General features: G+C 69.7%; 60 protein-coding genes and 1 other RNA gene (2 of these 61 running past the window's edge). 32 read left to right on the top strand and 29 right to left on the bottom strand.

Annotated elements, in window-relative coordinates; all coding sequences use genetic code 11:
• Positions 1 to 272, bottom strand: partial view of a class I SAM-dependent methyltransferase gene (locus OXQ95_RS07120; protein WP_267380969.1) — the start only. 472 nt of this gene lie to the left of the window's left edge; the window shows 272 of its 744 coding nt (coding positions 1–272); the start codon lies at positions 270 to 272; its stop codon lies off the left edge, out of view.
• Positions 273 to 328: 56 nt separating this feature from the next.
• On the opposite strand from OXQ95_RS07120, the gene mutM reads away from it, so the two are divergent.
• The 3 genes from mutM to dnaA all read left to right on the top strand — a co-directional run bounded on the left by mutM (position 329) and on the right by dnaA (position 3,316).
• The gene (gene mutM, locus OXQ95_RS07115) at positions 329 to 1,144 is read left to right on the top strand and encodes a bifunctional DNA-formamidopyrimidine glycosylase/DNA-(apurinic or apyrimidinic site) lyase (RefSeq protein ID WP_267380968.1); all 816 of its coding nucleotides are present in this window, start codon (positions 329 to 331) and stop codon (positions 1,142 to 1,144) included.
• 94 nt (positions 1,145 to 1,238) lie between these two features.
• A complete protein-coding gene (gene rpsT, locus OXQ95_RS07110) occupies positions 1,239 to 1,502 on the top strand; it encodes a 30S ribosomal protein S20 (RefSeq protein WP_242097008.1) in 264 nt (87 codons plus the stop codon).
• 404 nt (positions 1,503 to 1,906) lie between these two features.
• Complete coding sequence (gene dnaA / locus OXQ95_RS07105; protein WP_267380967.1) at positions 1,907 to 3,316, top strand: chromosomal replication initiator protein DnaA; 1,410 nt, start codon at positions 1,907 to 1,909, stop codon at positions 3,314 to 3,316.
• 16 nt (positions 3,317 to 3,332) lie between these two features.
• Here the strand turns inward: dnaA and trpS are convergent, their stop codons facing one another.
• From trpS to secB, 3 genes are read right to left on the bottom strand one after another with little or no spacing between them, the layout of a single operon-like run.
• Positions 3,333 to 4,346: a tryptophan--tRNA ligase gene (trpS, locus tag OXQ95_RS07100; RefSeq protein WP_267380966.1), complete on the bottom strand. Its 1,014-nt coding sequence runs from the start codon at positions 4,344 to 4,346 to the stop codon at positions 3,333 to 3,335.
• A complete protein-coding gene (murJ, locus tag OXQ95_RS07095; protein ID WP_267380965.1) occupies positions 4,343 to 5,914 on the bottom strand; it encodes a murein biosynthesis integral membrane protein MurJ in 1,572 nt (523 codons plus the stop codon). The genes trpS and murJ overlap by 4 nt, the downstream gene beginning before the upstream one ends.
• A 22-nt stretch (positions 5,915 to 5,936) precedes the next feature.
• On the bottom strand, positions 5,937 to 6,443 hold the full coding sequence (gene secB, locus OXQ95_RS07090) for a protein-export chaperone SecB (protein WP_242097072.1): 507 nt from the start codon (positions 6,441 to 6,443) through the stop codon (positions 5,937 to 5,939).
• A gap of 202 nt (positions 6,444 to 6,645) precedes the next feature.
• Here secB and OXQ95_RS07085 point away from each other — a divergent pair, with 202 nt between their 5' ends.
• The 3 genes from OXQ95_RS07085 to OXQ95_RS07075 all read left to right on the top strand — a co-directional run bounded on the left by OXQ95_RS07085 (position 6,646) and on the right by OXQ95_RS07075 (position 9,149).
• A complete protein-coding gene (locus OXQ95_RS07085; RefSeq protein WP_267380964.1) occupies positions 6,646 to 7,293 on the top strand; it encodes a Tim44/TimA family putative adaptor protein in 648 nt (215 codons plus the stop codon).
• Positions 7,294 to 7,483: 190 nt separating this feature from the next.
• Positions 7,484 to 8,611, top strand: a complete 1,128-nt coding sequence (locus tag OXQ95_RS07080; RefSeq protein WP_267381112.1) for a murein transglycosylase A — start codon at positions 7,484 to 7,486, stop codon at positions 8,609 to 8,611.
• 25 nt (positions 8,612 to 8,636) lie between these two features.
• A complete protein-coding gene (locus OXQ95_RS07075) occupies positions 8,637 to 9,149 on the top strand; it encodes a Smr/MutS family protein (protein WP_267381111.1) in 513 nt (170 codons plus the stop codon).
• Here OXQ95_RS07075 and dapE read toward each other — a convergent pair.
• Positions 9,121 to 10,254: a succinyl-diaminopimelate desuccinylase gene (gene dapE / locus OXQ95_RS07070; RefSeq protein ID WP_267380963.1), complete on the bottom strand. Its 1,134-nt coding sequence runs from the start codon at positions 10,252 to 10,254 to the stop codon at positions 9,121 to 9,123. The two genes, OXQ95_RS07075 and dapE, sit on opposite strands and share 29 nt — an antisense overlap.
• Before the next feature lie 11 nt (positions 10,255 to 10,265).
• Between dapE and OXQ95_RS07065 the strand changes: the two genes are divergently transcribed.
• The gene (locus OXQ95_RS07065) at positions 10,266 to 10,727 is read left to right on the top strand and encodes a cupin domain-containing protein (protein ID WP_242097014.1); all 462 of its coding nucleotides are present in this window, start codon (positions 10,266 to 10,268) and stop codon (positions 10,725 to 10,727) included.
• Between the two features lie 6 nt (positions 10,728 to 10,733).
• Here the strand turns inward: OXQ95_RS07065 and OXQ95_RS07060 are convergent, their stop codons facing one another.
• The 5 genes from OXQ95_RS07060 to OXQ95_RS07040 all read right to left on the bottom strand — a co-directional run bounded on the left by OXQ95_RS07060 (position 10,734) and on the right by OXQ95_RS07040 (position 15,125).
• Complete coding sequence (locus OXQ95_RS07060; RefSeq protein ID WP_267380962.1) at positions 10,734 to 11,399, bottom strand: glutathione S-transferase family protein; 666 nt, start codon at positions 11,397 to 11,399, stop codon at positions 10,734 to 10,736.
• Positions 11,400 to 11,448: 49 nt separating this feature from the next.
• Positions 11,449 to 11,631 (bottom strand): SANT/Myb-like DNA-binding domain-containing protein, encoded by a 183-nt coding sequence (locus tag OXQ95_RS07055; RefSeq protein WP_242097016.1) that lies wholly within the window; start codon positions 11,629 to 11,631, stop codon positions 11,449 to 11,451.
• Between the two features lie 12 nt (positions 11,632 to 11,643).
• Positions 11,644 to 12,663, bottom strand: a complete 1,020-nt coding sequence (locus tag OXQ95_RS07050; protein WP_267380961.1) for an alpha/beta hydrolase — start codon at positions 12,661 to 12,663, stop codon at positions 11,644 to 11,646.
• Between the two features lie 70 nt (positions 12,664 to 12,733).
• Entirely contained in the window at positions 12,734 to 13,783 is a 1,050-nt protein-coding gene (locus tag OXQ95_RS07045; protein ID WP_267380960.1) for a deoxyhypusine synthase, read from the bottom strand.
• A gap of 121 nt (positions 13,784 to 13,904) precedes the next feature.
• Positions 13,905 to 15,125, bottom strand: a complete 1,221-nt coding sequence (locus OXQ95_RS07040) for a type III PLP-dependent enzyme (protein ID WP_242097019.1) — start codon at positions 15,123 to 15,125, stop codon at positions 13,905 to 13,907.
• A gap of 137 nt (positions 15,126 to 15,262) precedes the next feature.
• Between OXQ95_RS07040 and OXQ95_RS07035 the strand changes: the two genes are divergently transcribed.
• Complete coding sequence (locus OXQ95_RS07035; RefSeq protein WP_267380959.1) at positions 15,263 to 16,234, top strand: pyridoxal-phosphate dependent enzyme; 972 nt, start codon at positions 15,263 to 15,265, stop codon at positions 16,232 to 16,234.
• Here OXQ95_RS07035 and OXQ95_RS07030 read toward each other — a convergent pair.
• Both OXQ95_RS07030 and OXQ95_RS07025 read right to left on the bottom strand, forming a co-directional pair.
• Positions 16,201 to 16,614: a hypothetical protein gene (locus tag OXQ95_RS07030; protein ID WP_267380958.1), complete on the bottom strand. Its 414-nt coding sequence runs from the start codon at positions 16,612 to 16,614 to the stop codon at positions 16,201 to 16,203. The two genes, OXQ95_RS07035 and OXQ95_RS07030, sit on opposite strands and share 34 nt — an antisense overlap.
• Positions 16,615 to 16,746: 132 nt before the next feature.
• Positions 16,747 to 17,403, bottom strand: a complete 657-nt coding sequence (locus tag OXQ95_RS07025) for an alpha/beta hydrolase (protein ID WP_267380957.1) — start codon at positions 17,401 to 17,403, stop codon at positions 16,747 to 16,749.
• Between the two features lie 128 nt (positions 17,404 to 17,531).
• Between OXQ95_RS07025 and OXQ95_RS07020 the strand changes: the two genes are divergently transcribed.
• The 8 genes from OXQ95_RS07020 (at position 17,532) to OXQ95_RS06985 (ending at position 22,687) form a co-directional block, all read left to right on the top strand.
• Positions 17,532 to 18,497, top strand: a complete 966-nt coding sequence (locus OXQ95_RS07020; protein ID WP_267380956.1) for an aminotransferase class V-fold PLP-dependent enzyme — start codon at positions 17,532 to 17,534, stop codon at positions 18,495 to 18,497.
• Complete coding sequence (locus OXQ95_RS07015) at positions 18,494 to 19,558, top strand: cysteine desulfurase family protein (protein ID WP_267380955.1); 1,065 nt, start codon at positions 18,494 to 18,496, stop codon at positions 19,556 to 19,558. Before OXQ95_RS07020 ends, OXQ95_RS07015 begins: the two co-directional genes overlap by 4 nt.
• Positions 19,555 to 19,854: a 2Fe-2S iron-sulfur cluster-binding protein gene (locus OXQ95_RS07010; RefSeq protein ID WP_242097025.1), complete on the top strand. Its 300-nt coding sequence runs from the start codon at positions 19,555 to 19,557 to the stop codon at positions 19,852 to 19,854. The genes OXQ95_RS07015 and OXQ95_RS07010 overlap by 4 nt, the downstream gene beginning before the upstream one ends.
• A gap of 95 nt (positions 19,855 to 19,949) precedes the next feature.
• Complete coding sequence (locus tag OXQ95_RS07005; protein WP_267380954.1) at positions 19,950 to 20,201, top strand: hypothetical protein; 252 nt, start codon at positions 19,950 to 19,952, stop codon at positions 20,199 to 20,201.
• A gap of 39 nt (positions 20,202 to 20,240) precedes the next feature.
• Entirely contained in the window at positions 20,241 to 20,441 is a 201-nt protein-coding gene (locus OXQ95_RS07000; RefSeq protein WP_242097027.1) for a hypothetical protein, read from the top strand.
• Positions 20,442 to 20,513: 72 nt separating this feature from the next.
• Positions 20,514 to 20,611, top strand: an RNA gene (gene ffs / locus OXQ95_RS06995) — signal recognition particle sRNA small type.
• A gap of 109 nt (positions 20,612 to 20,720) precedes the next feature.
• Entirely contained in the window at positions 20,721 to 22,367 is a 1,647-nt protein-coding gene (locus OXQ95_RS06990) for a DNA polymerase III subunit gamma/tau (RefSeq protein WP_267380953.1), read from the top strand.
• Positions 22,364 to 22,687, top strand: coding sequence for a YbaB/EbfC family nucleoid-associated protein (locus OXQ95_RS06985; protein ID WP_242097029.1), 324 nt, complete (start codon positions 22,364 to 22,366; stop codon positions 22,685 to 22,687). The genes OXQ95_RS06990 and OXQ95_RS06985 overlap by 4 nt, the downstream gene beginning before the upstream one ends.
• A 38-nt stretch (positions 22,688 to 22,725) precedes the next feature.
• On the opposite strand, the gene tyrS is transcribed toward OXQ95_RS06985, so the two are convergent.
• From tyrS to serS, 4 genes are read right to left on the bottom strand one after another with little or no spacing between them, the layout of a single operon-like run.
• Positions 22,726 to 23,940 carry a tyrosine--tRNA ligase gene (gene tyrS, locus OXQ95_RS06980; protein ID WP_267380952.1) on the bottom strand — a complete coding sequence of 405 codons (1,215 nt, stop codon included), beginning with the start codon at positions 23,938 to 23,940 and terminating at the stop codon, positions 22,726 to 22,728.
• Between the two features lie 32 nt (positions 23,941 to 23,972).
• Positions 23,973 to 25,073, bottom strand: a complete 1,101-nt coding sequence (locus tag OXQ95_RS06975) for a M23 family metallopeptidase (protein ID WP_267380951.1) — start codon at positions 25,071 to 25,073, stop codon at positions 23,973 to 23,975.
• Positions 25,074 to 25,083: 10 nt separating this feature from the next.
• A complete protein-coding gene (gene surE / locus OXQ95_RS06970) occupies positions 25,084 to 25,854 on the bottom strand; it encodes a 5'/3'-nucleotidase SurE (RefSeq protein WP_242097032.1) in 771 nt (256 codons plus the stop codon).
• A complete protein-coding gene (gene serS, locus OXQ95_RS06965; protein WP_267380950.1) occupies positions 25,854 to 27,131 on the bottom strand; it encodes a serine--tRNA ligase in 1,278 nt (425 codons plus the stop codon). Before serS ends, surE begins: the two co-directional genes overlap by 1 nt.
• A gap of 96 nt (positions 27,132 to 27,227) precedes the next feature.
• On the opposite strand from serS, the gene OXQ95_RS06960 reads away from it, so the two are divergent.
• Complete coding sequence (locus OXQ95_RS06960; RefSeq protein ID WP_267380949.1) at positions 27,228 to 27,668, top strand: host attachment family protein; 441 nt, start codon at positions 27,228 to 27,230, stop codon at positions 27,666 to 27,668.
• 72 nt (positions 27,669 to 27,740) lie between these two features.
• Here the strand turns inward: OXQ95_RS06960 and OXQ95_RS06955 are convergent, their stop codons facing one another.
• A complete protein-coding gene (locus OXQ95_RS06955) occupies positions 27,741 to 28,091 on the bottom strand; it encodes a hypothetical protein (RefSeq protein WP_267380948.1) in 351 nt (116 codons plus the stop codon).
• A gap of 1 nt (position 28,092) precedes the next feature.
• On the opposite strand from OXQ95_RS06955, the gene OXQ95_RS06950 reads away from it, so the two are divergent.
• The 4 genes from OXQ95_RS06950 (at position 28,093) to OXQ95_RS06935 (ending at position 30,227) form a co-directional block, all read left to right on the top strand.
• A complete protein-coding gene (locus tag OXQ95_RS06950) occupies positions 28,093 to 28,773 on the top strand; it encodes a hypothetical protein (protein WP_267380947.1) in 681 nt (226 codons plus the stop codon).
• Between the two features lie 17 nt (positions 28,774 to 28,790).
• Complete coding sequence (locus OXQ95_RS06945; RefSeq protein WP_267380946.1) at positions 28,791 to 29,003, top strand: hypothetical protein; 213 nt, start codon at positions 28,791 to 28,793, stop codon at positions 29,001 to 29,003.
• 300 nt (positions 29,004 to 29,303) lie between these two features.
• The gene (gene dksA, locus OXQ95_RS06940) at positions 29,304 to 29,768 is read left to right on the top strand and encodes an RNA polymerase-binding protein DksA (protein ID WP_242097038.1); all 465 of its coding nucleotides are present in this window, start codon (positions 29,304 to 29,306) and stop codon (positions 29,766 to 29,768) included.
• A gap of 90 nt (positions 29,769 to 29,858) precedes the next feature.
• Positions 29,859 to 30,227, top strand: a complete 369-nt coding sequence (locus OXQ95_RS06935) for a PilZ domain-containing protein (protein ID WP_267380945.1) — start codon at positions 29,859 to 29,861, stop codon at positions 30,225 to 30,227.
• A gap of 58 nt (positions 30,228 to 30,285) precedes the next feature.
• Here OXQ95_RS06935 and OXQ95_RS06930 read toward each other — a convergent pair whose 3' ends face one another.
• On the bottom strand, positions 30,286 to 30,441 hold the full coding sequence (locus tag OXQ95_RS06930; protein WP_242097040.1) for a YdcH family protein: 156 nt from the start codon (positions 30,439 to 30,441) through the stop codon (positions 30,286 to 30,288).
• Between the two features lie 207 nt (positions 30,442 to 30,648).
• On the opposite strand from OXQ95_RS06930, the gene OXQ95_RS06925 reads away from it, so the two are divergent.
• Positions 30,649 to 30,846 (top strand): DUF465 domain-containing protein, encoded by a 198-nt coding sequence (locus OXQ95_RS06925; protein ID WP_267380944.1) that lies wholly within the window; start codon positions 30,649 to 30,651, stop codon positions 30,844 to 30,846.
• 102 nt (positions 30,847 to 30,948) lie between these two features.
• On the top strand, positions 30,949 to 31,413 hold the full coding sequence (locus tag OXQ95_RS06920; RefSeq protein WP_242097075.1) for a DUF1465 family protein: 465 nt from the start codon (positions 30,949 to 30,951) through the stop codon (positions 31,411 to 31,413).
• Positions 31,414 to 31,638: 225 nt separating this feature from the next.
• Here OXQ95_RS06920 and OXQ95_RS06915 read toward each other — a convergent pair whose 3' ends face one another.
• Positions 31,639 to 32,598 carry a nitronate monooxygenase family protein gene (locus OXQ95_RS06915; RefSeq protein ID WP_242097042.1) on the bottom strand — a complete coding sequence of 320 codons (960 nt, stop codon included), beginning with the start codon at positions 32,596 to 32,598 and terminating at the stop codon, positions 31,639 to 31,641.
• 137 nt (positions 32,599 to 32,735) lie between these two features.
• On the opposite strand from OXQ95_RS06915, the gene OXQ95_RS06910 reads away from it, so the two are divergent.
• Positions 32,736 to 35,315 carry a M1 family metallopeptidase gene (locus tag OXQ95_RS06910; RefSeq protein WP_267380943.1) on the top strand — a complete coding sequence of 860 codons (2,580 nt, stop codon included), beginning with the start codon at positions 32,736 to 32,738 and terminating at the stop codon, positions 35,313 to 35,315.
• A gap of 6 nt (positions 35,316 to 35,321) precedes the next feature.
• Here OXQ95_RS06910 and OXQ95_RS06905 read toward each other — a convergent pair whose 3' ends face one another.
• Genes OXQ95_RS06905 through OXQ95_RS06895 form a run of 3 tightly spaced genes read right to left on the bottom strand, consistent with a single transcriptional unit; the run spans position 35,322 to position 39,510 of the window.
• Complete coding sequence (locus OXQ95_RS06905) at positions 35,322 to 35,846, bottom strand: gamma carbonic anhydrase family protein (protein ID WP_267380942.1); 525 nt, start codon at positions 35,844 to 35,846, stop codon at positions 35,322 to 35,324.
• A 12-nt stretch (positions 35,847 to 35,858) separates the two neighbouring features.
• A complete protein-coding gene (locus tag OXQ95_RS06900) occupies positions 35,859 to 37,268 on the bottom strand; it encodes a hypothetical protein (RefSeq protein WP_267380941.1) in 1,410 nt (469 codons plus the stop codon).
• Positions 37,269 to 37,314: 46 nt separating this feature from the next.
• Positions 37,315 to 39,510, bottom strand: coding sequence for a FecR family protein (locus OXQ95_RS06895; RefSeq protein ID WP_267380940.1), 2,196 nt, complete (start codon positions 39,508 to 39,510; stop codon positions 37,315 to 37,317).
• 169 nt (positions 39,511 to 39,679) lie between these two features.
• Between OXQ95_RS06895 and OXQ95_RS06890 the strand changes: the two genes are divergently transcribed.
• Genes OXQ95_RS06890 through OXQ95_RS06880 form a run of 3 tightly spaced genes read left to right on the top strand, consistent with a single transcriptional unit; the run spans position 39,680 to position 44,897 of the window.
• Positions 39,680 to 41,329 carry a ShlB/FhaC/HecB family hemolysin secretion/activation protein gene (locus tag OXQ95_RS06890; protein ID WP_267380939.1) on the top strand — a complete coding sequence of 550 codons (1,650 nt, stop codon included), beginning with the start codon at positions 39,680 to 39,682 and terminating at the stop codon, positions 41,327 to 41,329.
• A gap of 5 nt (positions 41,330 to 41,334) precedes the next feature.
• On the top strand, positions 41,335 to 43,632 hold the full coding sequence (locus OXQ95_RS06885) for an EAL domain-containing protein (RefSeq protein WP_267380938.1): 2,298 nt from the start codon (positions 41,335 to 41,337) through the stop codon (positions 43,630 to 43,632).
• Between the two features lie 56 nt (positions 43,633 to 43,688).
• Complete coding sequence (locus OXQ95_RS06880; protein ID WP_267380937.1) at positions 43,689 to 44,897, top strand: hypothetical protein; 1,209 nt, start codon at positions 43,689 to 43,691, stop codon at positions 44,895 to 44,897.
• On the opposite strand, the gene OXQ95_RS06875 is transcribed toward OXQ95_RS06880, so the two are convergent.
• The 5 genes from OXQ95_RS06875 to OXQ95_RS06855 form a co-directional block, all read right to left on the bottom strand.
• Entirely contained in the window at positions 44,889 to 45,902 is a 1,014-nt protein-coding gene (locus tag OXQ95_RS06875; RefSeq protein WP_242095893.1) for a hypothetical protein, read from the bottom strand. The genes OXQ95_RS06880 and OXQ95_RS06875 overlap by 9 nt on opposite strands.
• 64 nt (positions 45,903 to 45,966) lie before the next feature.
• Positions 45,967 to 46,866: an SDR family NAD(P)-dependent oxidoreductase gene (locus OXQ95_RS06870; RefSeq protein WP_267380936.1), complete on the bottom strand. Its 900-nt coding sequence runs from the start codon at positions 46,864 to 46,866 to the stop codon at positions 45,967 to 45,969.
• A gap of 102 nt (positions 46,867 to 46,968) precedes the next feature.
• Entirely contained in the window at positions 46,969 to 47,364 is a 396-nt protein-coding gene (locus OXQ95_RS06865; RefSeq protein WP_242095891.1) for a hypothetical protein, read from the bottom strand.
• Between the two features lie 107 nt (positions 47,365 to 47,471).
• Positions 47,472 to 48,164 carry a phosphate regulon transcriptional regulator PhoB gene (gene phoB / locus OXQ95_RS06860; RefSeq protein WP_242095890.1) on the bottom strand — a complete coding sequence of 231 codons (693 nt, stop codon included), beginning with the start codon at positions 48,162 to 48,164 and terminating at the stop codon, positions 47,472 to 47,474.
• Positions 48,165 to 48,209: 45 nt separating this feature from the next.
• Positions 48,210 to 49,406 (bottom strand): ATP-binding protein, encoded by a 1,197-nt coding sequence (locus OXQ95_RS06855; protein ID WP_267380935.1) that lies wholly within the window; start codon positions 49,404 to 49,406, stop codon positions 48,210 to 48,212.
• Between the two features lie 133 nt (positions 49,407 to 49,539).
• Here OXQ95_RS06855 and OXQ95_RS06850 point away from each other — a divergent pair, with 133 nt between their 5' ends.
• The 4 genes from OXQ95_RS06850 to OXQ95_RS06835 are packed head-to-tail and all read left to right on the top strand — an operon-like array spanning position 49,540 to position 52,058.
• Positions 49,540 to 49,950, top strand: a complete 411-nt coding sequence (locus tag OXQ95_RS06850) for a hypothetical protein (protein ID WP_242095888.1) — start codon at positions 49,540 to 49,542, stop codon at positions 49,948 to 49,950.
• Between the two features lies 1 nt (position 49,951).
• The gene (locus OXQ95_RS06845) at positions 49,952 to 50,218 is read left to right on the top strand and encodes an HPr-rel-A system PqqD family peptide chaperone (protein ID WP_242095887.1); all 267 of its coding nucleotides are present in this window, start codon (positions 49,952 to 49,954) and stop codon (positions 50,216 to 50,218) included.
• Positions 50,215 to 51,075: an HprK-related kinase A gene (locus OXQ95_RS06840; RefSeq protein ID WP_267380934.1), complete on the top strand. Its 861-nt coding sequence runs from the start codon at positions 50,215 to 50,217 to the stop codon at positions 51,073 to 51,075. The genes OXQ95_RS06845 and OXQ95_RS06840 overlap by 4 nt, the downstream gene beginning before the upstream one ends.
• Positions 51,060 to 52,058 (top strand): nucleotidyltransferase family protein, encoded by a 999-nt coding sequence (locus tag OXQ95_RS06835; RefSeq protein WP_267380933.1) that lies wholly within the window; start codon positions 51,060 to 51,062, stop codon positions 52,056 to 52,058. Before OXQ95_RS06840 ends, OXQ95_RS06835 begins: the two co-directional genes overlap by 16 nt.
• Here OXQ95_RS06835 and OXQ95_RS06830 read toward each other — a convergent pair.
• The gene (locus OXQ95_RS06830) at positions 52,055 to 52,408 is read right to left on the bottom strand and encodes a hypothetical protein (protein WP_242095884.1); all 354 of its coding nucleotides are present in this window, start codon (positions 52,406 to 52,408) and stop codon (positions 52,055 to 52,057) included. The two genes, OXQ95_RS06835 and OXQ95_RS06830, sit on opposite strands and share 4 nt — an antisense overlap.
• Positions 52,405 to 53,073, bottom strand: a complete 669-nt coding sequence (locus tag OXQ95_RS06825) for an HAD-IA family hydrolase (protein ID WP_242095883.1) — start codon at positions 53,071 to 53,073, stop codon at positions 52,405 to 52,407. Before OXQ95_RS06825 ends, OXQ95_RS06830 begins: the two co-directional genes overlap by 4 nt.
• A 62-nt stretch (positions 53,074 to 53,135) precedes the next feature.
• On the opposite strand from OXQ95_RS06825, the gene glmU reads away from it, so the two are divergent.
• On the top strand, positions 53,136 to 54,386 hold the 5' portion of the coding sequence (gene glmU / locus OXQ95_RS06820) for a bifunctional UDP-N-acetylglucosamine diphosphorylase/glucosamine-1-phosphate N-acetyltransferase GlmU (RefSeq protein ID WP_267380932.1). It continues 105 nt past the right edge of the window; 1,251 of the gene's 1,356 nt are visible here — the first part of the coding sequence; its start codon is at positions 53,136 to 53,138; its stop codon lies beyond the right edge, outside the window.

Below are 54,386 nucleotides of genomic sequence, written 5' to 3'. Positions count from 1 at the left end.
GGGTTGATGTCGGCGACGGTGATCGACGCGCCCGCCTCGGCCATGCGGAAGGCGATGTCGCCGGTGCCGCCCGCCATGTCGAGCATCTGCTCGCCCGCGCGCGGCTTCACGCGGCGGACGAACCGATCCTTCCACAGCCGGTGCATGCCGCCGGACATGGCATCGTTCATCAGGTCGTAGGAGGAGGCGACGCTGGTGAAGACGCCGCCCACGCGGGCGGTCTTCTCGGTCGCGGGGATGTCTTCGTAGCCGAAGGGGACGGTGTCGGTCATGCGGTGCGCTGTAGCCGCGCCTTGTGGCGCGGGCAAACGCAACCTAGCTGGCAGGGGTGCCCGAACTTCCCGAAGTCGAAACCACCGTTCGCGGCCTCGCCCCCGTTCTCGAGGGGCAGCGGCTGGTGCGAGTCGAGCCGCGCCGCGCGGATCTGCGCAAGGCGATCCCGGTCGATCTGCGCCAGCGGCTGACCGGCGCCGGCGTCACGCGGCTCCACCGCCGTGCCAAATACGGCCTGATCGACACTGATCGCGGCGACACGATGGTCTTCCATCTGGGCATGTCGGGGCGCTGGCGAGTCGATCCCGGCGCGCTGCTGCCGCACGATCATCTGGTGATCGAAACGGGGGCGGGGCGCTCGCTCGCGCTCAACGATCCGCGGCGGTTCGGCTTCATCGATCTGGTCGAGACCGACGCGCTGGATGCCTATCCGCCGTTCGCGGCGATGGGGTCCGAGCCGCTCGGGCCCGATTTCACCGCGGACCATCTTCATGCCCGGCTGCAGGGGCGCGCCGCGTCGATCAAGGCGATGCTGCTCGACCAGCGCGTCGTGGCGGGGCTCGGCAACATCTATGTGTGCGAGGCGCTGCACCTCGCCCGGATCGCGCCGTCGCGCGCCGCAGGGCGGATCGCCCTATTCCGGCTCGAGCGGCTGGTCGAGGCGGTGCGCGCGGTGCTGACGGCGGCGATCGCGGCGGGGGGCTCCAGCTTGCGCGACTATGTCCGCCCCGACGGCGAACTCGGCTATTTCTCGAAGCAATGGCGCGTCTATGGCCGCGAGGGCGAGGCGTGCGGCTGCGGCGCCACCGTCCAGCGGCGAGTCGAGAATGGCCGCTCCACCTTCTGGTGCCCCGCCTGCCAGCGTGGTTGACCCGGCGGGGTGGAATGGCTAAGAGCCGCACCTTCGAGAGGGCGTAGGAGCGATCCGGCGCCCCTTTTCATCATTCGAACACCCAGAGGACTTCATGGCGAACACGCCGCAGGCGAAAAAGCGTATCCGTCGCAACGAGCGTCGCGCGGAAGTGAACGGCAACCGCGTCGGCCGGATCCGCACCTTCGTGAAGAAGGTCGAGGCCGCGCTTGCATCGGGCGACAAGGCCGAAGCCGCGACCGCGCTGGCCGCGGTGCAGCCCGAGCTGATGCGTGGCGTCGCCAAGGGCGTGCTCCACAAGAACACCGCGAGCCGCAAGTTCGCCCGGCTGACCAAGGCGGTCACCGCGCTCGCCTGAGCCGCGTCAAGGCTGGTGACAGGATAGCCCGTCGGACCCCGGTCCGGCGGGCTTTTCGCTGTCCGTGAAACACTCTCCCGGGACAAAACGAGAAACCGAGGTTTTCCCGCGATTCGTGATGCCCGCCGCGCGCATGCGAATGGAAAAGCGAGTGAAACCAACGGCTTGTCAGATATCCGACGCGTTTCCTCGGCTCCGGCGCGTCAAGCCGGTTTATTTCCGAAATGTGACTTGATCGAACCCCCGACCCGCTCATAACTGCTGCTCCGCCGCAGCGCGTTCGCGCCGCGTCACAAGACTTAGGGGCAAGTCCGAAACGGTTGCGATGCAGCCGGCGGGGGGCTGTGTGTGATCGAGAAACCCGGACCGCGTGGCACCCCCGCGCGGCCGATGATGAGGTGTGCGTGGCCAACTGGCAGGGATCGGCAGCGGCGTTGAGCGAGACCCAGAAGGCCTGGGCTCGTGTGCGCGCCAACCTGCGCGAATCCGCCGGGGCGCGGGTCTATGAGCAATGGCTGAAGCCGATCGAGCTGATCGATGGCGGCGAGGCCGACATGATCCGCCTGGCGCTGCCCTCGGCCTTCGTCACCAACTGGGTGCGCAACCATTATGCGGACCGGCTGCTGCTCGAATTCCGGGCGATCCTGCCACAGATCCGCAGCGTATCGATCGAGACTCGAGTCGCGGGCCCGGCGCCGATCCGTCTCGCCATCCCCGACGACCTGCCCATGGCCGCATCGGCCCCGGCGCCGATGTCGATCCCCGAAGCGGCGGCCCGGCCCGTGGCCGAGCGCCCGCCGCTCGACTCGCGCTTCACCTTCGACCGGTTCGTGGTGGATGCCACCAACCATGTCGCGTTCAACGCCGCCAAGGCGCTGGCCGAGCCGGGCGCGCCGCGGTTCAGCCCGCTCTATCTCCATTCGGGCACGGGGCAGGGCAAGACCCACCTGATGCACGCGATCGGCCATGCGTTTCTCGCCAGCCACCCCGATGCGGTGGTGCTGTGCATGTCGGCCGAACGGTTCATGTTCGAATTCGTCTCGGCGATGCGTGCGCGCGACACGTTCGCGTTCAAGCAGCGGCTGCGCGGCGCGGACCTGCTGCTGATCGACGATCTCCAGTTCATCGCCGGCAAGGATTCGACGCAGGAGGAGTTCTTCCACACGATCAACGAGATCATGGGCGCGGGCAAGCGGCTGGTGATCTCCGCGGATCGCTGCCCGCAGGCGCTCGACGGGGTGGAGGCGCGGATCGTCGGCCGGATGGCGGCGGGCCTCGTCACCGACATCAAGCCGCCGGCGCTGCCGCTGCGCCGCGCGATCCTGACGCGCAAGCTCGTCGACATGCCGGGCGCCGCGGTTCCCGACGACGTGCTCGATCTGCTCGCAGGGCGGATCCACGCCAATATCCGCGAGCTCGAAGGCGCGCTCAACCGGGTGGTCGCCTATGCGCAGCTCACCGGCGACCGGATCGACCTGGATTTCGCGGTGGCGACGCTGGGCGACGTGCTGCGCGGGGCGCAGCGCCGGGTGACGATCGACGAGATCCAGAAGCTGGTATCGCAGCATTTCGAGCTGAAGCCGCTCGATCTGGTGTCGGCGCGGCGCGCGCGCGCGGTCGCCCGCCCGCGGCAGATCGCGATGTACCTGGCCAAGCGCCTCACCACGCGCTCGCTGCCCGAGATCGGCCGCAAGTTCGGCGGCCGCGACCATTCGACCGTGATCCACGCGGTGCGTCGCATCGAGGAGCTGCGCGAGCAGGACCGCGACGTGGACAGCGCCGTCCGCGTGCTGATGCGCGAACTCGAGGGCTGAGGCCCTCGGGCGCGGCTCAGGTCAGCAAGCCCATCGCGTCCTGCACCGCCCGAAGCGTCGGGGTGGCAAGCGCCCGCGCCTTCGCCGCGCCCTTGTCGAGAATGGCCTCGATCGCGCCGCGATCGTCGAGCAGGCGCACCATCTCGTCGCGGATCGGCCCCAGCGTCGCGACGGCGAGATCGGCCAGCGCGGGCTTGAACGCGCCGAACCCTTGCCCGGCGAACTGCTCCACCACCGCCTGCGGTGTCCGGTCGGCGAGTGCGGCGTAGATCGTCACCAGGTTGCGCGCCTCGGGCCGGTCGGCGAGCGCCTCCCAGCTGTCGGGCAACGCCTCGGGGTCGGTCTTCGCCTTGCGGAACTTGTCGGCGATGGTGTCATCGCTGTCGATCAGCTTCACCACCGATTGCTCGGACGGGTTGGACTTGGACATCTTGGAGGACGCATCGCGCAGCGACATGATGCGCGGCGCGGCGGCGCTCACCAGCGGCTCGGGCAGCGTGAACAGCCCGGTCGCATAGTCCGCGTTGAACTTCGTCGCGATATCGCGCGCCAGCTCCAGATGCTGTTTCTGGTCCTCGCCCACCGGCACATGCGTGGCGTTGTAGAGCAGCACGTCGGCCGCCATCAGCACCGGATAGTCGTAGAGCCCGATGCTCGCGCCCTCGCGGTTCTTGCCCGCCTTGTCCTTGAACTGCGTCATGCGGTTCAGCCAGCCGACGCGGGCGACGTTGTTGAGCAGCCAGGTGAGTTCGCTGTGCGCGGGCACGCGCGTCTGGTTGAACAGGATCGAGCGATCGGGATCGATCCCCGCCGCCACCAGCGTCGCGGTCATCTCGATCGTCTGCGCGCGCAGGTCGGCGGGCGCGATCCATTCGGTCAGGCCGTGAAGATCGGCGATGAAATACAGCGTCTCGCCGCCGGACGCCTGCACCTGGTCCTGCATCGCGACCCATTGTTTCACCGCACCCAGATAATTGCCGAGGTGGAGATTGCCGGTGGGCTTGATGCCCGAAACGACGCGCTGGGTCATGACGATCGGCTCTTGCGCTGGAGGAGGGTGTGGATGTCGCCGAGGCGGAACGCGCCCGTCGCCAGCGTCGCGATCGCATAGACGACGCCGCCGGTGGTGACGAGCACGAGCATCGCGCCCCAGCGTTCGATGCTGCGCCCGGTGACGAAGGGCTGGAACAGCGTATCGAGGAAATACATCGCCACGCCCATCAGCAGCGCGGCCACCAGCAGCCGCCACGCGCGCCGCACCAGCCGCGCATCGGGGGCGAAATGGCCGCGCGCGACGAGCGTGCGGTAGAGCAGGACGACGTTCACCGTGCTGGCGATCGCGGTCGCCAGCGGAGGACCCATATGCTTGAGCGGCACGATGAAGGCGAGGTTGAGCACCAGGTTCACCGCCATCGATGCCATCGCGTAGCGCACCGGCGTCCTGGTGTCCGAACGGGCATAATAGCCGGGCGTCAGGACCTTCACGAGAATGTAGGACGGCAGCCCGATCGAGAAGGCGGCGAGCGCCTGTGCGGTGTAGATGCCGTTCTGCGCGGTGAAATGGCCGTGCTGGAACAGCGCCGCGACAATCGGCCGGCCGCACACGATCAGCGCGACCGTGGCGGGCAGGGTGAGGAACAGCGCGAGCTCCATGCCGCGATTCTGCGTTTCCATCGCTTCGCGCTCCTCGCCCCGGCCGAGCTGGCGCGAGATGGTGGGCAGCAGCACGGTGCCGAGCCCGATGCCGATCAGTCCGAGGGGAAGCTGGTTCAGCCGGTCGGCATAATAGATGTACGACACCGATCCGTGCGCCAGGAACGCGGCGGTGAGCGCGGTCGAGATGACGAGGTTGATCTGCACCGCGCCTGCGCCCGCCGCCGCCGGCCAGATCAGCTTCAGCAGGTGGCGCACGTCCGCATCGAGCCGCGGCAGCCGCAGATGCAGCGTCACGCCCGCGCGCCTGCAGGCATACCAGAGCCAGAGGAGTTGGAGCATGCCCGAGACCGTCACTGCGATCGCCTGGTTGCGCGCGGTCAGCAGCGGCTCGCCATGGAACAGCAGCAGCGCGGCGATCAGCGTGGCGTTGAGCAGGATCGGCGCCGCCGCCGCGATCCAGAAGCGGTGGAGCGAATTGAGGATGCCGCCCAGCAGCGAGACGAGGCTGATGAGCAGCAGATAGGGAAAGGTGATCCGCGACAGCCCGACCGCAAAGGCGAATTGGTCGTGGCCCACATGGTTGAAGCCGCCGGTCAGCGCCCAGGTGACGGGCCAGGCGGCGAGTTCCATCACGACCGTCATCAGGATCAGGACGGGCAGCAGCACCGACAGCGCGCGTTCCGCGAACGAGATGCCGTCGACAAGGCCGTTGCCCGCCGGGTCACCCACCTTGCGGTTGAAGAGCGGGATGAACGCCGCCGAGAACGCGCCTTCCGCAAACAGCGCGCGGAACATGTTGGGGAGGCGAAACGCGATCTGGAACGCGTCCGAGGCGAAATTCGCGCCCATGTAGCGCGCGAACAGCGAATCGCGGACGAGCCCCAGCACGCGGCTGGCGAGCGTCAGCCCGCCGACCGATCCGAGCGCGCGGTTGAGGTTCATCGGGCCGTCCGCGCGCGTCCGTTCAGGCCTGGCCGAAACCGGCGACGTTGGGCTGCGCGCCCTCGGACTGCTGGACGTAGAGCTGGGCGAAATCGATCGGCTCGAGCAGCAGCGGCGGGAAGCCGCCGTCGCGCACGCAATCGGCGAGCACGCGGCGCGCGAACGGGAACAGCAGGCGCGGCGCCTCGCCGAGCAGGAAGGGCTGGACATGCTCGGCCGGGATGTTGCGCAGCCCGAACAGCCCCGCATAGGACAGATCGACGATGAACGCGACCTGGCCCTCGCCCTCGGCGCGCACCTCGATCTTCAGCGTCACCTCGTGCACCTCCTCGCCCACCTGCGCGGCGGCGATGTTGAACTGCACGTCGATCCCCGGTGCGGTCTGGCTCTGGTAGATGGCGGGTGCGTTCGGATTCTCGAACGACAGGTCCTTCACATACTGCGAGATCAGGCCGGCGGCCGGGCCGGTGTCCTCGCCATTGGCGAAGGGCTGGTCCACCACGTTCATGCCGGTGTTCTGGTCGTCCATCGCATCGAGTCCTTGGGTGATCGGGTGGAGGGAACGAAGCGGCATCGTCGCGCGTCCGGTTCCCGTTGGATGATCTGGCGCGTAGCAGCGCGCCGGGGACGTTTCAACGGCAAGCCGATTGCGCGATCGCGCTGGCGCTGGGCCAACGGGTTTGAATAGCGGCGCCGTTTCGCCTATATCGGTATGCAAGATCGGAGGCACGGTGTTCTTTGTAGTCCTTCTCGCGATGGTGGCGGGGTTCCTGGCGCTTCGCCTCTATGGCGTGCTCGGCAAGCGTACCGGCCATGAGCAGCAGCCGCTGCCGCGTGCCGCCGAGGATCGCGGTGTCGCGATCGCGGTGCCGCGCACCGTCGACATGGTGCCCGAGGCGCGCGAACCCGCCAACCGCAACATCGACCCCAGGGCCGAAGCCGGCCTGCGTGCGATCGTCGCGGGCGAGCCCGGCTTCGACGTCGCCCAGTTTCTCGGCGGCGCGCAGGCCGCGTACCGCATGGTGCTCGAAGCGTTCTGGAAGGGCGACGACGCGGCGCTCGCCGAACTCGCCCAGCCCGATGTTCGCGCGGCCTTTGCCGATGCGATCGCGGCGCGCGAGGCGGCGGGTGAAGTGCTCGACAACCGGCTCGTCACGATCGAGCGCGCGATGATCGTCGATGCGGGCGTTTCGGGCCGCGAAGCGCGGATCACGGTGCGCTTCGATGCCGACATCGCCGCGGTGACTCGCGATGCGGACGGCGTGCTGCTGGCCGGGTCGCTGACCGACGCGGTCGCCACGCATGATCTGTGGACCTTCGCGCGGACGCTCAAGAGCAGCGATCCGAACTGGAAGCTCGCCGACACCGATGAGGCCTGAGGCCGTGCGGCCTGTGCGGATCGTGGCGGCCACGGCGATGGCGCTCGCGCTCGCCGCGTGCGGTGGCCGGATCGTCCCGCCCTCCACCGATTCCCGCACCGTCGCGCGCTCGCCGCGGCTCCCCTATCGTACCGGGGGCGAACGCGCGGGCACGCCCGTCGCGCGCGCGCCGATCGTTCCGTCGACCCCCATGACCGCGACGCCCGTCGTTCCCGTCGCGGGCGCCGGCACCGCGTTTGCGGCGGGGGTCGTCGCCGGGCCACCCGTGGCGTCGCTGCCGATCGACGAGCGCCAGGCCGCAGGAACGGTGACAGCCTTCGCATTATCCTGCCCCGGGCTGATGCGCCGAACGGATGCGTCGGGCCTGACGCGTGGCGCGGACTGGCAGGGTGCCTGCGCGGCCGCCGCCGCGGTCCAGCCGGGCGGTGCGCGGGCGTTTCTCGCGCAATGGTTCGAGACGGTGCAGGTTGGTGACGGCCGTGCCTTCGCGACTGGCTATTACGAGCCCGAGATCGCCGCGTCGCGCGATCGGCGCCAGGGGTATGACGTGCCGATCTATGGCCGGCCGGACGATCTGGTCGATGTCGATCTCGGCCAGTTCGCCGCCGATCTGAAGGGCCGCAAGATCCGCGGCCGCGTCGATCGCACCAATTTCGTGCCCTATTATGATCGCAGCCAGATCGAGCGCGGCGCGCTGGACGGGCGCGCGCCGGTGATCGCCTGGGGCGCGGATCCCGCTGCGGTGTTCTTCCTCCAGATCCAGGGCTCGGGCCGGTTGCGGCTGCCCGACGGCGCGATCCTGCGGGTCGGCTATGCCACGCAGAACGGGCGCGATTATACCGGCATCGGATCGCTGATGAAGGCGCGCGGGCTGCTCGGCCCGGGGCAGTCGTCGATGCAGGGGATCGTCGCCTGGCTCCATGCCCACCCGACCGAGGGCGCGGCGCTGATGGACGAGAATCGCAGCTTCGTCTTCTTCCGCCAGATCGACGGCGCGCCGCAGGGTGCGCTCGGCTATGCGGTGACGGGGGGCGTCAGCGCGGCGGCGGATCCCAAATTCGTGCCGCTCGGCGCGCCGGTCTATCTCTCGCTCGACCGCGCGGACGCGACGGGCCTGTGGGTCGCGCAGGATACCGGCGGCGCGATCAAGGGCGCGAACCGCTTCGACACTTTCTGGGGTGCGGGCGCGCAGGCCGAGGCGATCGCGGGCGGCATGGCCGGGCGCGGCACCGCGTTCTTGCTGCTGCCGATCGGCACCTTGGCCCGCGCGAGCGGCGGCTATCCGGGAGGGTCGGCGGGTGCGCCCGCTCCACGCTGACGAGGCGCAGCTCTGGGCGCGCGTGATGGCGAGCGTCCGTCCGCTCCGCCCGGCCGCGCCGACGCCCGCACCTGTCGTGGCCACGTCGGCAAAGCCCGAAAAGCCGCCCAAGGCCAAGGCCATCCGCACCCCCGTGGTGCCCGCGCCGCCGCCGCTCGCCAAGGCGCCACCGCGCGCGCCGCGCCCCGGCGTCACGCTCGACGGCGGCTGGGACAAAAGGCTGACCAAGGGCGCGGTGGTGCCCGATACCGCGATCGACCTTCACGGCCATACGCTCGCCTCGGCGCACGCGTTGCTCGATGCGGGGCTCGATCGCGCGATCGGCAATGGCGACCGCGTGCTGCTGCTCGTCACCGGCAAGCCGCCGCGGCCCGAAAGCGAACGCCCGCATGCGCGCGGCGCGATCCGCGCGGCGGTGCAGGATTGGCTGATGGCGTCGCGCCATGCCGGGCGGATCGCGGCGGTGCGCGGCGCGCATCCGCGGCATGGCGGGCAGGGCGCGCTCTACATCATCCTGCGGCGGTCGCGCGGCGGATGATGCCTTCGTAGATATCGGCGAGCGCGCGCAGGTCGGCGATCGCCACTGCCTCGTCCACCTTGTGCATCGTCGCGTTGACCAGCCCGAACTCCACCGTAGGGCACAGCTTCGATAGGAAGCGCGCGTCCGACGTGCCGCCGGTGGTGGACAGTTCGGGCGTGATCCCGGTGCGTTCGGCGATCGCCTCGGCGACGATCGTGGACAGCATGCCCGGCGCAGTCAGGAACGCCTCGCCCGACACCCGGCCGGTGACGACCGCGTCGGGCGCGTATTGCAGCGCGAGTTCGCGAATCCGCGTCACCAGCGCCTCGCCCGACTGTTCGTCGTTGAAGCGGATGCTGATCCGCGCCGAGCCGCGCGCCGGGATGACGTTGTGCGCCGGATTGCCCACGGTGATGTCGGTGATCTCGATATTGGACGGCTGGAACCAGCCATTGCCCGAATCGAGCACCAGCGCATCGATCGCGGCGAGCAGCGCCACCAGCCGGGGAATCGGGTTGTCGGCGAGCAGCGGATAGGCGACATGGCCCTGCCGGCCCGTCACGGCGATCGTGATGTTCGCCGATCCGCGCCGCCCGATCTTGATCGTGTCGCCCAGCTTGTGCGCCGAGGTCGGTTCGCCGACGAGGCACAGGGCAGGCGCGATCCCGCGCGCGGCCATGCGTTCGATCAGCACCGGCGTGCCAAAAGTTGCGGGCCCTTCCTCGTCGCCGGTGACGATCAGGCCGAGCGTGCCCGCGTCGCTCCGCGCGGCGGCGGCCACGAACGCCGCCACCGCGCCCTTCATGTCCACCGCGCCGCGGCCATAGAGCAGGTCGCCGCGGATCGTGCCGTCGGCCACGCTCCAGCCCTCGCCCGGCGGCACCACGTCGAGATGCCCGGCAAAGGCGAGATGCGGCCCGGCGCCCGCCCGCACCGCCAGCAGATTCTCGACCGGGCCATCGGGCGCGTCGCCGGTTACGAACCGGTCGACCGCAAAGCCGATGGGCCGCAGCGCCCCCTCCAATAGGTCGAACACCGCCCCCCGCGCCGGCGTGACGCTCTCGGCCCGCAGCAGTGCCTGGGCCAGCGACAGGGGATCGGTTATCGAGGCGGTATCCGTCATGGGAGGTGGCATTGCCCAAGCTCGATCTGGACACAATCCCGCAGACCACCGCGACCGGCTATCCGGCGGAATATGCAGCCCCCGTGGCGGGGCGCCATTATCGCCGGCTCGCGCCCGTGGCGGGGCTGACGCAGATGGGCGCGAGCCATGTCGTGCTGGAGCCCGGCGCCTGGTCGTCGCTGCGCCACTGGCACGACGGCGAGGACGAGATGGTGGTGATGCTGGCAGGCGAGGCGCTGCTGGTGGACGATGACGGCGAGCATGCGATGCGCGCGGGCGACGTCGCGGCCTTCCCCGCGGGCAGCCCCAACGGCCATCATCTGCGCAACACTGGCACCGGACCCTGCGTCTTCGTCGCGATCGGGGCGGGGCCGGCCAGGGGCGGCGGCTACTCCGATATCGACCTGATCTTCACCGCCGACGGCCGCTATTGCCACAAGGACGGCCGCGATTACGGCACGACGCGGGTCTGAGGCGGATCACTCCGCCGCGGGCTGCTCATAGCGCGCGATCACCCATTCCTCCTCCTGCGCGCCGGCGATCCAATCCTGCATGAAGCGGTGCTGGAGCACGGCATCCATATAGGGCGCGGCGAACCGTGCGATCGGCAGGCCATAGGTGACGATGCGCGTTACCACGGGCGCGAACATGATGTCCGCCGCGCCGAACGCGCCGAACAGGAACGCCCCGTCGCCGCCGAACCGCGCGCGCGCCTGCGCCCACAATTCCATGATCCGCTGGAGCTCGGCCAGCACATCGGCATCGGGCGCGGCGGGCGCGAAGACCTGGCGCACGTTCATGCTGTGCTTGCGGCGCAGATTGGGGAAGCTCGAATGCATCTCGGCGGCCATCGATCGCGCCATCGCGCGCGCGGGTTCGTCCGCGGGCCAGAACCGGTCGCGCCCCACCTTGTCCGCCAGGTAATCGACGATGGCGAGGCTGTCCCACACCACCGCATCGCCGTCCCACAGGATCGGCACCTTGCCCGACGACGGCGCGAACTCGTCGCCCGCGCGGCGTTTCTCCCAGTCGGCGTCGTACATCGGCACGACGACCTCTTCGAACGGCAGCCCCGATTGCTTGCACGCGAGCCAGCCGCGCAGCGACCAGGAGGAATAGGCCTTGTTGCCGATGATGAGCTTCATGGGCGGCAGGCGTAGCGGGGCGCGCGGGCCGCCGCAACGCATCAACGCATCAACGCAGCTTGGCGATCGACAGTCCGTCCGCCTTGGCGCGGTCCTTCACCGATTCCTCGCTGCGCGTCATCGCCTTGGCGATCGCCTTCAGCGCCATGCCCTTCTTAGCGAGCAGGTGCAGCTTCTGGATCTCGTCCTGGGTCCAGGGCTGGCGGTGCCGCTCGAAGCCTTCCTTGGCCATGTCAGAACATCCTCATTGCGGCGTGGCGCCATGGCTCGCGAGCCAGGCCGAGAAGAGCGTGGGCCATTGCGCTGCCGGCAACGCCGGATCGGCATGGAGGCCGAAGCCGTGACCGCCCCGCTCGAACAGATGCGCCTCCACCGGCACGCGCGCCGCGCGGGCGGCGGCCAGCAGCGCGATGCCGTTGTCCGGCGCCACGGTGCCGTCGTCGAGCGCCTGCGCCACGAACAGCGGCGGTGCGGCCGGGGTGATCCGCGCGTCGATCTCGTAGCGCGCGCGGGTCGCCGCGTCGGCGGTGCGGCCGAGCAGGTTGCGATAGGATCCGGTTTGCGGATCACGGCCGATGGTGACGACGGGATAGATCAGCCCGGCGAAGGCAGGCCGGGCCGAATGCGAATCGGCGGCGTCCACCGGCTTGTAGACGCGGTCGTCATGGCCGACGATGAGCGATCCGGCGAGATGCCCGCCGGCCGAGAAGCCGATCGTGCCGAGCCGGCGCGCGTCGATGCCGTAGCGCGCGGCGTTCGCCCGGATCAGCCGCATCGCCCGCTGCGCATCCTGGAGCGGCACGTCGGCAGGGTCCGCCCATCCTTCCTGCGGCAGGCGATAGCCGAGGACGAAGCCGGTGATCCCCTCGCGCGCGAATCGCTCCGCGATCTGCGTGCCCTCGTTCTGGATCGAGACGAAGCCATAGCCGCCGCCGGGCAGGATCAGCATGGCGCGGCCGTCGGGGCGGGTGGGGCGGAAGACGCCGACGATCGGATCGGCGATGCCGCGCAGCCAGAGCTGGCGATGGCCCGGCCGCCCCTCCGCGCTGTCATGCGGCACGGGCGGTTCGGCGGGGGCGCCGGGCGGGCGGCCGGGCCAGAGGCGGAACGATTCGCGCGGCGGCCAGATCGCGTGATCGCGCGCATCGGCAGGAGATTCCTGTGCGGCGCCGGCCGCCGCGGTGGCGGCGACGCCCAGGCCGATTGCGCTTCCGAGGACGGTACGGCGGTCGATCGGCATGCGTTGGTCCTCGGCTTGGGTCACGCCGCCATCCTAGGCGCGGCGGAACCCCCCGTCATCCCCGGCGGCGGGAATGACGGGGCGCGTCTCGGCCTCAGGCGAACATCTTGCCCCAGGCGCGCTTGGCACGGTCCTTCCAATGGCCGCGGTGATAGGCGTCGCTGGCGAGGAGCGGCATCACCGACCCGGCTTCGGCGAAGACCATCTGCTCGATGCCGGTGTTCACCTTGCCCCACGAGGCCGCTTCCTGCAGCGTCGAGGACGAGCAGGCGCCATCGCGCACGTCGGCGACGGTGATTTGCACGGCGTATTTGTGCACCTGCACGTCGTCATGGCCGAGGATCTCGGCGCAGACCACGGTGTCCTGGATGAAGTTCTTCGGCACGCCGCCGCCGATCATCAGCAGGCCGGTGGTGCCCGCCTTGATCTTGATATCGGTCAGCTCGCGGAAATCGGCGATCGCGTCGAGCACCATGTACGGCTTGCCCTCCTTCGCGCGATCGACCTGGTGCTTGACCAAGCCGAAGCCCGCCGAGCTGTCGACAAAGGCGGGGCAGAAGATCGGCACGTCATGCTCATAGGCGAGCTTGACGAGGCTGTTTTCCTTCTTGCCGTTCTCGACCAGATATTTGCCCATCTCGCGGATGAACGCGCGGCTCGAATAGGGGCGGGGCTCCAGGCTGTTCGCGATCTCGTAGATCGTGTGGTCGCAATCCTGGAGCTGCTCTTCGTCGATATAGGTGTCGTAGATCCGGTCGATCAGCAGCGAGCGCAGCGTGTCGTCGTCGGGCACCTCGAGCGCCTGATAGTGTTTGTGACCCAGGCCCTCGAAGAAATCCATGTCGACGATCGAGGCGCCGGTGGCGACGATGCCGTCGACCATGTTGTTGCGCAGCAGCTCGGCATAGAGATCCATGCAGCCGCCAGCACTCGTCGAGCCGGCGATGACGAGGAAGATCGTGCAGTCGGGATCCGCCAGCATCTGGTTGTAGATCTCGGTCGCGCGGCCGAGATCGCGGCTGGTGAAGCTCATCTTCTTCATCGCGTCCACGATCGGACGCGCATCGAAGCTGGTGATGTCGATATGCTCGACCGTGGTCGAGAGCAGATCCGCCTTGCGGGTGTCGTTGATGGTGTCGGTCATTTGCAGAAGGTCTCCATGGCCGTCGACCCCGCCGCGGCGGGATCAGGCCGTCCGCGCGGTGGTCCGGCGAAAGATAGCGTCATCCCCGCCGTTTGCGGGGATGACGGCTAGGTAGCGGATGTTACAGCTTGACGACGTTCGCCGCGATCCGGGGCAGCTCGCCCTCGTACAGCGACACCATCGGCTCGTCGTCCACGATCACCGTCTCGGCCGCGCCGAAGCCGTTGAACGCGGTACGCATCGCCGATCCATAGGCGCCGAGCATCCCGATCTCGATATAATCGCCCGCCTGGGTGTCGGCGGGGAGCAGGAACGGGCCGGCCATATGGTCCATGTCGTCGCAGGTGGGGCCATAGAAGCTGAACTCCACGTCGCGCGCCCGGCTGTCCGGCTCGCGCAGCAGCGTGACCGGAAAGCGCCAGCCGATATGCGCGGCGTCGAACAGCGCGCCATAGGCGCCGTCGTTGATGTAGAGTTCGGTCCCGCGGCGCTTTTCCACGCGCACGACGAGCGAGCTGTATTCCGCGCATAGCGCGCGGCCCGGCTCGCACCACAGCTCGGACGAATAGCTGACGGGCAGCGATTCGAACGCGCGATGGATGGCGTCGAAATAGCGCTCCAGCGGCGGGGGCTCCATGCCGGGATAGCTCGACGGAAAGCCGCCGCCGACGTCGATCACGTCCACCGTCACCGCCGCGTCGACGATCGCCGCACGGACGCGCTCCAGCGCGTTGGTATAGGCCTCGGGCGTCATCGCCTGCGATCCGACATGGAAGCAGATGCCGAGCGCATCCGCCGCCTGGCGGGCCGCGAACAGCAGCGCGCGGGTCTCGCCCGGCGCCGCGCCGAACTTGGAGGCAAGACTGAGCTTCGAATGTTCCGACGACACGCGAAGACGGACGCACAAAGTCAGGTCCGCCGCGGCCTTCGTCGCGCGGACGATCTTCTCCAGCTCTTCCATGCTGTCGAGGCTGAACGTCCTCACGCCGTAATCCGCATAGGCCTGGGCAATGGCTTCCTCGGCCTTCACCGGGTGCATGAAGCACAAGGTGGCCTCGGGCAGCGTCTCGGCCACCAGTCGGACCTCGGCGAGCGAGGCCACGTCGTAATGCGTGATTCCGCTATCCCACAGGATGCGGAGAAGGTCGGGCGACGGATTCGCCTTGACCGCATACATCGAACGACCCGGGAACTTCTCCGCGAAGAACCGGGCCGCACGCGCAGCGGCATGCGGACGAACGAGCGTCACCGGATCGACCGGTGCAAGTCTAGCGATATCGATGCCGCGAGCGGCGGTCGAATGGGTGGTCGCTAACCCCAACGCGCGATGATGCTTGTGCAACTCAAGGGACCTCCAAGTGGCTTGCGCCGAACGGTGAAAAGCTGCCTTGCGGTTGGAAGTCCCATGGGGCAGCGGAGGTGCGATTTAGGGTCGCATGCCCCCCCTGTAAAGTGGTTGTGCGCGATGGGAGATGAAATGTGACGATTGTGCGACAAGCGACCCGCGCCGGCGTCCGCGACGCCGCGGCCAAAATCGCCGCGATCCTGCCGCCGACGCCGCTTTTCGTGTTGCCGATCAAGGGGATAGCCGTCGCGTTCAAGGCCGAGTCGCTCCAGCCGATCGGTGCATTCAAGATCCGCGGCGCCTGGCACCGGCTGACCGCGCTGGACGATGCGGCGCGCGCGCGCGGCCTCGTCGCCTTCTCCAGCGGCAATCATGCGCAGGGCGTGGCGTGGGCGGCGAGGCGGCTCGGCATTGCCGCCACGATCGTGATGCCCAGCGACGCACCGCGCAGCAAGCGCGAGGCGACATTGGCGCTGGGCGCCGAGGTGGTGGATTACGACCGCGCGACCGAGAGCCGCGAGGCGATCGCCGGCGCCCTCGCCGCGGCCAGGGGCGCCACCTTGGTGCCGAGCTTCGACGATGCCTGGATCATCGAGGGGCAGGGCTCGGCCGGGATCGAGGCGGCGGCGCAGATGGCGGCGCTCGGGCTGGGTTCGCCAACGCGCGTGATGGTGCCGTGCGGCGGCGGCGGGCTGGCCGCGGGGTTGGCGCTGGCGCTCCCCGATTCGGCGATCACCGTGGTGGAACCGGAAGGCTGGGACGACATGCGCCGCTCGCTCGAAGCGGGCTGGATCGAGCCGGTCAGCGCCAACCCGCCGCCCACCGCGTGCGATTCGCTCCAGACGCTGCGCGTGTCGTCGCTGACCTTCGACGTGCTGTCGCGCCGCGGTGCGCAAGGGTTGGCGGTGAGCGAGGACGAGACCGCGGCGGCGCAGCGCTGGGCGGCGGAAAGGCTGCGGCTGGTGGTGGAGCCCGGCGGCGCGGTGGCGTTGGCGGCGCTGCTTGCGGGCAAGCTGGCGGTGGAGCCCGGCATGCTCGTCATCCTGTCGGGCGGCAACGTCGATGTGGCGGGCTATGCGCGCGCGATGGCGGGTGGTGCGGGATGACCGGACGGCGCGGGTGAAGCCGCAGGCTCGACACCCTGCAACACCCATGCCCGCCCGGCCTGCGGCGTGTGGGTCACCCGCGCATAGGGTTGGGTGAACAGCCGCCGGACCTGCATCTTGACGAGCGAGTCGCCGGTGACGATCGCCAGCGCTGCGGCCTTCGGCATCGTCGCCATATGCTCGCCGATCGCGCGGATCACGTCCTGCGGCTGGATGGGGCAATCCGTCACGTCGATCACCATCACATAGCGGCGCAGCCGGTGGGCGACGAATTGCCGTTTCAGTTCATCGACATAGGTCGCCACTTCGACGGCCGTCATCAGGCCGCCCAGCTTCACCTCGATCATCGCCGAACGCACGTCGACGCCGATTTCGTACACGCTTCACCCTTGCCCATGATTGCCGCCGTCAGCCAGCGCAGGGCACGCGTGTGGCGTCAACCATGGGCGTGCGCTTCGCCCTACCTAGGTTATCCCACGGCGATTTAGTCGGACTTTATCGTGCCGAGCGGCTCAGCGGATCGGGCTGTCCGGCGCCAGGCGCATGTCGAGATAGGTGTCCACGCTGTTCATGAGCTGCGGCATTTCATGCTCGAAGAAGTGGTTTGCCTTCGGGATGACGTCGTGGTGAATCGTGATGTGGCGCTGGGTGCGCAGCTTGTCGACCAGCTTCTGCGTGGCGCCGGGTGTCACCACCTCGTCGGCCTCGCCCTGGATGATGATCCCGGAGGAGGGGCAGGGCGCGAGGAAGGTAAAGTCGAACATATTCGCGGGCGGGGCGATCGAGATGAAGCCGCGAATCTCCGGCCGGCGCATGAGGAGCTGCATCCCGATCCACGCGCCGAAGCCGAAGCCGGCCACCCAGGTGGTCTGCGCCTCGGGGTGGAAGCTCTGCACCCAGTCGAGCGCCGAGGCCGCGTCCGACAGTTCGCCGACGCCATTGTCGAACACGCCCTGGCTCTTGCCGACGCCGCGGAAGTTGAAACGCAGCGTCGCGAAACCGCGGCGCTGGAACGTCTTGTAGAGTTCCTGAACGATCCGGTTGTTCATCGTGCCGCCCGACGAGGGGTGCGGATGGAGGATCATCGCAACCGGCGCGCGCGGGCGCGGGGCGGGGGCAAAACGGCCTTCGAGACGGCCTTCGGGGCCGGGAAAGATGACTTCGGGCATGCAATACTCGCGACGAACGGGTGCGCGGGTGGAGCCCGCAGGATGCCGCGCTATATAGGCCGGAGCCATATTTTCGCAATTGGAACGATCCCCTGCGCATCAACCTCGATCATGCCGCGACCACGCCGATGCGACCCGAGGCGATCGTGGCGGTGGCGGACGGCTTGGCGCACTGGGCCAACCCCTCCTCGCCGCACGCCGAGGGCCGCGCCGCGCGGGCGAGGCTGGAGGACGCCCGCGCGCGGATCGCCGCCGCGCTCGGCTGGACGGGCGAGGTGATCCTGACGAGTGGCGCCAGCGAAGCGATCGCGCTGGCGCTGCGCGGCCGGCGCGCGGTCCATGTCGGCGCGACCGAACATGATGCCGTGCTGCGCGCCGCGCCCGATGCGCCGCGGCTGCCGGCGGATGCGCGGGGCCTCGTGGCGGTACCGGTTCTGCCGGCGGGGGCAATCGTGGCGTTGCAGTGCGCGAACAGCGAGACGGGGGTGATCCAGCCGGCGTATCGCGGGCCGGCGCCATGGCTGGCGGATGCGGCGCAGACGGCCGGACGCTATCCCTTGCCCGATGCCGATCTGATCGTCGTCTCGGCGCACAAGATCGGCGGGCCGCCCGGCATCGGCGCGCTGCTGGTGCGCGATCTCGCCTTGCTCGAGCCGGTGGGCGGGCAGGAGCGGGGATACCGGGCAGGCACCGAGAACATGCCGGGCGCGCTGGGCTTCGCCGCCGCGCTGGAGGCGCCGCGCGGCTGGGTCGACGGCATGGCGTCGTTGCGCGGCGCGCTCGACGATGCGGTGCGTGGCGCGGGCGGCATGGTGATCGCGGATGCGAGCCCGCGCATCCCCACGATCGCCGCCTATCGCATGCCCGGCCTGTCGTCCGCGGCGCAACTGATCCGCTTCGACATGGCGGGCTTCGCGGTGTCGGCGGGCAGCGCCTGTTCGTCGGGTAGCCTGCGGCCGAGCCATGTGCTCGCCGCGATGGGGATCGCCGCCGAGGATGCGGCCGAGGTGGTGCGCGTGAGCTTCGGCTGGACGACCACCGCGGACGACGTGGCGCGTTTCGCCGATGCCTGGGTACAGGTGGCGCGGCGATGACCTATCTCGACTATCAGGCCACCACGCCGCTCGCGCCCGAGGCGCTGGCCGCGATGCTGCCCTGGCTCGAATCGCAACATGCCAACCCGCATTCGCCGCATCGTCCGGGCCGGATGGCGCGCGCCGGCGTCGAGGTGTCGCGCGATCAGGTCGCCGCGCTGCTGCCGCCGGGCGGACGCACCGCCTTCACCAGCGGCGCGACCGAGGCGCTCAACTGGGCGATCAAGGGCACCGACGGCCCGATCGTGACGCTCGCGACCGAACATGCCGCGGTGCTCGACACGGTGGCGGCGAGCGGGCGGCCGGTCACGCTGCTGCCCGTGGGGGCGGATGGGCTGGTCGATGCCGATGCGGCGGCGGCGGCGATCCGGCCGGGTACGGGGCTGGTCGCCGCGATGCTGGTCAACAATGAGATCGGCGTGATCCAGCCGGTCGCGACGCTGGCGGCGCTGGCGCACGCCGCGGGTGCGACGATGCTGTGCGACGCGGTGCAGGGCTATGGCCGCGTGCCGATCCCACCGACGTGCGACCTGGTCGCGCTTTCCGCCCACAAGGTTCATGGGCCGAAGGGCGTGGGCGCGCTGTGGGTACGCGACGGCACGCCGCTGGCGCCGCTGCTCCATGGGGGCGGGCAGGAGGCGCCCGGCCGGTCGGGCACGCTGTCGCCGGCCTTGTGCGCGGGCTTCGGCGCGGCGGCGCGGCTGATGGCAGAGCGGGCAGAGGACGATGCCGCGCATGTCGAGCGGCTGTGGACGCTGGCGATGGCACGGTTCGAAGCCGCCGGCTGGTGGCTCAACGGATCAGCCGGCGCGCGCTACCACGGCAATCTGAACGTGCGGCGTACGGGTCTCGACGTGAACCGGCTGATGTCCGATTTGCGCGACGTCGCCTTTTCGGCTGGATCGGCCTGCGCCAGCGGCTCGGGGCGGCCGAGCCATGTGCTGCGCGCGATCGGCCTTGGCGACGCGGAGGCGCGGTCGAGCATCCGGATCGGCTTTGGCCGCTACACCGGCGAGGACGAGCTGGCGCGCGCGATCGACGCGATCCTGGCCGCGCCATGATCCGCGTGCGGTTCGAGGGGCGCGCGGCATGCGACGCGGAAGGGGCGCCCGGCGAGACGCTGCTCGCGCTGGCGCAGCGCGCGGGCCAGCCGCTGGAGGGCACTTGCGGCGGCCAGATGGCGTGCGCCACCTGCCACGTGATCGTCGCCGCCGCCGATTTCACGCGGCTGCCGCCGGCGACCGCGGACGAGGAGGACATGATCGATTTCGCCGCATCGGCCACGCGCCACAGCCGGCTCGCCTGCCAGATCCGGCTGACGCCCGCGCTCGACGGGCTGTGCGTGCGGATCCCCTGACGCCTTTCGCGCAGGCAACGGGGTGTTCAGGGAACGTGCAGTGCCACTGTCGCATTACACCGCCATGCCCATTCCGGGCTTCGAAGGAGCGCCAGATGAAACTGTCCCTGATCCTTGCGGCCGGCGCCTTGGCGGTCGGTACGGTGGTGGCGGTGCCCGCCGATGCGCAACGCTGGCACGATCGCGGCCATCACGACGATCGCGGCTATGGCCATGGCGGCCCCGGCTGGCGCGACGGCGGCCATGGTCGCGGCGGCTATGGCTATCATCGCGGCTGGCGCGGCGGCCATCACGGCCGGCTGGTATGCCGTTACCGCTACGGCCATCGTCGCTGCTTCCGCGTCTGAACTCTGCGTTATAACCATCCATAAACAAAGGAGAATATCATGAAGATCGCGACCCTCATCATCGCCGGCCTCACCGCCGCCGCGTCGCTCGCCCCCGTCGCCGCGCAGGCGCAGCGCACAGTGGTCCACGAGCGCACCGTCGTTCGCCACGACCGCGTCCATCATGCCGCGCGCCGCGTGTGCACCACCCAGTGGCGCCACCATCACCGCGTCCGCACCTGCCGCACCGTTCGCCGCTGAGGCGTTCGTCCGCTCCCGCCCGGCTTCGGTCGGGCGGGGGTTGAACCCGGCAGACCGTTGCGTCATAGGCGGCGCGGGAGTCGGGCGGACGTGGTCGTCGCCAACCCGGTCAGGTCCGGAAGGAAGCAGCCGCAACGATTTCGCCGCGGGTCGTTCCGGCTCCCACCGCTCTCCTTACGGTAGTCAGACAGGTCCGGATCAGCCCGATCCGTTTCGATCCTCTGCTTGGCACCTTCGCCAACTTAGACAGCGCCCGCGCCAGCCGCTATGCCGTCCGCGATGTCCGACTCATTCGATCTCGGCGAGCCGCCGCAGCCGCCCAAGGCGGAAGCCTATCGCGTGCTCGCCCGCAAATACCGGCCGCAGACCTTCTCCCAGCTGATCGGTCAGGAGCCGATGGTGCGCACGCTCGGCAACGCGATCAAGCGCGACCGGCTGGCGCACGCCTTCCTCATGACCGGCGTGCGCGGCGTGGGCAAGACGAGCACCGCGCGGCTGATCGCCAAGGCGCTGAACTGCGTCGGCCCGGACGGGCAGGGCGGCCCGACGATCGACCCCTGCGGCGCCTGCGAACCCTGTCGCGCGATCGCGGAGGGCCGTCACATCGACGTGATCGAGATGGACGCCGCGAGCCACACCGGCGTCGACGACGTACGCGAGATCATCGACGCCTCGCGCTATGCCGCGGTGACCGCGCGCTTCAAGATCTACATCATCGACGAAGTCCACATGCTGTCGAAGAACGCGTTCAACGCGTTGCTGAAGACGCTGGAGGAGCCGCCGCCGCACGTGAAGTTCCTGTTCGCCACCACCGAGGTGAACAAGGTGCCCGTGACCGTCCTGTCGCGCTGCCAGCGCTTCGATCTGCGCCGAATTCCGGCGGAGATGCTCGCGGCGCATTTCCTCGCGGTCGCGACGGAGGAAGGCGTCGTCGCCGAACCCGAGGCGCTGATGCTGATCGCCCGCGCGGCGGAAGGGTCAGCACGCGACGGCCTGTCGATCCTCGATCAGGCGATCGCGCATGCCGGGCTGGAGGGCGGCGGCGTCACTGCCGAGGCGGTGCGCGCGATGCTCGGCCTGTCCGATCGCGGCGCGGTGCGCGATCTGCTGGGGCTGGTGCTCGCGGGCGATTCGCTGGCGGCGCTCGACTCGCTACGGCGGCAATATGACTATGGCGTCGACCCGCTGTCGGTGCTGCGCGCCCTGCTGGAGACGGTGCACGGCGTCACCCTCGCCAAGATCGGCACGGCACCCGACGTGACGCAGGCCGCCGAGGAGCGCGCCGCGCATGCCGGATGGGCGGAGCGCCTGTCCTTCCCCGCGCTTCACCGGCTGTGGCAATTGTTCCTGAAGGGGCATGACGAGGTGGCGCGCGCCGCGTTGCCGATCGAGGCCGCGGAGATGGCGTTGCTGCGCGCGATCCATGCCTCGTCGCTGCCCGATCCCGGCGAACTCGCGCGCGCGATCGCGAGCGGCGCAGCGCCATCGTCGGCGCCGGCCGCCCTGCCGGCTGCGGCGGCGCCCGCGATCGCCGCGCCGGTGGCCGCCGGCCCCGTGCTGCCCGCGACGTTCGAACAGCTCGTCGCCGATCTCGACGCGCATGGCGCGCTGGCGCTGTCGGCCCGCCTGTTCAACGGCGCGCGGGTGGTCCGCTATGCGCCGCCCGAGATCGTCTTCAGCGGCAGTCGCCCGATGGCGGCGGATACGCTATCCGAACTGATCGCGGTGCTGCGTCAGGTTACCGGGCAGGCGTGGAAGCTTGGCTTCGACGACGTGCCCGGTGAACCGACGCTCAAGGAGCAGCGCGACGCCGTGGCCGAAGCGGAGCGGCAGGCGGTGCTCGACACCCCGATCGTGCGCGCGGCGTTCGCGGCTTTCCCCGATGCCGTGCTCGAAGACTGGTCCCCAAGACGGAGCGTACAGTGAACAATCTCGAAGACATCATGGCCATGGCGCAGAATGTGCAGGCCGAACTGACCAAGGCGCAGGACAATCTCGACACGATCGAGGTCGAAGGCGTCGCGGGCGGCGGGCTCGTCCGCGTGAAGGCGTCGGCGAAGGGGCGGATCATCGGCCTGTCGATCGACGATTCGCTGATCGTGCCGGCGGAAAAGCAGATGCTGGAGGATCTGGTGGTCGCGGCGTTCAACGACGCCCGCGCGCGCGCCGACGCGGCCTCCAGCGCCGAGATGGCGAAGATGTCGAGCAGCCTGCCGCTGCCCCCGGGCTTCAAGCTGCCGTTCTGATCGTGCCCGTTCCCCCGGCGCGGGCCGGGGGAACGGGATCAGCCGACGACGGCGATGCCGTGCAGCTTCTTGCCGAAGCCGATCTTGTCGCCGGGCGCGACGATCGCGTCATAGCCCGCGACGCGGACGTCGTTGAGGCGCACCGCGCCCTCGTCGATCTTGCGCTTGGCCTCCTTGTTCGATGCGGCGAAGCCGATCGCGACGAGCACGGCGACGATCGGCAGGCCGGCGTCGACCGCGACCGTCGGCAGCGATTCGCCCGATGCACCCTCTTCGAAGGTGCGCCGTGCGGTTTCCGCGGCGGCCTCCGCGGCGGCACGGCCACGGCACATCGTGGTGGCCTCGTTCGCCAGCACGATCTTGGCGGCGTTGATCTCGGCGCCGGGCAGCGCCTCCAGGCGTGCGATCTCGTCGAGCGGCAGATCGGTGAAGAGGCGAAGGAAACGGCCGACATCACGGTCGTCGGTGTTGCGCCAGAATTGCCAGTAATCGAAATGCGGCAACTGGTCTTCGTGGAGCCAGACCGCGCCCGCCATCGTCTTGCCCATCTTGCCACCGTCCGCAGTGGTGATGAGCGGGGTGGTGACGCCGAACACCTCGGTGCCGTCCATCCGCCGCGCGAGTTCGATGCCGTTGACGATATTGCCCCATTGATCGCTGCCACCCATCTGCAACCGGCATCCGGCGCGACGCGACAGTTCGAGGAAGTCGTACGCCTGGAGGATCATGTAGTTGAATTCGAGGAAGCTGAGCGACTGCTCGCGATCGAGCCGCAGCTTCACCGAATCGAAGGCGAGCATCCGGTTGACCGAGAAATGCTGGCCCACGTCGCGCAGGAACGGGATATATTCCAGCGCGTCGAGCCATTCGGCATTGTCGAGCATCACCGCATCGGTCGGGCCGTCGCCGAAGACGAGGAAGCGTTCGAAGATCCGGCGGATCGAGGCGACGTTCGCGGCGATCCCGTCTTCCCCGAGCAGCTTGCGCGCCTCGTCCTTGAAGCTCGGATCGCCGATCTTGCCGGTGCCGCCGCCCATCAGCACGATCGGCTTGTGGCCGCTCTGCTGAAGCCGGCGGAGCAGCATGATCTGAACCAGGCTGCCGACATGGAGCGAGGGCGCGGTGGGATCGAACCCGATATAGCCGGGCACGATCTGCCGCGCCGCGAGCGCGTCGAGCGCGGCCGCATCGGTCATCTGGTGGACATAGCCGCGCGTGGCGAGCGTGGTGAGCAGATCGGACTGGTAGGTCATGCGCGGCCGGTTAGCATGCACCCCCGCACGCGTCACGTCCGGGGCAATTGCCCGAGCGGATCGACCGGAGTGCGGCCCTTGCGGAGCTCGAAATGGAGTTCGGGGCGATCCGCGAACCCGGTGTCGCCCGACAAGGCGATCGTCTCGCCGCGCCTCACGCTCTGGCCGCGCCGCACGAGCAATTTGCTGGCATGGCCATAGACGGTGGTCCACCCGTCGCCATGCTTGATGATGACGAGCCCGCCGAGCGCCGCGATGCCGTCGCCGACATAGGCGACCACGCCGTCCGCCGCCGCCCGGATCGGCGTCGATACGGGCACGGCGATCTTGATCCCGTCGTTGCGCTCGCCGCTGGCACCGGGGCCGAAGCGCTTCACCACGCGCCCGTCCACCGGCCACAGGAAGCCGCCGCTCAGCCGCGCGGGTGCGACCACGACGGCGGTCGCGGGCAGCACGCGCGAGGGGGTGGGCGCGGGGCGGGCGGGCGCCTGGTTGCTGGCGAGCGCGGGCTCGCCGCCGGTCAGGATGTCGTCGACGTCGAGCTTGAACGCGGCGGCGCGCTCCGCTCGGCTGGGCGTTCGTCCGTCCTCGCCGCCCGGAATGACGATCCGTTGGCCGACGCGCAGCGTATAGGGTTCCTCGAGCACGTTCGCCGCCACGATCCGCGACCATTCGATGCCGTAAGCGCGTGCGATCGCGATGCCGGTCTCGCCCTGCCGCACCAGATGGTAACGCCCGGCCGGGATCGTGAGCCGCTGCCCGGCGCGGATCGTGAATGGCGGCGGCAGGTCGTTGGTGCGCGCGATGGCCTCCGATCCGGCGCCGGTCACATCGGCGACGCGACGCAACGTGTCGCCCGGCTTCACGATATAGGTGGACGCCGCGATCGTGCGGGCATCGGCCGCCACGGGCCGCGACTCCCAGGCCGGGCGCGGTGCGGCCAGCTTGACCACCTGCGGCTCGTCGATGCGCGATGCCCGATCATAGGGCGGCTCGGGGGGCGGGCCCGAATCGCGCGTCTCGCGATCGGGCAGCCGCTGTTGTGGCCGTTCGCCGCGATAGGGCGGATCGACGCTGGGAATACAGGCGGAGAGCGTTGCCACCGCCGCCAGTGCCAGCCCCGATCGCCGCATCGTGCGCTCCTCACCCAAGCCCATAAGCCTGGTGCAGCATAGCAAGCGATGCGGCATGCGTCAGGTCGAGATGCAGCGGCGTGACGGAGACATAGCCCTCCGCTACGGCGGCGAGATCGGTGTCGGGCGACGGCGTCGATTCCGTCTCGCCCATCGAGAACCAGTGATAGGGATAGCCGCGCGGATCGGTGTTGGTCACGATCCGCAAACGGCCATAATCGCGAAAGCCCTGATGGGCTATGCGGATGCCCTTGACGGATTCGGCGGGCTTGGCCGGGAAGTTGATGTTGACGAGCGTTCGGGGCGCCAGCGGCGCATCGATCAGTGGCGCCAAGGCGCGCTCGCCCCAAGCGGCGGCGGTATCGAACGGCACCGCATCGCCCAGCCCCTCGCGGCTATAGAGCTGACTGAGCGCGATCGAGCGAACCCCGGCGAGCGCCCCCTCCATCGCCGCCGAGACCGTGCCCGAATAGGTGACGTCCTCGGCCAGATTGGCGCCGCGGTTGACGCCCGACAGGATCAGATCGGGCGGCGAATCCTTCATGATCTGCGCCAGCGCCAGCATCACGGCGTCGGTCGGCGTGCCCGCCACGGCGAAGCGGCGATCGTCGAAGCGGCGGATCCGGAGCGGGCGGGTGAGGGTGAGCGAATGGCCGGTGCCCGACTGCTCCTCGGCCGGCGCCACCACCCACAGATCGTCCGAGAATTTGGCGGCGATCGCCTCCAGGATCTTGAGGCCGGGTGCGTGATAGCCATCGTCGTTGGTGAGCAGGATGCGCATCAGCGTGGTTCCAACCGTTCGAGGCCGCCCATATAGGGCCGCAGGATGTCGGGGACGACGACGGAGCCGTCGGCCTGTTGATAATTCTCGATTACCGCGACCAGTGTGCGGCCGACCGCGAGGCCCGATCCGTTGAGCGTGTGGACAAAGCGCGTCGCCTTTTCGCCCTCCGCCCGGTAGCGCGCACTCATCCGGCGCGCCTGGAAATCGGTGCCGTTGGAGCAGCTCGAAATCTCGCGATACCGCTGCTGGCCGGGCAGCCACACCTCCAGATCGAAGGTGCGCGCCATCGAGAAGCCCAGGTCGCCGGTGCACAGCAGCATGCGGCGATAGGGGAGATCCAGCGCCTCCAGCACGCCTTCGGCGATCCGCGTCATCCGGTCGTGTTCGGCGTCCGATGCCTCGGGAGTGGTGATCGAGACCATCTCGACCTTTTCGAACTGGTGCTGGCGGATCAGCCCGCGCGTGTCGCGCCCGGCCGAGCCCGCTTCCGAGCGGAAGCAGGGCGTGAGCGCGGCAAAATGCAGCGGCAGTTCGGCTTCGGCCATGATCCGTTCGCGGACCATGTTGGTGAGCGACATCTCCGCGGTCGAGATCAGCCAGCGGCCATCGGTGGTGCGGAACAGGTCCTCGGCGAATTTGGGCAACTGGCCCGTCCCGAACGCCACCTCGTCGCGCACGAGCAGCGGCGGCGACACTTCCTCGAAGTCGTAATCGTTCACCAGCCGATCGAGCATGAACTGGCCGAGCGCGCGGCTGAGCCGCGCCATGCCGCCGCGCAGCAGCGTGAAGCGTGCGCCCGCCAGCGCCACGCCGGTGTCGAAATCCATGCCGAGCGCAGGGGCGATGGCGTCGTGCTCGCGCGGCGGAAAATCGAACGTCCGCGGTGTGCCCCAATGGTGCACCAGCACATTATCCTCCTCGTCCGTGCCCTCGGGCACGTCGGAGGCGGGATGGTTGGGGATCGCGGCCAGCCGCGTGTCGAGCTCGGCGGCCGCGGCACGTTCGTCCTCTTCGAGCTGCGGCAGCCGCATCTTCAGCGCGGCCACGTCGGCCATCAGTGCCTCGGCACGGACCTCGTCCTTCTGCGCCTTGGCCTGGCCGATCTGCTTGGACAGTTCGTTGCGCCGGGTCTGCGCTTCCTGCGCGGCGGCGATCGACTCGCGCCGGCGCTCGTCGATGGCGAGCAGCGAAGCGGCTTGCGGCGGAAGGCCACGGCGGGCGAGCGCGGCGTCGAAGGCGGCGGGATCGTCTCGGATCGCTCGGATATCGTGCATGGCGTGAGGCTATGGCGGGGCGGCGGGAGCGGCGCAACCCGCGGGGCGGCGCGATCGTTGGTGGTCATACCGTTAGCCGATGATGGAGATGCCCCCATGAAGATGCCCCATAATTCCGTCGTTCTCGTCGCCGATGGGCGCAAGATGCTGTTTCTGCGCAACGAGGGAGACGTGGCTAATCCCAATCTGGTCGTCGAGCGCGCCGTCGAACAGGAAGATACCGCGAACCGCGATGCGCTGACCGCGCCGGCGGGACGCAAATCGGCGTCGCAGACGGGCGCCGGCAGCGCCATGGGCGATACCGATTTCCACCAGATCGAGGAGGATCGCTTCGCGGCTGACGCGACCGACCTGCTCAAGCGGCGCGCGCTGGCGCACGAGTTCGAATCGCTGATCGTGGTCGCCCCGCCGCGCACGCTGGGCGAGATGCGCAAACACTACCACAAGGAGGTCAGCGACCGGCTCGCCGGCGAACTGGCCAAGGACCTGACCAACCATCCCATCGCCGAGATCGAGAAGGCGCTCCTCGAAGCCTGATCGGTCCGACGAAAAAAGGGGCTCGCGACCTTGCGGTTGCGAGCCCCTTTTTCGTGTCCGTGGTACCGGCGTTCAGCCAGCCGTGGCGGCCGGCCGTGCGAAGCGGCGACGCGCGACGAGTGCGGCGGCGGCCGCACCGAACAGCAGCACCATGGGGGGAGCCGGCACCGGCGCCGGCGGTCCGCCGTTGGAGCCGGTGCTGCCGCCATAGGAACTGCTGCCGCCGTTCGAGCTGCCGCCGTAGGAGGAGGAGCTGCCGTTGGAACTCCAGCCGCCATTGCTGTTCCAGCCATTGCTGCTGGAGCTGTAGCCCGACGAGGTCGACGACGACCCGCTCGAGCTTCCCGAGGAAGAACCGCTCGAACTGCCGGACGACGAACCACTGGAACTGCCCGACGAGGAACCGCTTCCCGACGACGACACGTTGCCGCTGCTGCTGGAGCTGCCGGACGACGAGACATTGCCGCTGGAGCTGCCCGAAGACGAGACGTTGCCGCTGGATGCGGAGGAGATGTTCCCGCTCGAGGACGACGAGACGTTGCCGCTCGATCCACCCGACGAGATGAATCCGCTCGACCCGCCGGAACCGCCCGACGAGATCGAGCCGCTCGAGCTGGACCCGCCGGAGCCACCTGACGAGATGTACCCGCTCGACCCGCCCGACGACGAGGTGCTCGATACCGTGGCGCCGCCCGTGCTGCTCGACGATCCGCCGCCGCCGCCGCTCGACGAGGTGCTGCTGACATTGCCGCTGGACGATCCGCCCGTCGACGATGTGCTGCTCACGCTGCCGCTGCTGCTTGAACCACCGCTGCTGCTGCTGGAGCCGCCGCTGCTGCTCGACGTGGAAGAGATCACGATGCCGCCACCTGAACCGCCGCTGCCGCCGCCGCCGAAACCACCGCCGAAGCCGCCCCCAAATCCACCGCCGAATCCGAAGCCGCCGCTGCCGCCGATCACGACGGGAACGCTGCCACCGCCGCCACCCGAGAAGCTCTCAGCAACGGGCTGCGGCAGGGGTGCGGCCTGGCTCGCCACCGTGATGACGGTCGGGGAACACTGGGCGGTGCTCGTCGTCCGCGTCACGATCCGGCGGCGGACGTGAACGGGTTGGACTTCGCGATGCGCCACCCGCTTGATGAGCTTGCGATTGAAGGATGCGTGCGAGGGCTGCTCGGCGACATGCACCGCGCCACCACCGATCACGGCGCCGCCACATGCGCACGCACAGAGTTTCGCCAAGGCCATCCGAACGGACATATCGTCACTTTCTCGTTGCTGATGCCGAACGGAGCATCAGATCCGGTTTCCCGCCGCGTTACCGCTGCACTATGAACAAGTGACGAACAAGCCCGCAAGTGCAAGGCCGTTAACCACGATAGTGGCTGTTCTTGCAGCGGATCTTCAGCCGGGTCGGTCGAAAGCGACGTTAATGTGCCAGCGTGACACAGAATGGCGCGAGGAGCGCCCCGATCCGCGTCATGTTGCGCAATGCACACGCTTTTATGGCCATCGGCAATGATTAACCGGCCGCGCTTGTCGTCTCCGGCTTGCGTGCCTATAGGCGCGATCACGATCTTGGGGGGCGGCACGTGTACGGCGAATCGCGCCGCGGCGCGCCGATGGGAGAGTGGCATGGCGACCGTATTGAATCGCGTTGAAGAAGCCCAATCAAACCCGCTGGCGGCGAACGACGCCAGCGACAGCTATCGACCGCATCCGGACGAGCCGTTCATGAGCCTGCGCCAGCAGGCCTATTTTCGCGCCAAGCTGCTTCGCTGGAAGGATGCCATCCTGCTGGAGGCGCAGGGAACGCTGTCGCAGCTTCAGGTCGATTCGCTTCGCGAATCGGATCTGACCGACCGGGCGTCTTCGGAAACCGACTGGTCGATCGAGCTGCGCACCCGCGATCGCCAGCGCAAGCTGATCGCCAAGATCGAGGCTGCGATCCGCCGCATCGACGAGGGCGAATATGGCTATTGCGAGGTATCGGGCGAGCCGATCAGCCTGGGCCGGCTCGAGGCGCGGCCGATCGCCACGATGACGGTCGAGGCGCAGGAACGCCACGAGCGCCACGAGAAGATTTCGCGAGAGGATTGAGCCGTCCTGGCCTTAAGGCTTTGGTGATGCTTGCGCCGCTACGCACGGGCGGACGAAGAACAGCTTGAGGCGAGACCCGATCCGATGGACATGACCGATCCCGCTGCCTTCGATGACGCGGGCGAATCGACCGACCGCCATCGGCGGCGCGAGCGGGACAGCCTGTTGCTGATCGCCTCGATCGCGGTCGGCGGCGAGCCGGCCCGCGAAGTGCGTATCCGCAATGTTTCCGCCGAGGGGCTGATGGCCGAAGTGGGCCATGTGGTGGAACCGGGTACGGCCGTGGCGCTCGATCTGCGCGGGGTGGGCCCGGTCACGGGCAAGGTCGCCTGGTGCACCGAGGGTCGCGTGGGGATCACGCTCGACCGGCCGATCGATCCCAAACAGACCCGCAAGCCCGTCGGCGCAGGAACGACGACGCCTTTCTACGCCAAACCGCTCGTCTCCGGCCTGCGCTGAGGCGGCGAAGGAATCGCCGCCGCTTTCGAAGGGAGAGCGGCGGCGGCGGTGTCGCGGCCTACAGGCTCGCAATCTCTTCCTTCAACCGCAATTTCTGCTTCTTCAGCGCCGCCACGACGGCGGTGTCCGGCATCGGCCGATGCTCCTCGTCGGCGATCCGCTGATCCAGCACAGCGTGCTTGGTTTCCAGGGCCGTCTGGTGCGTCGTCGGCATAATGATGGTGCCTCCTGCATTCGGGTTGGGGGATCGATTAAACCATGAAGGCGCCGGAAAGTCGCGACCGATATGACAGGCGTGCGACAAACCGAGCGGTGGTCCGCGACGATCCGCCGCAGCGCATCCGCCGAAACGATTCCCCTTGCTCCGCCCCACCCGGCGCGTAAGCGCAGAGGAACGGGGATCGACGAGGCGGGGGCAGCCATGGACGAAACGCAAATGGCGGCACGGCTCGACGTGCTGCGCACCGAGCACCGCGATCTCGATGCCGCGATCGACGCGCTGGCGGCGAGCGGGGTGCCCGATCAATTGCGCACGGCGCGTCTCAAGAAACGAAAGCTCCGGCTCCGCGACGAGATAGCGATGATCGAGGATCATCTCATCCCCGACATCATCGCATGACGGCACCGGGCGGGCCGCTCCATCTGATCCATTCTGGTACGCACGACGGCGCGGCTCGCGCCGGTTCCGGATGCGTGACGGCGCCGGGCCGTGCATAACGCCATGGTGACGGGGGCTAGCCATGATTCGCGGATCCACCGCCGCCTGACCGAGGGCCTGTATGTCGAGGCGATGCTCCTCGCCGACGAGGCGCGCGGCTATTTCGACGATGGCGGCCGCCTGGAACGCGAGGCACTCGATCCGTTCGCCCGCGTCGCCTTTTCCTGCGAGTCGCTCAAGGTTACGACCCGGCTGATGCACGTGATCGCCTGGCTGTTGACGCAGCATGCCGTTAGCGCCGGCGAGATCGCGCCGCGCGACGCGCTCGATCCCGCCCGCCGGCTAGGCGATGCGCCCACGACCGATGGCGAGACGGCGGCGCGCATGCCCGAACGCGCGCGCCCGCTGATCGCCGCGAGCCTCGATCTCCACCGCCGTGTGGCGCGCCTCGACGCTGCGTTGGAAGAGGCGGCTGAACCCCTCAGCCCGGCGCGATCGATGCAGCAGAGGCTGAAGCTGGCATTCTGAGCCGGCGGCGAAGTAGGCGAATGTGCCACGGGCAGCGGAATCAAAGGGGAATGCCGTTAGCTTGATGGGATCACGAAATCCGTTCGTGCCGAGCTTGTCGAAGCACGCTCTCCGCGCTCACTCCTTCACATTCGGAACAAGCCCTTCGACAAGCTCAGGGCGAACGGATCAAAGTAAGTCATTGAACTCCAACGCCTGTATCGGACCTATTCACGCCGGCCCATGTCAGATCCCCAGCCGCGCCCGGGCGGCGGCATATTCGGCCACCAGCCGGTCGACCCGGTCGGCGACGCTCTCGACGCGGTCGACCGCGCCAATGCCCTGGCCCGAGCCCCAGATGTCGCGCCACGCCTTGGCCTTGGAGCCGTTGCCCCCACCGAAGTTCATCGTCTTCAGGTCGCCCTCGGGCAGCGCATCGGGATCGAGCCCGGCCGCCGCTATCGAGCTGCGCAGATAATTGCCGTGCACCCCGGTGAACAAATTCGAATAGACGATGTCCGCCGCGCGCCCGGCAACGATGCCCTCCTTATAGGCGGGTTCGGCGTTCGCCTCGGTCGTCGCGATGAAGGGCGATCCAATATAGCCGAAATCGGCGCCCATCGCCTGCGCCGCCAGCACCGCACCGCCCGTCGCGATCGCGCCCGACAGCGCGAGCGGGCCGTCGAACCATTGCCGGATTTCCTGCACGATGGCGAAGGGCGAGAGGCGCCCGGCATGGCCGCCCGCGCCTGCCGCCACCGCGATCAGGCCGTCGGCACCCTTTTCCACCGCCTTGCGCGCGAACCGGTCGTCGATCACGTCGTGGAGCGTGATGCCGCCCCAGCCATGCACCGCGGTGTTCAGATCCTCGCGCGCGCCGAGCGAGGTGATGACGATCGGCACCTGCCATTTGGCGCAGGTGGCGAGATCGGCCTCGAGCCGGTCGTTGGATTTGTGTACGATCTGGTTGACCGCGAACGGCGCCGCCGGGCGATCGGGATGCGCGCGGTTGTGCGCGGCCAGCTCTTCGGTGATCCGGTGCAGCCATTCGTCGAGCATCGCCTGGGGCCGGGCGTTCAGCGCCGGGAACGAGCCGACGATCCCCGCCTTGCACTGCGCGATCACCAGATCGGGGCCGGAGATGATGAACAGCGGCGACCCGATCACGGGCAGGCGCAGCGTCGAAAACGGGGCGGGCAGGGTCATATGCGTTGTGTAGCGCAACCGATCGGCCTGTCCAGCGACGGGGCATTTGCGTGACGCGCGCCGTCGCGTAGGAAGCCTCACACGACGAACGGGGCCGGACGCGCGACGGACGGCTCCACCAATAGGGGTTTATCCGTATGAAGCTTGCCACCGCGCTGTTGGCGCTGACCGTTTCCGCCCCCGCGCTCGCGGCGGGGCAGTTGCCCAAGACGGTGGTGCCGACGCTCTATGACATCACCGTGAAGCCCGATGCCAAGACGCTGACCTTCGCCGGCTCCGAAACCGTCAACGTGAACGTCACCGCGCCGACGACGACGATCGTGCTGAACGCCGCCGATCTGGCGATCACCAAGGTGACGTTCGACGGCGTGGTGGCGCCGTTCAAGCTGGATGCGGCGGCGCAGACGATCACCGTCACGCTGCCGATCGCCGCGCGCGTCGCACCGCACGTGATGACGTTCGACTGGACGGGCAAGATCGGCCGTTCGGCCGCGGGCCTGTTCGCGATCGACTACACCAACACCGACGGCAGCCAGGCGCGGATGCTCGCCACGCAGTTCGAGGCGCCCGACGCGCGGCGCTTCGCGCCGATGTGGGACGAGCCCGCGTTCAAGGCGAAGTTCCGCCTGACCACCACGGCGCCGGACGGGCAGCGCGCCTTTTCCAACATGCCCGCCTATTCGGTGACCAAGGCGTTGGACGGCACGCAGACCTATAAATTCGCCGAGACGCCGGTGATGTCGAGCTATCTGCTGTTCATGGGCCAGGGCGCGATGGACCGGAAGACGCTGATGGCCGGCAAGACCGAGCTGGGCGTCATCACGCGCAAGGGCGTGGCGGATCAGGGCGATTATGCGCTCGATCAGGCCAAGCGGCTGCTCGCCTATTACAACAGCTATTTCGGCCAGCCTTATCCGCTGCCGAAGATGGACATGGTCGCCGGGCCCGGCTCCAGCCAGTTCTTCGGCGCGATGGAGAATTGGGGCGCGATCTTCTATTTCGAGAACGAATTGCTGTTCGATCCGGCCCGCACGACGGAGAGCGGACGCCAGCGCATCTACACCGTGGTCGCGCACGAGATGGCGCACCAATGGTTCGGCGATCTGGTCACCATGGCCTGGTGGGACGATCTGTGGCTGAACGAAGGCTTCGCATCGTGGATGGAGAGCAAGAGCTCGGCCGATCTGAATCCCACGTGGAAAGCCGAAGCGTCGGCGGTGGCGTTCGACCGCGAGGGGGCGATGGGCATCGACGCGACCGCGGCGACTCACCCGATCGTGCGCCATGTGGAGACCGTGGACCAGATCGGCGAGGCGTTCGACGGCATCACCTATGCCAAAGGCGAGGCGGTGATCCGTATGCTCGAATCGACGCTCGGGCCCGACGTGTTCCGCAAGGGCATCCGCAGCTACATGGCGAAGTACAAATACGGCAACACCGTCACCGACCAGCTCTGGGCCGAGCTGTCGGATGCAGCGGGGCGGCCGGTGACGCAGATCGCGCATGATTTCACGCTGCAGGGCGGCGTTCCGCTCGTCACGATGACGGGCATGCGCTGCGAGCGCGGGAAGACGGTGGCGACGCTGACTCAGGGCCGCTTCGGGCTCGACCCCGCCTCGCAGGCGCCGCAGACCTGGCACGTGCCGCTGGTGCTCGCGACGCTGCGTGGCGGCGAGACGAGTGCGATCGTCAGCGGCGCAGCCCCCGCCGACGTGAGCGTGCGCGGCTGCGGCACGCTGGTGCTGAACCGCGGCAAGGGCAGCTATACGCGCGTGATGTACGACGATGCGGGCCATGCCGCGATCGTGCGCGACTATGCCAGGCTGGGGTTGAACGACCGGCTCGGCACACTGGGCGACGATTACGCGCTGGCGCAGGGCGGCTATCAGGGCCTCCAGCGTTACCTCGACGTGCTGGGCCAAGTGGGCGCCGATGCCGATCCGCTCGAATGGTCCGTGGTGTCCGGCCAGCTCGGCAGCCTGTCGGGCTTGTATGCGGATACCCCGCTGGAGGCGCCGCTGCGCGCGAAGACCGATGCGATGCTGTCGCCCGTGCTCGCGCGGATCGGCCTCACCGCACGGGCGGGCGAATCGCCTTTGGTAACGAACCTGCGCGAGACGCTGATCGGGCGGTTGGGCGCGAACGGCGATCCGGCGGTGGGGGCGGAGGCGCGGCGCTATGTCGCGCTGCTGGCGAACGACCCGACGGCGATTCCGCCGGCGGTTCGCACGCCTATCCTTGGCACTTATGCGATCAACGCGACGCCGGCCGAATGGGACGCGCTGCTCAGCCTCACCAAGGCGGAGAAGAGCCCGGTGGCCAAGAACCGCTTCGTGTCGCTGCTCGGTTCGGCGCGCGATCCGGCGCTGGCGCAGCGTGCGCTCGGGCTGTTGAAGACCGACACGATCACGACGCCGCAAAAGGCCGCGCTGCTGCGTTCGGTCGCCACGCGGCATCCGGACATGGCGTTCGATTGGGCGGTGGCGAACCTCGCGCTGGTGAACAGCTTCCTGGAGGACAGCACGCGCTCGGGCTATGTCGTGGGCCTTGGCGGCGGATCGAACGATCCGCGGATGCCGGCCAAGATCCAGGCCTTTGCCGACAAGAACCTGCCCGCCACCTCGCGCGGCGGCACGACGCGGACGCTGGCGTTCATGGCGGTCCGCAAGGCGACCGCGGAGCGGCTGCGTCCGGCGGTGACGAACTGGGTGAAGTAGGGGCGTTCAGTCGACGCGTTTGAGGGCGCCCGCATAATGGCGGCTCCGCGCGGCGTAATGCTGCGCGGAGAGCCGGAGTGCGGCGCGCGCCTTTTCGTCCAGCGTGCGCACCGCGCGCGCCGGGCTGCCGACGATCAGGCTGCCCGGCGGGAAGCTCTTGCCTTCGGTGACCAGCGCGCCGGCGCCAACGATGCAATCCTCCGCGATCGTCGCGCGGTTGAGGACGATCGCGCCCATGCCGATCAGCACGCGGTCGCCGATGGTGCAGCCGTGCAGGATGGCATGATGGCCGATCGTGCAATCCGCGCCGACGGTGAGCGGTGTGCCCGGATCGGAATGGAGCATCGCGCCCTCCTGCACGTTCGATCGCGCGCCGATCCGAATCGCCGTGTTGTCCGCGCGGATCACCGCGCCGAACCACACGCTGCTTTCTTCGGCCAGGATCACCTCGGCGATCAGGTCCGCGCTCGGCGCGATCCAGGCGCTGGAGTGGCAGTCGGGGCGTTTCCCGTCGAGTTCGTAGAGCGGCATCGGGTCGGGTCCTCAGGACAGGCGGAATGCGCTCGCCGCGACGACGACGAGGACGAGCGGCGCGGCGGCCCAGCCGATCCGCCGCCACGGCCGGACGGGCATGGCATATAGGTCCGCGCCCGCGATCGCCGCGGCGATCAGCGCGGCCAGCATCGTCCAGAGATGGTAGCGTAATTCGGCGGCCACGCTGAACACGCCATAGCCCAGCCCGTAGAACAGGCTCGACAGCGCGATCGGCACGATCAGCGGGCGCGAGGCGAGCCGCGGCGCCGCGATCAGCACGCCCAACGCCAGCGCGATCCCCGCGATCGGCCAGCCGAGCGGCGTCCCGGCGCTCGCGGTTGCGGCGGCGTCGATCGCGCTCAGCAGCGGGCCCGGGTGGACCGTGTAATGCCAGTCGTTGGGCGCGGATTGCACCTGCACCGCGCGCTCGACCGGATCATGGACGAGGAAGCGCGTGTTGATGTTGAAATGATGCAGCCGGTGCAGCGCATAGGCGAGCGGGTGTGCGAGGATCGCCCCGGCCCATAGCCGCGTCGGGCTGGCATGCGTGCGCGCCGCCCAGGCGCGAAACGGCTCGAAGCCAAGCGGGCAGGGCGGATCGACCCAGTTGGAATAGGGATCCCATTTCACCGCCGAATAGCAACGATGGTTGACCGCGATCGGGTTCGCCACGCCGAGGGCTGGGAACACGTTCGTCCCGCTTTCCTCGGTGATGCCGCCCAGATCGAAGATGACGAGCGACAGTTCGACGCCGCTGCGCTCGGCATGGAGCAGCCGGTTGGCGAGCGGCAGCGGCGCCATCAGCAGCGCGGTCGCGACGATCGCCGCCGCGGCGACCTTCCATGGCCGGTCGCGCCACCGCGCCGGCAACAGCGCGACGGCAAGCGGCATGCAAGCGAGAAAAGCGTTGAAGCGCAACGTCGCGGCGGCCAGCAGCAGCGCCAGCGCGAGGCCGGCGAGAAGGGGGCGCACGCCCGCGCGTCGCGCCTCTCGCGTCCAGGCCAGCAGCCCCGTCGCGGCGAGCAGCGCGCCCGCCATCAGGCAATCCTTCAGCACCGCGCCCATCAGCGCCATGCCGAGCGGCAGCAGCCCCACCGATGCGAGTGCCACGCCCAGGCCCGGTCGCGGGCGTCGCCACGCCCATGCCGAGAGCAGGCCAAGGCCGATCCAGTAGAGTGCCACCTGTAGCACCAGCATGGGCGCAGGGCCGGCATGGATCGGGATCAACTGGCGCCACAGCCACTCCATGGCCGGGGGGTGCCAGTCATCATAATCGCCGTCGATCGCCTGGCCATATTGGCGGACCGCGTCCCAGGTCATCAGCCCCGGCCAATAGGCCATGAGCGTCGCCGCCGCCGCGGCCAGCATGGCGGCGCTCGAGGCGATCGCACCGGAGGCGCGCTGACGTGATCCTGCCATGCTCCCGCATCAACGGGACAGCGCCGCCGGTGTCAACTCGACCTGGCTATTTGCCGGACCCTTTCCCAACGCCGTTGGACCCGGTCGCCTGAATGTTGGCCTGGACCTCGTGCGCCCGCGCCGAAGCCTGGTCGGGCAGCGCGTGGCCCGACTTGGCGGGATCCGCCGCGGCGGCGCTGGCGACGGCGGCCTGCGCGGCGGCGGCTTGATCCGCCGCGGCTTTGTTGGCGGCGGCCTGATCGGCGGCGGCCTGGGCCGCGGCGGCTTGCGCAGCCTGGGCTGCGGCGGCTCGCGACGCGGCCGCCTTCGATGCGGCGTCCTGGGCGGCGGCGTCCTGCGCGGCCTTGGTCGCGGCAGCTTGCGCGGCAGCGGTCTGCGCCGCGGCGGCTTGGGCGGCTGCGGTCTGGGCGGCGGCCGCCTGAGCGGCGGCGGCCTGCGATGCCGCGAGCTTGGCGGCGGCGTCCGCCGCGGCGGCCGACGACTGGGCCGCGACCGTCTGCGCCGCGGCCTTGGCCGCATTCGCCTGCTTCGTGGCCTCCGCAGCAGCGTTCTGCGCGGCGAGCTGCTGGGCCGCAGCTTGGGCGGCTTGCGCGGTGGCGGCGGCCTGCTGCGCCTGTTGCTGCGCCTGGGCCTGTGCGGCGGCCTGCTGCAAAGCCGAGAGCGCCGCCGCCGCCAGACGCGCGAGGTCCGCGGCCAACGATGCGCCCTGCTGGGCGGTGGCAGCGGCCTGCTTCGTGGCATCGTCGGCGTTCGCCGCCTGCGCCGCGGCGACCTGGCTGGCGGCGGCCTTGGCGGCGTCGTCGGCTGCCTTGGCCGCTTGCGCCGCTTGGGTCGCGGCGGCTTGCGTGGCGGCGGCGCGTACGGCGTCGGCGGCCTTCGCGGCGTCTGCGGCCTGTTGCGCGGCGGCCTGTGCGGCGGCCTGTTGCGCGGCGGCTTGCGTGGCGGCGGCCTGTTGCGCCGCGGCGGCATCGGCCGCCTGTTGGGCGGCGGCGTTGGCGGCGGCCTGTTGCGCGGCGGCATCGGCGGCCGTCTGGCGCGCGGTGGCGCTCGCGGCGGCCTGCTGCGCGGCGGCGGCGGCGGCGGCTTGCTGGGCCGCGGCGTCGGCGGCGGCCTGTTGCGCGGCGGCGGCGCTCGCACGCTGGGTCGCGGCATCAGCGGCGGCCTGTTGCGCGGCGGCGATGGCAGCGGCCTGTCGCGCCGCGGCGTCGGCGGCGGCCTGTGCGTCGGCGGCGCTGCGCTGCTGCGCCACGGCCTGCTCGGTCGCGGCGGCCTGGGCTGCGGCATCGGCGGCGCGCTGGTTGGCGAGCGCGGTCGCGCGTTCGATGACGAGTTCGTGGGCCATTGCGTTGTTCACCGCGACGACGGCTTCGGCGTTGCTCGCATGCGCGACGGCCAGCGTCGCCTGCGGCGTCGCCGAGCCGGCGATCCCGACATTGGCGGCCGCACCGGGCAGGACCGTCGACGCGGGGACCACGGCCGGTACGACCACCGCATCGTCGCTCACCAGCCCGCCGGTGAGGCGGGCGAGCGAGACCGTAGGTTCGGCGACGGGCGCGGCGATCGCGGGCGTCGCGGCCGCGGGCGCCGGAGCAGGGCGCGACCGCGTGGTGGGCGCCGCCGGCGTGGCGGGGCCCTTGTCGTCCTTGCTGCGGACGAAATGATCGACGCCGCCCATCGTCACGCGCAGCGCGGTCAGCCGGCTGGCGTCCACCGCGATGGTGCCACCGGGCCGCAGCAGTTCGTGTGCGCCGCCATCCGGCGTGGCCACATCGACCGCGCCTTCGAGCACCTTCACCCGCGCGCCGCCCTCGCCGACGCTGACGCTGAAGGTGGTTCCCTTCACGACGGCGGCGAGATACGGCGTCTGCACCGCGAAATGCGGCGTCGCCATTTTGCGGATCATGAACACGACGTCGCCCGCGTCCTGAACCATCTGGGCGATCGCGCCCTTCTGCTCGACCGCGGGCAGGCGAACCTGCGAGGCGGGCGCGACGAGCACATATTCCTGGCCACGGGCGATCACCGCGCGGCCATTGGGCCCCGTGCGCACGATGTCGCCGGGGCCTACCGTGCCGCTGCGCATCGCCACGCGCGAGACGCCGGCATGCAGGATCGTCACCGGGCCCGCGGCCTCGCTGATCGTCCAGGCTGGCGTGCCCGCCGAGGCGGCGGCCGGCACCAGAAGCGCGGTGGTCGCCAGCCAGCGGCGATAGGTCGTGGTCGCGAATCGGCGACGTTGCATAGTGATCCCCTGCGACCCTGGTTCGGGCCGATGGACGCGATTTTACCCGCAGGTCCTTCCCCGATCGTTTCGCCGAACGGTGAACGGGGAATTAAAAGAAGAAACCCTTTATCAAGACCTTGGCGCCTAGTCCTCCGGCCGAAGGGGACGGTTGGACATGAGATCGGGAGTGGCGGACTGGATCGGAGCGACGCTGGGATTCGCAGCGATGACGATCGCGGCGGGCGCCGACGCGCAGGTGCTGCCGGATCGGCTCGATCCAGCGCTCATCACGCGCAGCCTGCCCGCGCCGCCGGCGCCGGAGCCGAAAGCGCCGACCGCGATCCAGCCGCCCGCCACCGGGGCAGCGCAGGTGAAGATCGCCGGCACGGTGCACGCGAGCAGCGTGGTGGTGGAGGGTGCGGACGATATCCCGCGGGTGGCGTTCGCCGCCGCAGTCGCGCCGTTCCGGATCGGCGCGCTGACGCCCGACGATCTGGTCCAGCTCGCCCGTGCGGTCGCCGATGTGGCGCGCGCGCGCGGCCTGGTGTTCGCCTCGGCGTCGATCCAGCCCCAGACGCTGTCCGGCGACCGGCTGGTGGTGACGCTCGATCCCGGCAAGGTGGATGCGGTGCGCTCGCTCGGCGCCAGCAACGCCGCCGCCGACCGGATCCTCTCCCGGCTGGTGACTCATGCGGGCGTCACCCGTGCCGAGCTCGAACGGGCGATCCTGCTCGTCGGCGACATTCCCGGCGTCTCGGTGCGCAGCACGCGCTACATCCGCGAAAACGGCTTTGGCGTCCTGCTCGTCACCATCGCGGTCGATCGCGCCACCGCCTTCGTCCAGGCGGACAATCGCGGCACCCGCGAGATCGGCCCGTGGCGAACGACCGAACTGGGCAGCCTTCGCGGCGTGCTGCGTGCGGGCGACGAACTCGCCTTGATCGCGTCGCAGACGCCTGCCGATCCGGGCGAGTTCGAATTCGGCAGTGCGCGGTATGGGATGGGCGTCGGCCGATCGGGCGGCGTCCTGTCGCTCACCGGCTTCTACGGCGCGACTCATGCCGGCGGCGATCTGTCCTATCTCGATCTGACCGGGCGCAGCTATGGCGGCGCGATCGGCTACAGCGCCGTCCTGAAACGATCGCGGGCGGTGAGCCTGTGGCTCGACGGCGAAGTGCGCACGATCGTCAACCAGCAGAGCCTGCACGGCGCCCTCTTCCGCGACGATCGCCTGACGGTCGCGACGGGCACGTTGCGCGCGTCCACCCCGTTCGCCGGTGGAACGCTGCGCCAGTCGGTGTCGGTCGCCGCGGGGCTGCCGGTGCTCGGCGCCACCAGGGAGGGCGATCCCTTCGCCTCGCGCGTCGATGGCGATGCGCGGTTCGTGACGGGCACGTTCCAGACGGACTGGACCGGCAGCGTGGCGGGACCGCTCGCGCTTCAGCTCGCAAGCGTCGCGCAATTGGCCTCGCGCCCGCTGCTCGCCTCGGCCGAGATCAGCCTCGGTGGCCCCGGGTTCGGTCGCGCCTATGATTATAGCGAGCGGACCGGCGACCAGGGCGTGCTCGGCTCGGCCGAGTTGCAGCTCGACCTGCATCGCACCTTCGCGGTGCTGCCGCGGCGCCTGTCGCTCTATGGCTTCGCCGACGGCGGCACCGTGAACAACCTCCGCGATGGGATCGGCGGGGGCAGCCTGTTCTCCACCGGGGGCGGGGTGCGGTTCGGCCATGGTCCGTTCGATGGGGGGATCGAGGTGGCGGTGCCGATCGACCATGTCCGGCTCGACACCGGCGATCGCCGTCCGCGCGTGTCGGCGCGGCTCGCCTTGCTGTTCTAAGCCGCATGGTCCGCCTGCCTTCACCGCGGATGACGCGGGCGCTCGTCGCCGCGCTCGCGCTGCTGCTCGGCCTGCTCGCGCTGGCGAGCGGCCTGGGCGCGACGATCGATCGCGTGCTCGATCCGGCGCGCTTCGCCGCCATGGCGCGGAGCGCCAGTGGGCGCGTCGTGGTCGTCGAGATGGATGCCGCGAGTGCCGCCGCGATCAAGCGCTGGCCCTGGTCGCGCGAACATTATGCGCGTGTGGTCGATAGGCTGCGCGCGGCGGGTGCGGCGTCGATCACGTTCGACGTCGATGTCTCCTCCCCTTCGACGGCCGATGGCGATCGCGCCTTCGCCGCGGCGTTGGCGCGCTCGGACGGGCTCGTGGCGCTGCCGACCTTCGCGCAGCAGGCGCGGATGGACGACCGGCGCAGCATCGATTCGCTGCCGATTCCCATCCTGCGCGATCACGTGACGCTCGCCTCGGTCAGCATCGCGCCCGATCCGGACGGCGTGGTGCGCGAGGCCCCGTTCGGCACGATGACCGACGGGCTGCCGCGGCCGTCGCTCTCCGCCAGCATCGCGCACCGCTCGGGCCGGGCGGACCATTTCTTCCCGATCGACTATGCGATCGATCCCGCGACGCTTCCCCGGCTCAGCTTCATCGCGGTGGAGCGGGGCGCGTTCGATCCGAAAGCGGTTGCCGGCCACGATATCCTGATCGGCGCGACCGCGATCGAGATGGGCGATCGTTATGCGACGCCGCATTGGAACGTCGTGCCCGGCGTGATCGTCCAGGCGCTCGCCGCCGAGACGCTGCTGCACGGCGTGCCCGTTTATGGCCATGGGACGCTCGTCGTGCTGTTCGCGTTCCTGCTGTCGCTGCTCGTGCTGCGCGCGAAGGGCGTGCCCGGCACCGCGGTCGCCAGCATCGTCGCGATGGGCACGCTGATCGGGGCGATCGGCTTCGCGCAGTTCCGGTTGCTCGCGATCTATCCGCTGGCGCCGGGGCTGGTCGTGCTCGGCGCGGCGATCGCCGGGCGGCTGGCGCTCCACGTCGCAGCGCGGTTCCAGCACGAACGGACGATCGACGAGGCGACCGGGCTGCCCAACCGCCGCGCGATGATCGATGCGTTCCGGGACACGGGCGCGGTGCGGATCGCGGTCGCGCAGATCGCCAACCGCGAGGCGCTCGTCGCCGTGCTGGGCGGCGATGCGGGCCGCGACCTGTCGCTGCGCATTGCCGAGCGGCTTCGGCTGGTGGCGGGCGGCGCGGTCTATCGGCTGGGCGATGCGCTCTTCGCCTTCGCAGTGCAGACCGACGAAGTTGAGGACGAGGTGTTCGCCGGGCTTCGCGCCACCCTGTTGCAGCCGATCGAGATCGCCGGCCGCCGCGTCGATGCGCAGGTGACGCTGGGCGTCGCGGACGGCATGGGGCAGGCGCTTCACCCGGCGCTGACCGCGGCGACGATGGCGGCCGAGACGGCGCTGCGGGAAGGCATTTTCTGGACGAGCGCGGGCGCCGATCTGGCCATGCTCGAACGGCAGATCTCGTTGATGGGCGAACTCGACGCCGCGCTGGAGGCGGGCGGGATCGAGGTCCATTACCAGCCCAAGCTGGCGCTGGCCGATGGCCGGATCGCGAGCGTCGAGGCGCTGGTGCGCTGGCGCCACCCGACACGCGGGTTCATCGGGCCCGATCTGTTCATTCCGATGGCCGAACAGACCGACCGAATCGAGCCGCTGACGCTCTACGTCATGCGCCGGGTGATGCACGATCTGGCCGCGTGGCAGCGGCTCGGCCATGATCTGACGGCGGCGGTGAACATCTCCGCCAAGCTGATCGCGGCCGAAGGCTTCAACACCGCCGTCGCGCAGCTTCTGGCCGAGCGGATCGTGGCCCCCGAGGCTCTGGTGTTCGAGGTGACCGAATCGGCGACGTTGGTCGATCCGTCGACCGCGGTGCGCGTGCTGGAGCGTTACCGGGCAATGGGGATCGCGATCTCGATGGACGATTACGGCACCGGTCAGTCGACACTCACCTATCTGCGCCAATTGCCGCTCTCCGAGCTGAAGATCGACCGCAGCTTCGTCCAGCATGCGCACGCCAACCGCGCCGATGGCGTGCTGGTGCGCTCGACGATCGATCTGGCGCACGAGCTCGGGCTGAAGGTGGTGGCCGAGGGCGTCGAGGACGAGGCCTGCCTCGCGTTTCTGAAGACGATCGGCTGCGACATGGTCCAGGGCTATCTCGTCAGCCGCCCGCTGCCCGAGGCGGGGCTGCTCGCCCTTCTCGCCGAACGGCGGGCCGAGGCGGCCTGACGGCGGCGCGATCAGGGCTCTGGCGGGTTCGGTGCGCAGGCGCTAGCGCACCGCGCGTGACCGCTTTCGCCCGTGCCCTGCTGCTGCTGTCGGCATTCGCGTCGCCGGCCGCCGCGCAGACCCTGCCGCACGTCCAGACCGACGCCGAGGCGCTGGCGCAGGATGCGGGGGAATATGCCCGGCATTATGGCGTTCCGCCCGACGAGGCCGCGCGGCGGCTGATGGCGCAGCGCGAGACCGTGGGCATCACCGATGCGCTCGTGGCCGCCTATGGCGACCGGCTGGCCGGCATCGTGGTGGAGCATCGCCCCGCCTTCCGCATCGTCGTGCTGCTGACCGGAAGCGACCCCGTGGCGGATCGCAGCGTGACGGCGGGCGGGATCACGGTGCCAATCGTCTTCCATACCGGGGCTACCGCCACGCGCGGCGAGATCGTGTCGGCGATCATGCTGTGGCAGGCCGATATCCGCGCGATGCTGCCGCATCCGCCGGGCATGGGCGCCGATCCCCGTACCGGCGCTATGGTGGTGATGGTCAACGAGTCGGACGCGGGCGACGCCGCGGCGCAGGACGCGCTCGCCGCGCGGATCGCCACGATGACCGGCGTTCCCGTTCGCGTGGCAGTGTATGATCGGCCGGCGGTGGACATGGCGGTGGAGGGCGGCGGGCGCATCGTCGGGCCGGGCGCGTCGGATGGCCGCCATTATGTCTGCACCACGGGCTTCGCGGTCTCCGACGGCACGCGCGACGGCATCGTCACGGCGGCGCATTGCCCGGACCAGGTCGATTATGTCGATGGTGCCGGCACCGCTGTCCCCCTGGCGTTCGTCGGGCAATGGGGCTGGGGGTTCCAAGACGTCCAGGTGAACGCCGCGCCGATGCCGCTCGCGGCGGACTTCTATGCCGATACCGCCAAGACCGCGCTGCGCCCCGCCACCGCGGTGCGGATCCGCGCCAGCACCCGAGCGGGCGATTTCGTGTGCCATCGCGGCGAGCGCACCGGCTATAGCTGCGCGGAGATCGCGATGGTCGATTTCGCGCCCGCGGGCGATCTGTGCGGCGGCGCGTGCTTGCCCACTTGGGTCGCGGTGGAGGGCCCCACCTGTCGGGGCGGCGACAGCGGCGCGCCGGTGTTCGACGGCGGCACCGCGCTGGGGCTCGTCAAGGGCGGGACGTACCGCAGCGACGGCAGTTGCGTGTTCTATTACTACATGTCGCTCGATTATCTGCCCGCCGGCTGGTCGCTTCGGACCGCCTCACGCTGAGACGGGTGGCAGCCGGCGCGCGAGGCTGCCGAGCGACGCGACGACCGGGCGGCGTGCCACCTGCCAGAAGGCCGAGAGCGACAGCAGCGCCGATCCGAGGACGAGCGCGGTCAGGGCGGCACTGAGCCCCAGCGCGCCCACGGTGCTGAACAGCGCGTGCATCGCATAAAGGACATAGACGAGGCTGGAGACGAGCAGCGCCCGCCGGTCCACCGCGAGCGCCACATAGGCGAACAGCAGATAGAGCGCGATCACCACGAGCGCGGTGCCGATCGCGATCTCGCCGCCGAATACGCCGAGCAGACGGAAGACGGGGTGCGCGATCATCGGTGCAGCGGCGAGGTGGAGCCAAAAAGCGACGTCGGCACGGCGCGTCCGCCGCAACGGATCGCTCATGTCCCACCACATCGCCACCGCGAACACGCCGAGACCGCCCACGAAGAGCAACGGCCACACCGCATCGGCCAGCCGCGGCACGGCGGCATAGCCGAGCGAGACGATCGCCCCCACCACCGCCACCGCCCCGGCCGCGACCGTGATCGGCACCATGAAACGCCGCCAATGCAGCCATGCCGCCAGTGCCGACGCCGCCGCGACCAGTGCCGCGGGCAGGCCGTTCGCCGCGTCGCCGTGGACGCTGCCGAGCAACAGCGCGAAGCCCGCCGCGGCGATGCCGCCGACGAAGGCGAGCAGCAGCACGATGCTGGGGAGTGCCATTCGCCGGCGCGCGGTGAAATATTCGGCCAGCGCCCAGGCGGCGGCGGCGACGAACACGCCGCCGAGCGGCGCCGCGATCCGGCCGCCCAGTTGCGCGAGCGCACCCAGCAGCAACAGGATCGCGATGGTGACGAAGATGTCGTTGAAGCCGGTGAGCAGCCGGAACTGCTCCTCGTCCGCCACCGGTGCGGCGGCGCGCGCGCCTATATGCGCGCGGAACGCGGCGGCGGCCTGCGCGTCGAGCGCGCCCGCCGCCACGGCTTCGTCGATATCGGCATCGCTGTACATGGTCGTGCGGTCTCCCCGGAGAGATCTTCGCACGCGTGTGTTACCATGGCAATACGGGTGAGGATCAGCCGCCCTGCAGCGCGCGGCCGATCAGCATCGACTGTTCGGCGCCCGATTGCGGCACGATTTCGCCCGCGCGATTGGCGATCGCGTCCCAATGCGCCGCCACGCCCTCGACGGACAGATCGTCGCCGTCGAGCAGCTTGCCCGGCGTCAGCGTGACGTACGACGTCTGGAACACGCCCGCGCCCGCGCCGAGGATCACGTTGGAAGGCGCGTCCTCCGAGACGAGGAACACCGCGCCTGGCGCCACCTTGTCGGGCGAGAACGCCTCGAACATGGCGGCGGGGAACAGCTCTTCGGTCATCCGCGTGCCCGCGGTCGGGGCGATGGTGTTGACCTTGATGTTGTTCTTGGCGCCCTCGATCGCGAGCGTTTTGGTGAGGCCCGCCAGCCCGAGCTTGGCAGCGCCGTAATTGGCCTGGCCGAAATTGCCGAACAGCCCGCTCGACGACGAGGTCATCAGGATGCGGCCGTAATTCTGCGCGCGCATCGTCTCCCACACCGCCTTGGCGGCATAGGCCGATCCGAGCAGATGGACGTTGACGACGAAGGCGAAATCCGCCGGCTCCATCTTGGCGAAGCTCTTGTCGCGCAGGACGCCGGCATTGTTGATGAGGATATGGACGCCGCCCCAGGCTTCCTTGGCCTTGGCGACCATCTCGGCCATCTGGTCGTATTCGGTGACGCTGCCGCCGTTCGCCATCGCGGTGCCACCGGCCGCCTCGATCTCGGCGACCACCTTCAGCGCGGCATCGGAATGGCCTGTGCCATCGCGCCCCACGCCCAGATCGTTGACCACCACGCGCGCGCCCCGCCGGGCGAGTTCGAGCGCATATTCGCGGCCGAGGCCGCCGCCTGCGCCGGTGACGATCGCAACCTTGCCGTCGAATCGAATGGACATGGAAAAGGCGCTCCCGCTGACTGGTGGAGCGCCTTTCCTAATGCGATCGCAAGGTCATGCAAGGCGGCTCGCCGGGAGCCGCCTTGCCGTAGCGTCAACGGCTTAGCGGCCGCCGCGCTGCATGCAATGGTCGTACTGACCCTTCTTGCAGATCGGGTATTTCGCCATCGGCGCCGGTGCCGGATAGGCCTCGGCAGGGGTGGGGGCCTGTTTGAAGGTCACGGGAGCGCCGGGCTGCATCGGGCCGGACATGCCGTTGCCCGTGGGCTGATAGCCGCCGGCGGGCGACGCGCCGTCGGCAGGGGCGGCCGGCATCGCGGCGCCCTGCGCCGGGGCAGGCGCGGTGGCCGGATCGCCTGCGGGCGGCGTCGGCTGCGCGGCAGGATCGGTCGGCGGCGTCGTCTGCTGCGTGGGCATCGCAGGGTCGCCCGCGGGGGTCGTCTGGGCCAGGGCAGGCGCCGCGATCAGCGCGGCGGCGGCGAGCAGAAGATGCTTCATGGAAATCTCCTAGGATTTGGACGCCTGAAACGAGCAGGCGTGAACCCCCAACGCGCGATCGCCGGGATGGCTCCTTCGTTTCGCAGCCGATTCCAATCGATCCGGCCCTATCCTTCCGAATCCAGCGCGTAACCGGCCGAACGGACGGTGCGAATCACGTCGGGCATCCCCGCCAGATTGATCGCCTTGCGCAGCCGCCGGATATGCACGTCGACGGTGCGCGACTCGATGTCGCTGTCATGCCCCCACACCGCATCGAGCAGCCGCTCGCGCGAGAACACCCAGCCGGGATGTTCGAGGAAATGCTTCAGCAGCCGGAATTCGGTCGGCCCCAGTGGCACCGCGGTTCCGCCACGGCGCACCTTGTGGCCGACGGTGTCCATTTCCAGATCGCCATAAGCGAGCGTCTCGCCCGCCAAGCCCGGCCGTACGCGGCGCAGCACCGCGCCGACGCGCGCGACCAGCTCGCGGGGCGAGAAGGGCTTGGTGACATAATCGTCCGCGCCGGTTTCGAGGCCGCGCACGCGGTCCTCTTCCTCGCCGCGTGCGGTGAGCATGATGATCGGCACGTTGGCGGTCTCGGGCGTGCGGCGCAGGCGGCGGCAGACCTCGATGCCGGACAGCCCCTCGACCATCCAGTCGAGCAGCACGATGTCGGGCGTGCGCTCGCGGGCGAGCAGCAGCGCCTCCTCGCCGTCCACCGTATGGGCGACCGCGAAGGCCTCGCGTTCGAAATGCCAGACGAGCAATTCGGCCAGCGCTGCATCGTCTTCCACCAGCAGCATGTTCGCGCGCGCCATTCCGATCCCTCCATGGAGCTTCGCTGGCGCTATGTGACGCACGTCTTACGGTTTCATGACAGCGACTGGCAGCGTAACGGTCACCGTCGTGCCGATCCCCGGCGTGCTGACGAGATCGAGCCGGCCGCGGTGCCGCTCCACGATGTGCTTGACGATCGCTAGGCCGAGGCCCGTGCCGCCGATCGACCGGCTGCGGCCGGGATCGACGCGGTAGAAACGCTGGGTGAGCCGCGGCAGATGCTCGGCCGCGATCCCTTCGCCCTGGTCGGCGACGGCGATGCGGGCCTGACCGCCGGGCGCGGTATCCAGCGTGATCGTGACGGGGGTGGCGGCGCGCCCATATTTCATCGCGTTGCCGACCAGATTGTGGAGCATCTGGAGCAACTGCGCGCGGTCCCCGGTGATGGCGGGCACCTCGCCCACCGCGCAGGTCAGGTCGGCGGCGCGCGCGCTGCCCGAGGCCTTGATCTCGGTGCAGAGCTGCGCGACGAGCGCGGGCAGGTCGATCCGTTCGCTTGGCGGCCGGTATTTCTCCGCCTCGATGCGCGAAAGCGAGATCAGATCCTCGATCAGCCGCTGCATCCGCCGTGCCTCGTCGAACATGATCTTCAGGAAACGCGCGCGGACCGCGGGCACTTCGCCCGCCTCGTCGCCGAGCGTCTCGATATAGCCCAGGATCGAGGCGAGCGGCGTGCGCAGCTCGTGGCTGGCATTGGCGACGAAATCGACGCGCATCCGCTCGGCGGCGTCGTTCAGCGTCTGGTCGGTGAGCGTCACCACACGCCGGCCGCGCCCGGCATCGCCGATCCGCATTTCCCAACGCTGCTCCGCTGAGCCTAGGCCGATCAGGTCGACCGCGCTGCTCTCCACGGGATCGGTGCCGCCGAACCGAGCTGCCGCGGCGGGGTGTCGGATCGCGAGCCGCACGTCGTCGCCGACGATATGCCGGCCGAGCAGCCCGAGCGCGGCGCGGTTGGCGCTGGCGATGCGCCGCCCCTCGACCAGCAGCATCGGCTGGTCGATGCCTTCGAGCAGCGCGTCGAGTTCGGGCAGCGCGGTGCTCTGCGCGGGAATCGCCGGCAGCGCGGCTTCGGCGATCGCCGGCGCGCCGAGGGCCAGCGCCGCCACCCCGCCCACCAGCGCGACGAGAAACGCCGCAAGGCCGCCGACCGCGAGCACGAGCAACGCGGTGCCCCCGATGATGACCAGGGCGAGCGGGGGCAGGGCGAGTCCGGGGCGCATCGGCGAAGTCTAGCCAGCCGAACGCCGTCGGTCACCCACCCGCGTCATGATCCCGTAACGATACCAATGACTTTTGCGGCCGAGCGTCACGCCAGCTTCACGATTGCGCAACGGCGGTGTAGTAACCGGGCGCATGGACGACGATCTTCCCGCCCCGCCATCGGCCCCCGAGCGCGTGCCCACGCGCCGCCGCGTGCTGGTGCTCGGCGCGGTGGGCGCGTCCGCGGTGGTGTCGATCCGTCCGGCGCTCGCGCAGAGCACGGGGTCGGTGCTCAACTGCGAGATCCCGGTGCCCGATCCGGGCCATGCCGGCGGCTATATCGACGCCGAGGGCAAGATCGTGCCCTCGGGAACGAAGGGCGCGTTTCCCGCCTCCAGCCGGCCGTTCAAGGGCGAGGAGGTGAAACGCGCGCTCGCCGACGGATCCTCGCTGCCCGGTGTCGATTCCGAGCGGAGCCGCGCTTATGTGAACTATATCCGCCGGCTGCAGCGCGGTCAGGGCGGTTTTACCTGTTTCGCATCGCTGCAGATGCCGCGCGCCTGAAGTGGCGCTCTACCGTGCGCCGCCGGCGGGTGCGCTGATCGCCGTGCCGCTGGATGAATTCACGGCCTTGTTCCATCGCCCGTCGGGCATCACGCATCTGCTGACCGCGCCTGCGCCCGAGATCCTGGCGGCGCTCGCCCCGGCGCCGATGACGCGCGCGGCGCTGCTCGCGCGGCTGGCGGACGATTACGACGTGGAGGGTGGCGCGGAGGCGCTGGCGGTGCGGCTCGACGAGCTGGTCGCCGCCGGGCTCGTCGCGACCCGATGAGGCACCGCTTCGCGGTACGGATCGGGCCGGTGGGGTTTCGCATCGGCGCCGACTGGCGCTCGCCGATCGCGGCGCTCGCCGACCTGTATCGCGACTATCCCGCGCCGGACGACGGCATCCCGGATTTCACCGTGCGGCTGTCGGCAACGCGGCCGTGGCGGCGGTTCGTCCGGCCGTCGGTGGCGATTGGCGGCGACTACACGCTGTCCGAAGCGGCGCCGCTGCCGCTTGCGCAAGGGTTGCTCGCGGCGGAAATGGCGATGAACCTGCAACTGGCGCTGGGCGGGCGGGGGCATCTGCTGCTCCATGCTTCCGCGGTCGAGCGCGACGGGCGGGCGCTTCTGATGACGGGCGTGTCTGGCGCGGGCAAATCGACGCTGGCCACGCTGCTGGCGGCGCGGGGCTGGCGCTTCATGGGTGACGAGTTCGCGCTGCTGTCGTTGACGAGCGGGGCGGTGCATGCCTTTCCCCGGCTGGTGAGCCTCAAGAACGAAAGCGCCGCCGCGGCGCGGGCGGCGTGGCCCGACGCGCGGTTCGGCCCGTTGCTGCGGGGCACGCCCAAGGGCGATATCCGTCACATGGTGCCCGATGCGCGCGCGATCGCGGCGATGGACGTGCCCGCCCGGCCGGCGCTGCTGCTCTTCCCGCGCTATGGCTTTCCCGCCGAGCGGCGCGGCGTGCCGCCGTCCGAGGCGTTCGTGCGGCTGACCCAGGCGTCCACCAACTATGTCGCGCTGGCCGAACGCGGGTTCGCCGCGCTGACCGGGCTGATCCGCAGCGTGCCGGCGGTGGCGATCGACTATCCCGACGGCGCGAGCGGCGTGGCGCAGGCGGAGGCGCTGTGGGACGCGCTGTGACCGCCGGCGCGCTGCCGCTCGCCCGCGCGCTCGCCGATCCGGCAGCGGCCGCCGCCACGCTGGATGCGGCCGGCTGGACCGCACTGATCGCCATGGCGCGCGCGGAACAACTGATCGGCACGCTGGCGGTGCGGCTCGACCGCCTGCCGCTGCCGCCCACGGTCGCGCGGCTGATGGCGGACGCGCGGGCATCGGCCGATCAGGGCCGCCGCGTCGCGTTGTGGGAAGCGGAGATGGCGCGGCGCGCCTTGGCGGCGCTCGGCTGCCCGGTCGTGCTGCTGAAGGGCACCGCCTATGTCGCCGCCGGACTGAACGCGGGGCAGGGGCGTTCGATCGGCGATCTCGACATCCTCGTGCCCCGGGGCCGGATCGCCGAGGTGGAGGCGGCGCTGATCGCGCAGGGCTGGGAATGGGTGAAGCCCGACCCTTATGACGACGCCTATTACCGCCGCTGGATGCACGAACTGCCGCCGCTCATCCATCGCGAGCGCGACCGGATGATCGACGTGCACCACACGATCCTGCCGCTCACCGCGCGCATCCGCCCCGATTCGAACGGGCTGATCGCGTGCAGCGTGGTGCTCGAGAACGGCCTGCGCGTGCTCGCACCCGACGACATGATCGTCCATGCCGCCGCGCACCTGTTCGCAGACGGTGATCTGGCGGGCGGCCTGCGCAACCTGTGGGACATACGCTGCCTGATCGTGGAATTTGGCACCGAAGCGCTGGCGGCACGCGCGGCGCACCACGGACTGGCGCGCGAGACTGCGCGTGCGGTGCGGATGGCCGCCGCGCTCTACAGCGATGGCGCAACGGCAGTTCGGCTGCGCGACCGGCCGTACCGGCGCCGGTTGCTCGCGCGCGACGGCTGGGGGCGCCCGATCCGGCGGGTGACGCGGCTCGCCTTCTATGTCCGCTCGCACTGGCTGCGGATGCCGCCGGCCATGCTCGCCCGGCATCTCTGGACGAAATGGCGGCGCTAGCGCGCCCGCGCCTTACGGAACGCTTTTACCAGCAGCAGCACGACGATGACCGCCACCGTGTCCGCGATCCAGTCGCGGATGTCGCAATCGCGGCCGAGGATCGGCATCGACTGCCCCACCTCGATCAGCGCGCCCAGGAACGACAGATGCTCGGTGAGCCGCAGCAGCGGCGTCCGCGGATAGGCGAAGGCTGCCAGCAGCGCGATCGTCGAGAAGGCGAGCACATGCTCGAACTTGTCGCCGTAATGATCGATCGGCAGCGCGGGAGGATGCGGCAGGAAGGCCATGGTGAGCGCGACGATGATCGCCAGGAACAGCGCGCCGCGCCAGAAGATCAGGATGCGGCTCATGCGTCCAGCCGTTCCAGCGCGGGCACGAGTTCGTCGAAGCCGTCGATCACCGCATCCGCGCCGAGCGTCTCCACCGGCTGCGTCATGAAGCCGAAGCTGCACGCGACCACCGGCAGCCCGGCGGCATGCGCACCCTTCACGTCGTAGATCGAATCGCCGACGAACGCCGTCCGCCCGCCGCCCGCGCGTTCGATCATCGCCTGGATCGGTACGGGCGAGGGTTTGCCGACACCCATCGTGTCGCCGCCGACGATGCAGGCGAATCGTTCGGTCAGGCCCAGTTCGCCGAGGATCGTGCGCGCGAACCGCTCGATCTTGTTGGTCATCACCGCCACCCGCACGCCGCGGGCCGCCAGCGTGTCGAGCGCGTCGAGGCAATGCGGATAGGGCTTGGTCAGCACGCAGATATGCGCCTCGTAATAGGCGAGCAGGCGCTGGTGCAGCGTGTCGAGCGTCGCTTCGTCGCAGCCGCCCGTGCGCTCCATTCCCTGGGCCAGCATGTGGCGGGCGCCACCGCCGATCATCGGCGTGATCTCCGCGACGGCAAGCGGTGCGCGGCCGATCGTGCCGAGCGCATGGTTCACCGCGGCGGCGAGGTCGCCGCTGGTGTCGAGCAGGGTGCCATCGAGGTCGAACCCGATCAGGTCGAAGGGAAATCGCGTCATCGCCGCGCCGCGTGCCCGCCCGCTCTGGAATTGGCAAGCGGATCATGGCAGCAGCGTTTCCCATGACCATGCCTCCGCTCGCCGCCATCGTCCTCGCTGCCGGCAAGGGCACGCGGATGAAGTCCGATCGCCACAAGGTGCTGCATGCGATCGCGGGGCGGCCGATGCTGCTCCACCTGATCGCCAGCATCGCCGAACTCGCGCCCGAACGCACCGTCGTCGTGACCGGCGCTGGCCGCGAGCAGGTGGAGGCCGCGGTCGCACCGCACGGTATCGCGACCGCGCTCCAGGCCGAACAGCTCGGCACCGGCCATGCGGTAGCGCAGGCCGAGGCCGCGCTGGCGGGTTTTTCGGGCGACGTGCTGATCCTCTATGGCGACGTGCCGCTCGTCAGCAGCGCTACGATGCGGCGGATGATCGAACGGCTTCACGGGGGCGACGCGCCCGCCACCGTCGTGCTGGGGTTCCGCCCCGCCGATCCCGGCGCCTATGGCCGCGTGATCGCGGACGCCGCCGGGCGGATCGACCGGATGGTCGAATATAAGGACGCGAGCACCGACGAACGCGCGGAGACCCTGTGCAATTCGGGGCTGATGGCGGTGCGCGCCGACGATCTGTTCGCGCTGCTCGCGCGCGTCGGCAACGACAATGCCGCGGGCGAATATTATCTGCCCGACATCGTGATGCTGGCGGCGGCGGACGGGCGCGCCTCCGCCGTGATCGAGACGGGCGCGGCCGAGGTCGCCGGCGTCAACAGTCGCGAGGAGCTGGCCGCGGTCGAGGGGCAATGGCAGGCGGCGCGCCGAAGCCGCGCGATGGCCGAGGGGGCGACGCTCGTGGCGCCGGATACGGTGTGGTTCGCGCACGACACGGTGCTGGGGCGCGACGTGACGATCGGCCCGAACACCGTCTTCGGCCCCGGCGTGGCGGTCGCGGACGGCGCGACGATCCACGCGTTCAGCCATATCGAGGGCGCGACCGTCGGCGCGGGCGCGGAGGTCGGCCCCTTTGCGCGGCTCCGTCCGGGCGCGGTGCTGGGTGCCAAATCCAAGGTCGGCAATTTCGTCGAGATGAAGAAGGCGGTGCTGGGCGATGGCGCCAAGGTCAACCATCTGAGCTATATCGGCGATGCCGATGTGGGCGCTGCCGCCAATATCGGCGCAGGCACGATCACCTGCAATTACGACGGCTTCTTCAAATACCGCACGGTGATCGGCGCGGGCGCGTTCGTCGGTTCGAACTCCGCGCTGGTGGCGCCGGTCACCATCGGCGCCGGGGCGATCGTGGGCGCGGGATCGGTCGTCACCGCCGAT

It is taken from the genome of Sphingomonas sp. GC_Shp_6 (genome assembly GCF_026540835.1).
Taxonomy (GTDB): domain Bacteria; phylum Pseudomonadota; class Alphaproteobacteria; order Sphingomonadales; family Sphingomonadaceae; genus Sphingomonas.
The sequence above is the reverse complement of the archived record's forward strand: the minus strand, read 5'-3'. Positions and strand labels throughout refer to the sequence as shown.

Coding starts and splice junctions, on each gene's coding strand:
- rpsT (WP_242097008.1), top strand. CDS start 1,239: ATGGCGAACACGCCGCAGGCGAAAAAGCGTATCCGTCGCAACGAGCGT.
- trpS (WP_267380966.1), bottom strand. CDS start 4,346: ATGACCCAGCGCGTCGTTTCGGGCATCAAGCCCACCGGCAATCTCCAC.
- murJ (WP_267380965.1), bottom strand. CDS start 5,914: ATGAACCTCAACCGCGCGCTCGGATCGGTCGGCGGGCTGACGCTCGCC.
- secB (WP_242097072.1), bottom strand. CDS start 6,443: ATGGACGACCAGAACACCGGCATGAACGTGGTGGACCAGCCCTTCGCC.
- OXQ95_RS07080 (WP_267381112.1), top strand. CDS start 7,484: ATGACCGCGACGCCCGTCGTTCCCGTCGCGGGCGCCGGCACCGCGTTT.
- OXQ95_RS07075 (WP_267381111.1), top strand. CDS start 8,637: ATGGCGAGCGTCCGTCCGCTCCGCCCGGCCGCGCCGACGCCCGCACCT.
- dapE (WP_267380963.1), bottom strand. CDS start 10,254: ATGACGGATACCGCCTCGATAACCGATCCCCTGTCGCTGGCCCAGGCA.
- OXQ95_RS07060 (WP_267380962.1), bottom strand. CDS start 11,399: ATGAAGCTCATCATCGGCAACAAGGCCTATTCCTCCTGGTCGCTGCGC.
- OXQ95_RS07055 (WP_242097016.1), bottom strand. CDS start 11,631: ATGGCCAAGGAAGGCTTCGAGCGGCACCGCCAGCCCTGGACCCAGGAC.
- OXQ95_RS07045 (WP_267380960.1), bottom strand. CDS start 13,783: ATGACCGACACCATCAACGACACCCGCAAGGCGGATCTGCTCTCGACC.
- OXQ95_RS07025 (WP_267380957.1), bottom strand. CDS start 17,403: ATGCCCGAAGTCATCTTTCCCGGCCCCGAAGGCCGTCTCGAAGGCCGT.
- OXQ95_RS07020 (WP_267380956.1), top strand. CDS start 17,532: ATGCGACCCGAGGCGATCGTGGCGGTGGCGGACGGCTTGGCGCACTGG.
- OXQ95_RS07015 (WP_267380955.1), top strand. CDS start 18,494: ATGACCTATCTCGACTATCAGGCCACCACGCCGCTCGCGCCCGAGGCG.
- OXQ95_RS07010 (WP_242097025.1), top strand. CDS start 19,555: ATGATCCGCGTGCGGTTCGAGGGGCGCGCGGCATGCGACGCGGAAGGG.
- OXQ95_RS07005 (WP_267380954.1), top strand. CDS start 19,950: ATGAAACTGTCCCTGATCCTTGCGGCCGGCGCCTTGGCGGTCGGTACG.
- OXQ95_RS07000 (WP_242097027.1), top strand. CDS start 20,241: ATGAAGATCGCGACCCTCATCATCGCCGGCCTCACCGCCGCCGCGTCG.
- OXQ95_RS06990 (WP_267380953.1), top strand. CDS start 20,721: ATGTCCGACTCATTCGATCTCGGCGAGCCGCCGCAGCCGCCCAAGGCG.
- tyrS (WP_267380952.1), bottom strand. CDS start 23,940: ATGACCTACCAGTCCGATCTGCTCACCACGCTCGCCACGCGCGGCTAT.
- OXQ95_RS06975 (WP_267380951.1), bottom strand. CDS start 25,073: ATGCGGCGATCGGGGCTGGCACTGGCGGCGGTGGCAACGCTCTCCGCC.
- surE (WP_242097032.1), bottom strand. CDS start 25,854: ATGCGCATCCTGCTCACCAACGACGATGGCTATCACGCACCCGGCCTC.
- serS (WP_267380950.1), bottom strand. CDS start 27,131: ATGCACGATATCCGAGCGATCCGAGACGATCCCGCCGCCTTCGACGCC.
- OXQ95_RS06960 (WP_267380949.1), top strand. CDS start 27,228: ATGAAGATGCCCCATAATTCCGTCGTTCTCGTCGCCGATGGGCGCAAG.
- OXQ95_RS06945 (WP_267380946.1), top strand. CDS start 28,791: ATGCGCCACCCGCTTGATGAGCTTGCGATTGAAGGATGCGTGCGAGGG.
- dksA (WP_242097038.1), top strand. CDS start 29,304: ATGGCGACCGTATTGAATCGCGTTGAAGAAGCCCAATCAAACCCGCTG.
- OXQ95_RS06935 (WP_267380945.1), top strand. CDS start 29,859: ATGACCGATCCCGCTGCCTTCGATGACGCGGGCGAATCGACCGACCGC.
- OXQ95_RS06930 (WP_242097040.1), bottom strand. CDS start 30,441: ATGCCGACGACGCACCAGACGGCCCTGGAAACCAAGCACGCTGTGCTG.
- OXQ95_RS06925 (WP_267380944.1), top strand. CDS start 30,649: ATGGACGAAACGCAAATGGCGGCACGGCTCGACGTGCTGCGCACCGAG.
- OXQ95_RS06920 (WP_242097075.1), top strand. CDS start 30,949: ATGGTGACGGGGGCTAGCCATGATTCGCGGATCCACCGCCGCCTGACC.
- OXQ95_RS06915 (WP_242097042.1), bottom strand. CDS start 32,598: ATGACCCTGCCCGCCCCGTTTTCGACGCTGCGCCTGCCCGTGATCGGG.
- OXQ95_RS06910 (WP_267380943.1), top strand. CDS start 32,736: ATGAAGCTTGCCACCGCGCTGTTGGCGCTGACCGTTTCCGCCCCCGCG.
- OXQ95_RS06905 (WP_267380942.1), bottom strand. CDS start 35,846: ATGCCGCTCTACGAACTCGACGGGAAACGCCCCGACTGCCACTCCAGC.
- OXQ95_RS06900 (WP_267380941.1), bottom strand. CDS start 37,268: ATGGCAGGATCACGTCAGCGCGCCTCCGGTGCGATCGCCTCGAGCGCC.
- OXQ95_RS06895 (WP_267380940.1), bottom strand. CDS start 39,510: ATGCAACGTCGCCGATTCGCGACCACGACCTATCGCCGCTGGCTGGCG.
- OXQ95_RS06885 (WP_267380938.1), top strand. CDS start 41,335: ATGGTCCGCCTGCCTTCACCGCGGATGACGCGGGCGCTCGTCGCCGCG.
- OXQ95_RS06875 (WP_242095893.1), bottom strand. CDS start 45,902: ATGTACAGCGATGCCGATATCGACGAAGCCGTGGCGGCGGGCGCGCTC.
- OXQ95_RS06870 (WP_267380936.1), bottom strand. CDS start 46,866: ATGTCCATTCGATTCGACGGCAAGGTTGCGATCGTCACCGGCGCAGGC.
- OXQ95_RS06865 (WP_242095891.1), bottom strand. CDS start 47,364: ATGAAGCATCTTCTGCTCGCCGCCGCCGCGCTGATCGCGGCGCCTGCC.
- phoB (WP_242095890.1), bottom strand. CDS start 48,164: ATGGCGCGCGCGAACATGCTGCTGGTGGAAGACGATGCAGCGCTGGCC.
- OXQ95_RS06855 (WP_267380935.1), bottom strand. CDS start 49,406: ATGCGCCCCGGACTCGCCCTGCCCCCGCTCGCCCTGGTCATCATCGGG.
- OXQ95_RS06850 (WP_242095888.1), top strand. CDS start 49,540: ATGGACGACGATCTTCCCGCCCCGCCATCGGCCCCCGAGCGCGTGCCC.
- OXQ95_RS06840 (WP_267380934.1), top strand. CDS start 50,215: ATGAGGCACCGCTTCGCGGTACGGATCGGGCCGGTGGGGTTTCGCATC.
- OXQ95_RS06830 (WP_242095884.1), bottom strand. CDS start 52,408: ATGAGCCGCATCCTGATCTTCTGGCGCGGCGCGCTGTTCCTGGCGATC.
- OXQ95_RS06825 (WP_242095883.1), bottom strand. CDS start 53,073: ATGACGCGATTTCCCTTCGACCTGATCGGGTTCGACCTCGATGGCACC.